Here is a 57671-nt window from a genome sequence, read left to right on the forward strand (position 1 = left end):
TGGAAGAAAAAACGTATCTTTCCGACATCCAGTCGTTTTTCCTACCGCTTTAAGTTGACTGTAGATATAAAGGTGGAAGAAAAAACGTATCTTTCTAACACTCAGTCGTTTTTCCTACCGCCTTTTAGTTGAGTTTAGATATAAAGGTGGAAGAAAAAATGTGGCTTTCTAACACTCAGTCGTTTTTCCTACCGCCTTTTAGTTGAGTTTAGATATAAAGGTGGAAGAAAAAACGTGGCTTTCTAATACTCAGTCGTTTTTCCTACCGCCTTTTAGTTGAGTTTAGATATAAAGGTGGAAGAAAAAACGTGGCTTTCTAACACTCAATCGTTTTTCCTACCGCCTTTTAGTTGAGTTTAGATATAAAGGAGGAAGAAAAAACGTGGTTTTCTAACACTCAGTCGTTTTTCTTACCTCCTCAAACTAAGCCAATATTTATTATTATTTGTCCACCTACTTTTAGCGATTCGTATTTATATATTCTGTTATTGAGTAATTTGTCTGCTATCGGGTTTATCCAAGTTGCATCACCAGTTAAATAACACTTTACTCTTAGCTTTTATGTCTGTAGCACATAAATATAAACAAGGCACTAAAAATTTTGATTGTTCATTGTCACCTGATAGCATCGGAATTAAACCGATAAAAGTAGTAATTGAGGTTAACAGAATAGGGCGAAAGCGTAGCCGACCTGCTTCTAATGCAGCGACGGCTGGTTGATATCCTTTTGCTCTTAATTTATTGAGGCAATCTATTAACACTAAGTTGTCATTAACCACAACGCCACTGGCAGCTAAAATACCTAACATCGAAAAGGCACCGTAATAAATTTGATGTCCCCAGTGCCCCAATACTGAGCCTAGAAAAGCAAATGGAATCGCAGACATGATTAAAAATGGTTGCATGTAAGATTTAAATGCAATCGCCATTAGCATATATGTGATGATCAGCGCTAAGCCTTCGTAATATATAACAGTATTAATAAATGCTTCTTCATCCTGATTACGGCCAAAGCCATCGGTCGATATTTCAGGGTTGCGCTTGAGCCATCCAGGGAAAAACTCTTGTTTAATTTTACTGATCAGTGCTTGTTTATTTGTGCCATTATATTCAGCCCAAACCCAGACTATTTTTTTCCCATCTCGCCTTAATATCCGATTTATGCCTGGTTTAATTTCTAGGTCGACAATTGAAATTAATGGAATTTCTCGACCATCTCGCATTCTAATTTTTATTTTATACAGTGAATCTAATGCCTCTCGCTCAGTTCGGGAGTATCGAACTCTCACTTTGACATCACCCCCTTCGCGGGGTAGTCGTTGTACTTCTTGCCCAAAAAAAGCTTGCCTTACTTGTTTGGACGCCATTTTTGAGGGTGAGGATGATTTCTTTATTACCTTTATCTAGGCTATCCCGTACCATAAAAATATCATCGTAAGTGGCTAAGTGTGTTTTCAATTCATTGGCTGCTAAAGCCATTGAATCTAAATTATCTGAGCGGAGCATAAATGCAATTTTGGGCTCTCGAGTATTTAATGTCGTTTTCAGATTGTTCATCTTGTGCTTTATGTGACGCGATAATGCGTTTGCTTGCGCGTCTGAGTCGTTTGGCTTTTTGTTTAGTTCTTGATGTGTACCACTCCATTCTTTACTGGCATTAGATGATATTTTACAGCCATCAATGGTAAACATGTTGTGGCCAATTAGGTTTTCCTGTTCACAAATCATTAAGACTTGGGTTAATAACGGCTCAATATAATCACTCATATTGGCGACAAAGCTGGCAATTGAAGTAAAGTGAGGTTGTGCGTCACCAGATAAAGCCATAAACGTGATATTAGTTTGACAGGCCTTAGCAATCCGACGACTTGATATATAACCGCGGCTATATGCAAACAAGATAATGTTAAGCATGATGGCAGGAGAATAGGCAGCGCTGCCGCCTTTATCATTTTTATAGAGGCTATCAAATGCAGTTAAATCTAAGTGGTTATCGGCAATGTGGCTTAATGCGAACTCGAATGTACCGGGGAGGATTTGCGCAGAAAAATCAACGGCAATAAATTGATTCTGGTGCGAGTAATCAGGCTTGTAATTGGCCATAAATAGGAAGCGTAAGTGAATAATAGTTATTAGATCATATGAGATCTGGCAACTCAATGTTTCTTTTAAATAAGTTACAGATTAAACTGAATTTATTTATAAAGGCGGGGTGAGAATAATTCTACAGTCTCGTTGGGTTAATATTTGTTCTGGAGATAATGTTATTTCAAGTTTAGGGATGGTCAATTTTTTATAGTTCAATGCCAATTGCTTGGCAGGATATTGGCCTAATAATACATTAAGACTTTGCTTGCTTTTTTTAATCGGTTGCTTTGTTCTGATAAATTAGATTCTTAGGTATGTAAACTTGCTTGGGCTAAATATAAATCTAAGGGGTTTGAGAGACATAAATCGACTCGGTTAACAACGAGTTCAACTCTTTGTTTTTGATTGTCTAAATTGTAGTTAAACAGATGGTAAATTTCAGAGTTCAGACTGATATTTGAGCTGTTTAACATTATTATAGTCTTCGAGTGTGGCGTTTAAGTCGCTATTGCTGCGTCATTGAGTTGTGCTAAGCGGTTCCAAATATCCAATTCCCAGCTTACTCTTAGTCGAGTGTTAACTGTAGTTTGGTTAACGGTACCTCCATTATTTCTGCGTTCATTCCAATCGTATCCAGAAGTGGCAGTTACATCCGGTAAGGTATTTCCATATTGGATTTGATAATCTGCTTGCGCAATTTGGATTCTTTGGAAGGCAATTTCTAAGTTTTGGTTTTGAACCAAAGCGAGTTGGATTAAATGGTTCAACTCCTTAGGGAAATTTGTTAATAAATGAAGCTCCGAATCTGTTTGTTTCTCGGTAGTTTCTAACCAATTTGATGGCAAATTTAAGTCCCGGGTTGTATTCCTTTATGTAAACTGCTGTGAACAGCCAGTGTAAACCTATTCATACAAAACATATTGCTCTCTAACCGGGTAGCTTTATTTTAATTAAGTTGAGTATTCATTAAAAAGTAAACAAATATAAATATATAGGCCATTATATGATTAAGGTGATACGTTTACATTACGTGTTGTGTAAAACAATTGTAAATAAAAGGCAGGTAATCAGTGGTTACCTGCCTTAAGTTTTACTTCATATACTGTCTAAGCCACTGCTGTACTTGTGGTGCATTAGGCGCAATCTTTGCTAATTGAGCCAATGGCTCAGAAATATAAGCAGTCAATCCGACTTTTTCCATAAATAAAATTTGGGTTGCCAATAAATCATATTGATTAGGCCAACGTTGATTAGCAACTTTTAAAGCCTCAATCGCCCGTGAGGTTTGCATCACGTTATCTAGCGCTACTGCATAGACATAAGCATACCTAGGCTGAGCATCGGGCAGGGTTGCAGCCGCTTTTAAATAAGGGATAGATTGATTGTACTGTTTAGAACGAATTAGAAATAAACCATAAGCATGCTGAACTGAGCTGGCTTCAGGCATAAACTCAAGTGCACCTTGTATTAAGCTTTGTTCTTTTTCTACCAGCCCTTGAGAGCGGTATATATCTGCCAAATTCAGTAAGGCTGGAATATACTCAGGTGTTATTTTCAATGCTGTTTGATAATAATGCTCAGCTAGTTTTAGATTTCCTTTCTGCATGGCCAAGTTGGCTAAAGCTACTAGCGTAGAGGGTGCCTCTTCTGATAGTTTTAAAATAGCCTCATATTCATCTATTAAATCAGCTACTTTAGTTTGTGCTGATGATGGCAATGAACCCACCACATCTAATAGCGTTGCAGCTACTTCAAAACGAACACTGGTATTTTTATCTTTTAATAATGGCTCTAATAACTGCCAGCGATATTGTGCCGGAAAACCAATTAAACCGGACACCGCAGAGCGCCTGACCAGCGGATTGTTATCCTGTAATCCTATTTGAGCGGCTTGTAAACTTTGCTGAGATGGAAAAGCGGCTAATGACTGATATAGAGTAGCGCGGATAATCGCCGGGAAAGTTTGGTTATTTGCAGATGCAGCAATTTGATTAACTGCAGAAGCATCTTGATGGCGAGCTAGCTTATTCGCTTTTACCCAATCAAGTTGAACCGTATTGACCGACCATTTGGCTAGCGATTGAGCAGCCCAATGGTTATCTTTATCTTGATGGCAATTGGTACAGGCATTCGGTTTATCTGGCCCAGCAACATCTGGGTGTGGGACTTTAAAACTGTGGTCGCGGCGGTCATCTACCCCCATATAAGTACGTGTCGGCATATGACAACTAACGCACTCAGCCCCTTTGCTATCTATCGGATGATGATGATGTTCAGGCGTATCAAATACATTAGCGGCATGACACTGGGCACAAAGCGCATTCCCTTGAGCAACTAACTGACCAGAATGAGGATTATGACAATTTTGACAAGTTACGCCATTCTGATGCATTTTACTTTGTAAAAAAGATCCTAAAACAAATACTTCATCCTGAATTTGACCATCATCAAAATAGGTATTTTCAGTTAATAGCTCTAATCGATATTGATTATGATAAGACGCACCTACTTCAATATCTTCGAGCAACATGCGACGAGAGTGACAACCTCCGCACATATCAATATGTTGAGTCGGTCGGGTATCGTCAGGGTTAGCAATTGGGTCATCTTTTGCCCAAGTCCAATTTACTTTAACATCTTTAGTAAAAGCCAATGCCAAATTATCAGGAGTTAACTGACCAGCATTGGCTAATTTGACATGCGCACTGCCAGGTCCATGACAAGCTTCACAAGCCACATTAATTTCAGAAAATTGAGTATGATAACTCATCTGCTGGGGATTATACCCGCGGATTACGTTGGTACTGTGGCAATCGGCACAGCGGGTATTCCAGTTTTGAAAATGACCGGCCCAGAAAAAAGGATGCTCCGGGGAGATATTTTCATCTGGTTGCAGGTGATACCAGCGTTGCCCACCTTCGCTTTTAGGGCGGCTGTCCCAAGCCACATTAAACGCTTGTAAATGACCATTACCAATATCAAGAATGTATTGTTGTAGGGGGTAATGACCAAAAGTATATTGAACAGGGTAGGTCTCAGGTTTACCGTCTTTGCCGACAGTGTTAATCAAAAACTGGTTTTTATCTTTAAAAAAACGAGTTTTAATTTTGTGAAATTCAACGGTTTTATTATTAAAGTCGCCTAATACAAACTCGGCGGTTGGAGCTTGCATAGCTTTAAAATGGTCAGACTGCTGCCAACTTTGATATTCTTCAAGGTGGCAGCTTTTACATTCAGAGCTACCTAGAAAAAAAGAATCACCAAAAACTTTAAATTGAGTGCTAATAATTAAAAAAAGTAAATAAATATTCTTAGTTTTACAGATCATTTTTTCATAGTTATTTATTCAAAAAACACAAGTAACATTTTGCTGATTACCGAGGTGCAATAAATCTATTGTACAGTAAATGTTTATCTATGATGAATGGTTTATTGATATATTTGGTACTTAAATTTGTTTATTAGAAATAACTAGAATAAAAATAACGATATATTTAAATCACTTAATTTTAAATATTTTGTGTGAAGTTATTTGGATAAAAAGCTTTGAATGTATCCTGAATCATAAAAAATCTAAAATTAGTTTTTTAAACATTATATGTTTGCCGTGGAATAGGCACTAAGGTTAGGACTCGTGAACAATGGGTGCTGTGGGATGATGATGTTTTAGCTTGGCACATTGCGGCATCTCCAAATCCAGAGTTTATTCGTATCGCGTTTGAACCTAAAGCCGCGCGTTGGGCAGCTGAGCGTGGTTCTATGGAAGCCATTTTAAATATTGAAAAAGCCAGCTTGACTTACCTTGGGGTGCTAAAGCACACATTATCGCAGGTGCTGCAATGACCAGTTTGCAGTGCTGCCATAGCAAATATTATTTCGCAGTAATAACGCTTTGAGCTGGTATTTCACAACAAACAACGGATGTAGCAGAGATTGCCTACAAAACTTCTGTTGAAAGTAGCCGTCAAGCTCAATATAGTCGTGATATCATGGAAATCCTCGTTAGCGAGTTAGCATAAACGCAGGAGCAGGTTAATCAGCTAAATCGCGAGACGGAAATAATCGGCAGTGTCTTAGAAGTAATCCAAGCAATAGCTGAGCAAACTAATTTATTAGCATTAGATGCAGTAATAGAAGCAGCCAGAGCGGGTGACCAAGGAAGAGGTTGTAGTGGGGAGCTTGCATGCGTTTGAATCTTTACAAAGCGAATTGGATAAAATTTCTAGTATGTCTACACAAATTGCCACCACATCTGAAGAACAATCTTTGGTTACCGCAGAAATTAATCATCGAGTGCACGAAATTAAAGATGATACAGATAGCTTTACCCAGCAAACCCAAGCTACAGCAGATGCGTGTAAAGACTTAAAAGTAACGGAACAAAAACTTGCATCGCATGTAGCTGATTTTAAAGTTGTTTAAGTTTCACGTTAGAAGCTAGGATTATATGCTTCGTACATATCATCTTTAATACGAAATTTATCAATAATATTTTCTATGGTTTACTTTTAGTCTCTAACTAAAAGTAACTTCAGAGCAAGTCGATTAAGTTGAGATTTTATCGTTTGTAATTGATGGTGAAATACCAACAGAATCGGACAGCCTTGGTCATTTTATTTGCTCCTGTTTAGTTTCAGGCAAATAGGGCGTTACTAGTTCTAACTTGTGTTTTTTATATATAAGCTGAATATATGCTATGTTAGTGAGTATTATCTGCACAGGGTGTTTAGTTTATGATGGATACTTTTATTGGCACTGGTATTAGTTTTCTTGCATTTGCGGTTGCAGCCGAAAAATTCCAGTTACAAAGGCTCAATTTACCACATAAAAGTTTTATTATTTAAAGGGGTTAACTGAAGGTACGGCAACAATATTTATTGTCTTTTGTAATCGGCCGAAGTATTTTTCGATTCTGGCATGTATATTTTCTATCATTTTACTGTTACCCATATATAGTCGAATTTATGGTGGTTATATGAAATTAAAACAAATTAATTTATTGCAATCATCTAATCGTGAGTGAATTTTAAACAACACGAAATCAAACTAAGCAGGATTAAAATTAATATGATGTGAGATAGTAGCATCCGTTTTGGCATTTTTTTGGTAATTACAAAGGTATAGCGAAAAAAGCAGATCTCGAAATGGAAATAAGACTTAGCGAGTATCTCGATGCCCAGCAAATGATACGGTTTTAAAATAGATCTTGACTGAAAACAAAGACAATACTCGCTTAGTTTTACTCTTTAATATGCGCTAAATAGTTAGTCGATCTAAAATTTATGTTTAAACCGAGAAATAAATTTTGAGATGAGTTTTATTCAATCCTTTACGGTTCTGCAAGTTGCTGTAGTTCTTTATCCGTTAATTTTTGTTGGTAGTTGTCATAACTTAGTCCTAACCATTGTGGTAAAGTACTACTAACAAAAATTGACGACCATGTGCCCAACACAATACCGACAAATAATGCACTGGCAAAACTATGTAAACTGGCGCCGCCTAACCACCAAATTGCGGCGATTGTTGTTAAGGTGGTCGACGAGGTAATAATGGTGCGGCCTAATGTGCTTGCTAATGCTTGGTTGATTGTATTGGCAACTGGATTATCCGGGTGAGCACGTACCAGCTCTCTAACTTTGTCACCGATAATAATTGAGTCGTTTAACGAATATCCAATTATCGCCAACAGCGCAGCCAATACGGTTAAATCGAACTCCATACCTGTTAGTACAAAAAAAGCCACAGTGAGCAGTACATCATGCAATAACGCTAAACTAGCCGACAGCGCGAGTCGCCATTCAAAACGGACAATTAAATAGATAGCAACTGCCAATAAACTCACGAATAATGCCAAACCACCTTGCTCAATTAGCTCAGCGCCAATTTGTGCACCTACATAACGACTGTCTAAAATTTGTAAACCTAAATCAGCTGGTAGCTCAGTTTGCCACGCGAGTGGTTGGCTTAAGTTATCTTGCGGCGGTTGAAATAATTGCCACTGCAGTGTGCCTAAATTAGCTAACTTAAATTCACCTTCAACATAGGGGGTTAATTGCTGTTCTAGTGCTTGGGTGGTTAGGTCTTGCACTATTTGAAACTCAGTAACATAACCGCCGGTAAAATCTTGTCCAAGCTGCAAACCTTGTTGGACGATTAACACACAGCTGAATAAAACGGCGACAATACTTAAAATTAAGCCAGAGGTGCGGGCTTTTTGCCATAAATTAGCCATGTTGTGCTCCTTTAGTTGTCATTGGATTTAAACGATAAAACCACTGCGACAATTGTGCGGAAACCACAACACCACAAAACATGCTGGTGATAATGCCCAGCGCTAAGGTTATAGCAAAACCTTTAATTGGCCCGTAGCCTATCGACATTAAAACAACAGCTGTGATCATAGTGGTTAAGTTCGCATCAATAATGCTGCTTTGCGCTTGTTTATAACCACGCGCAAGGGCAGATGTCATGCTACTGCCTTGTTTACGTTCCTCTTTAATTCGCTCAAAAATAATTACATTGGTATCAACCGCCATGCCTATGGTCAAAACTAAACCTGCAATGCCAGGTAAAGTTAACACCACACCGGGTAATAGCGACATTAAACCAATTAAACAGATTAAATTGGCAAATAGGGCAATACAGGCGATGAGTCCGAGCTTTCTATACCAAAACAACATAAATGCTAAGGTTAACGACAGTCCCAAAGCTAAAGCTTGAAAGCCACTGCTAATGTTTTGTTCACCCAAGCTGGGTCCTATGGTGCGCTCGGTCACTATGGTTAACGGCGCATCTAACGAACCGGCTCGCAACAACAAAGCTAAATCTTGCGCTTTTTGCCAGGAGTCTAAGTTAGTAATACTGAATTTTTGCCCTAGCACTTGTTGTATGGTTGCTACTGAAATTACCTTGCTGCTTTGCTGAATTTCGTCGTTACTGTCAGCAATATACTCGCTGTATAAAGTTGCCATAGGTTTACCGACATTGTCGCGACTAAAATGCAGCATTTTATTGCCGCCTTGTGGGGATAAACTCAGCTGTACCAGAGGTTTGCCGTATTCATCGCGACCCGCTTGTGCACTATCAATATCCGCGCCGCTAAAGATTGCTAAAGGGTTTAAATTAACTGTGCCGTATTCTGCCTTAACTTGTTTGCCACCTTGGTCTTGCAGTGCATGAAACGACAATTGTGCAGTTGCGCCAATAATGCGTTTTGCCGCAGCAGGGTCTTGCACGCCGGGTAATTCAATACGGATATAATTTGCGCCTTGGCGTTGGGTTACCGCCTCGGTTATGCCCAATTCTTCAATGCGCGAGCGTAGCGTGGTTAACGCTTGTAGCATGGTTTGTTTGTCAAATTCAGCTTGGCCTGCTTCGGTATAACTTAAGGTCGCCCGGGTTAAGTTGCCTTGCTGCTGAGTTTGCACATCCAAATGTGGATACTGTTTTAACAGTTTGTTTTGCAATTGCTCTAAGCCAGCTTGCCCTTGTGGCGTAGCAACTAATTGCAATCCTTGGGTTGTATTTTGTTCAATACGTACGCCGTGCAGTTGCTCTTTCACGCGAATTGCTTGTGCTTCTAAAGCAATATTTTCCATGCGTTTTTCAAGTGCTTTGTTGGTGTCAACTTTCAGTACAAACAATACGCCGCCATTTAAATCTAAGCCGAGTTTTATCGGTGATAAACCAAGTTTTTGTAGCCAGAGTGGCGCGGTAGCTTGTTCTATTACTTTAACGGATGCGCGCTCGTTAAATGTTTCTGCGAGCAGTTGCTGCGCTGATGCCGAGTCAGTTTGTCGGCTGAGTTCAACCAAAGTTGTGTCGTTTGAGTTGATTTGTGCAACTGTATATTGGTGTTGTTCCAGTACTTGTTTAACTAAGTCATTGCTAGGCAAAGCCTGCTCGTTAGTTACCGGACTGATACTTAATAAGGTTTTGTTTTGGTAAAAATTGGGCATGGCGCATAGTGCCAGCATTAGGATGATGGCGACAACGCAGATACGCTTGAGCCGCACTTGCCAAAAAGAACGTGTAGAGGGTGTTTTTGTAAACATGATAATTAACTCACTTAGCTGGTGAGTAACACATAAGGTTATTCACAATCAGCTTTAAACTAATAAAAATTTTAATGCCCAAAGCACTACTCAAACGCTTACTTGAGTAATGAACTTAGGGCGCTGTTTAAAAATAAATATCAGCTGATGTGAGCGAAGGTGAGTTGCGCTCGATAGGTTAAATTTGCCGGTTGGCAATTATCAATAGCGCCGGTGCGTGGCCTAGAAGTAGATTGATACCAAGGCTGTGTGACAGGTTTTATCAGCCGATACAAGAGAATTCGTGGAATGTCAGGGTCGGCTAAAGCATAAATAAGTTGGTAGTCGGGTTGCTGCTCTGTGTCGAGAAAATAACTCGGGTGGGTTACTCGGCTGCGTTGCGGCAACTCTGCAGGATTTGGTGCTGGTAACTTATGCTTCAACCCAGTTTGTTTAAGATTAAAGTCATCAATTACTGTATGAGCGTCAACAGAAATGGTCGTGCTTGTTGTTTGTGTTGGCAAATTTTTGCCAATAGCTGTCTGACTACCCATATTCAGTAGCATCAGCATACAAAACAACACAACAGACAAAAATGATTTAACCACTTTTGTATATGCTTCTAATCTCATTTGGAGAAGATATGTTTAAATTAATCAAATTTCAAGTATCATATTTTACTTATAAAATTGGGTTGGTAAGTATTATAAGGTTATTGAATCAAAAGTGTGTGGCTAAAGTAGTGTATGTAAGTTGAACTTAGATATTTAAATTCAACTTACATAATTTCATCAAAAAAGTAGCGTAGGTGAGTTGGGGTAAACTCTAAACCATATACATGAACGTCGGTAAATACAGTGTCGTCGGTAAAACGAATTTGTTTAGTACCCACTTTATTTTGTGTACGACCAGGGTCTGCTGTTCCCGGCTCAGGTTTCCACTGATACGCATCAGTCTGGTAGTGCTGCGGGTCAATCGAGTCGTTTTCAAACGGTTCTAGTTCACCAGTGAAAATAATAGTGCTATACCAAAATCAAAAAAACTCACGCATCCTTCCTATTTTTAATTGCTAATATAACAAATGCACTTTAATTTTATGTTAATTAAAACTTTTAGTAAAAGTTTGCTGGCTTTAGTGGGTACCGTCGGTTACGATTAATTGTCTAGGGCACTAATGCATAAGCTTTTGGCTGTAGTAGCTGAAGGTTAGGTGCCTTCAGCTAAACAACTTTTTGCATCCTTGTGTATAAACATTTCTCAACACAAATCAATATATCATTCCACCAACTCTAAAGGATAAATTACTTCGTCGAGCATATCGCCGTTGCTTGAGGTAAATGACACTCTAAATTGATAGAAATGTTGCTCGGATAATTCTGTAGTTGGTATTAAATCAGCAAGTTCAAAGGTCATTTTTGAGGTGCCAGATTCACGGCCAATCACAGCAGTATCAACCAAGACTACATCTTTTACCGGTATCCATTTAGATTTAAAATGTCGCAGCCAAAAACGTATGCCACCTTGGTCTGACTTAATAACTCGGTTGCCCGTTCCTGCATGATATTCCACTTGTAACGTTACTTTATCACCTATTTTAAGTGGCTTATTTTCAAACTCACTGCGGTTTAATATTTTGATATACGGCGCGATGTAATCTGAACTATGTTCAACTTGGCTATTCTGTTTGTGTGCGGCTGTTAAAGTGATGCCAGCATCAATGATTTGATTAGCAGAAACCTTGTCAAAGCTCGCGGTTTCACCGTTGCGCCATTTAACTGTTATTTGCTCAATGCTTTTATGTTCTGCTAAGCCAAAATGGACAATATTGAGTAAACTTTGTGAGAATACTGAACCAGCAGAGCCAACCTTTTGTCGGTAAGTTTTATCACCTACTTTAGCTGTAACCACTGCGGATATAGCGTCAATCTTAGCTTTGGGTGAATAGCCTACTCGAACTAATGCATAGTTTGCTTGTGCCTGTTTAACTTGATTGGAAGTTTGGTTTTGATATAAATACCATTCGCCACCTTCGCTACCACTGAGTAAATCAAGATCACCATCTAAGTCAAAGTCAAACGCTTGACCCATGTCACCGTTTCCTGGGCCAAGCGGATCGCTGGCACCGTGCGAAGTGGTGGCAATAAACTGCTGCTTACCATTGTTTAATAACATTAAATCTGAGCCTCGGGCATGAATTAAGCCCCAACGGTACACCAATATGTCTTGGAAAGTGTCGTTGTTGAAATCACCGACAGTAACACCTAGTGAATTACCACCTTTAGGGATATTCCATTGGCCGGAAACGTCGACAAATTTGCCATTGTCATTGCGCAGTAATACATCTGTCATATTGCGATTTTCCGGTTGAAAATCAATAGCTGCTGAATCTACCCCAGCTAAACTGAATTTATAGTTCCAAAATATATTCCCATTGCGCACTAAAGCCGCTCGCCATTTGTTATCACCAACATAGCCAAAATATGCACCATTTTCGCTTATATCTTGTGGCCAGCCTAATGCAGCTTGTTGATGTAACGTGAATTCATCACCAGACTTTACCACATGAGGTTGTTTATTTTTGCCTAAAAATATTGGGTAATCTTGGCCACGAAATTCGCCTTGAGTGAGATAATAATGGTTGAATAAAGTGACCTCGGCTGGTGCGGTAAAGCTGAAATTGTCCGTACCCTTAAATCCACGTGATTTAATCGAAAATATTTGTTTTTCAGGTTCAAAATCAACACTTGGTGCTTCGCCAAAACCGTTTTCAAACTCTTTACCACGTGCTAGGTATAAGTCTAAATCACCATCGTTATCTATATCTAAATCGGCTACTGCCATTATGCCTTTTAGCTCACGGATTTTTTCAGGAAATTGTTTGGTGATGTTAGTGAATGTAAAGTCTCCGTTGCCTTGCCAAACGGACAGAGGGCTGAACAAAATGATATCGTCAATTTGATCCTGGTTTAGGTCTGTGACAAGTGTTCTGGAAGGGTGTTGATCGAGTAATCCTTCAATATGACGCAACTCAAAAGTACTATTACCTAAATTTTCATAAGCAAAATGTTGTGGTTTATCACCATGTAAACTCGTTTCGTTGACTAGGAGTAAATCTAAATCGCCATCCACATCCATATCAATCCAAAAGCCACCACGACCACGGCCGCCTTTGTAGATGTTGACGTCACCTGTCATTAACACTAACTTGCCATTATTATTCTGGTAAAAATTTGCAGTTGACGGATTTTTACCATTGCCGCCACCTTGAGTTACGATTAAATCAAGATCACCATCTTGGTCGTAATCACCGGCCGATATACCATGAAGGTCGTGCATAAACCAGCGTGCTAAGTCTTTGTTATGTTTGCTAACTGTGCCGTCGCCATTGTTCCAATATAGTTTGCTGCTTTCGGCATTGTGATTATTAACAATAAAATCATAGTCGCCGTCATTATCAATATCGGCAATTGTTGGGCCGCCGTATTTTATTGAACTAACTTTATCTAAACCGGCTTGCTCGGAAATATCTTTGTATTGTGGAATATTAAGCTCTGCGATATCAGTTATTTTGAGCGAAACTATATTCAAGGTTGCATTCAAGCTAGATATTGTCAGTGGGGCATCACCGGTTTGGTTAAATTTTACTAAAGCGCTTAATTTGTGTTTGCCACTAGATTGAATCGACAAATTGTCAATAAGCGTTTGCTGACCACTTAATATACTGATGCTGGCGTATTCACTTGGATTGTGTAGTTCTATATCCACTTGTTTAGTCAGTGAGCCTGTCACCTGATAGCGAATTTCGATACTTTGTTCTGGTGATACTTTAAGGTTATTTACGATTTCTAGCTGCTGTTTTGTACAGGCTGACAAAAACAGCAGTGCAAAGTAATAGAGAATATTTTTCATTGGATAACTAATTTTATCTAGAGATTGAACGATCCGCATTAATACGGATCGTTAGGCTTGAGTTTAATGATTTCGGCGTAATCAGTAATTTTGTTGGCAACTTTCCACTGTTCACACATTTTTACTAGTTTGGTGACCAGCTCAGGGTATTGTTTAACTAGGTTTTTGGTTTCGCCTGGGTCTTTGGCTAAATCGTAAAGTTCAATACTCACACCGGGTTTCGCCAAAGTTTGTAGATACCAGCCTGGTTCAATTAACAGCTTCCAACGACCTTGGTAAATAACACTTTGCTGGCCTTTATCATTGTTGAATATGGTTTCCGGTGGGGCGATTTTTTCCCCTTTGAGTGAGGCTAATACACTGCGGCCATCTAACGGGTGAATTTTTTTACCTCGGTAGCTGGTTGGGAATTGAGTATTCGCCATTTCTAAAAAGGTTGGCATAAAGTCGCCGACCCAAATTACATCGTCGTTAATTGTATTGGGTTTAATAACATTTGGCCAAGTGGCTATGGCATGCGCTCTGGCACCACCTTCCCATAATAGTGCTTTTACACCATTGTAAGGTGCATTCATTAAATCACCTATATGTGAGGCTGAGCCGTTGTCAGACATATAAACAATTAAAGTATTGTCGTACTCACCACTGTCTTTTAAAGCTTGAACAAGTTTGCCAATATTTTCGTCTAATTTTTCCATCATAGCTGCGTGAACTGCCGACATCAGTCTAAATTCTTCAATTTTGGCTTTGTCTTGTTTAGTCCACATGTAGTTGTTGTTACGCACCTCTGCATCTTTTGGATACAGACCTTGTTTAACTAAACCTGCATGTCTGTCATCGGCAATTTTTTGTAAATTGCTGTAGCGAGCTAAGTATTTTTGCACTAATTCTTCAGGCGCTTGCAAGGGTTTGTGTGGTGCACGGTAAGCCACATACATAAAAAATGGATCATCTTTTTTTGACGCATCTTTAATCATGTCGACAGCTCTGTCTGTCATACCGTCGGTTGCATAAAATGCTTGGCCTTTTTTGCCGTGGCAGTCGCTATACATTTTTTTTGCAAAGGGTGTTTTCGCATAACAATGCATTGTGTAGTGGTAATCGTACTTTAATTTGGCCGGTTTATTACTCTCGTAATATTCATGTGGTTTGTTTGGTAAATAGAACAAATTTCCTTGGGCGCCATGAAAAACAAAACTTTGTTGAAAACCACGTTGTGGTGGTAGTGCTAGATAATCAAGTTCGATTTCTTCTTGTGTCAATTGCATTTGTGGTGGGTGAGTGCGCTTCCAGCCCTCTGCCATTTGGGGGTTATCTTTAATATAACTACCACCTAAATGCCATTTACCCACCATAAGCGTTTGGTAACCATTGTCACCGAGTAATTCTGATATAAGCGGTTGGTCGTAAGAAAGGCGACCGCGGTGTGCTTCAAAAGGCAATTCGCGTACCCAGTCACCAACAACACCACCACCAAATCCAACTTTTGCCGAATCCACACCTGTAAGTAACGAGGCGCGAGTTGGGCTACAGCGCGCATTGCTATAAAAAGCGCTAAATCGCATACCTTGTTGTGCCAGTGAGTCTAAATTAGGCGTGTCAATTTCACCGCCGAAGCTGCCTAGGTCGGTATAACCCGCATCGTCCGACAATATCACGACTATGTTTGGTCTTTGTTGAGCATGTGCGCAAACCGAGAAGGATGCGACTAAAAAAAGAATGAGGGTTCTGATATTCATTATGTTGTTTGTATATTGTTGACAATTATTATTAATGTAGATCAAATAATCCTCTATGTCACTCCTTTATTAACCAAACAGTAACTTTTCCATACTCTGTATTATTGCAGTATTGCGCAAACTGGTATAAATTCTTTGAATGTTGTTAATGGTAAATTGATGACAATTTTCTGGTTGGCAAGTGTGGTTAAATTTAAAGATGGTAGGTGTGATATGCGTATATTGAATAGATTTAAAATCAAAACAAGAATGATAGCTTTATCGCTTGTGCCACTTATCGTTACCTTTATATTTGCCTCTGAACGACTCAATCAAGCGTTTTCGCAGCAAGATAAAATTAAAGAGCTAGAAATAGTGCTAGAGTACGGTCATGTTACTTACCCGTATATTTCTGCACTATTAAACGAAGCTTATTATAGTCGTCAATATATAGATAATACTGACAACCGGGTGCAAGATAGTTTGCGACAAATGCAAACCTATAATCAAAAAGCTGTTAAAGCACAAAAAGCTTATGTTGAATTTATTGAGTTAAATAGACAAAAGTTGCGTGAATTCGCAGTTTTGTCAGAGCAAATAAACCAAGTATCCGCTTTGATTGATTCTCTGGTTTATGTGCGCAAAGGCGCAGCGGCTAAAAGCCACACACATAAAGAAAGTGGTATAGAAACCCATGTGATGTGGCAATTTAATTTAACCGCCAGACAGCTGGTTTTAACTCTGAATGAAATTGCCGTGATCTCTAGTCAAAACGAAGTTTTGAGTAGAATGTCGAATGCATATTTTAATTTGGTGTCTGCACTGGCAGAAACTTCTTTTCACAATGCTTATGTATATACCTCGATTACTAAGCAGATAGATGCATATATATTTGGAGAAGTTTTCCGAGGTGCAACATCGGTTTCACGTTCAATTGAGTTGTTTAATAGTTTTGCTAGTGACGAAGCGAAAAGTGCATTTTTAAATATGGTGAACCACCCAGATTATAAAATGTGGGAAGAGGTTGCACTGCTGGTACGTTCCGACATTTATCAAAACGTAAATAAAAAAGTACCTTTGAAACAAGAGGTTGATTGGAATAAAATTAATAACAGTGTAATTAATTTATACGATCAAACTATGGCAAAGGTGCTGGCACAAATTATCGATACAAAAGAACTGCTAGTTGCTGATGCGCAAAACAAAGTGGTGCAAACTATCGCTATGATGGCATTTTTATTGATATTAATTGGCATATTTTCATTTATCGTCACTAATAGTATCGTCAAGCCGTTAAAAAGTATGGTTAACACTTTTAGCCAACTGGCGAGCAAAAAAAATATGTCAACCAGATTAGATCAAACTGGCCAAGATGAACTAGCAGAATTAAGTAAAGCTTTTAACGTGCTGATTGCGAGCTTTAATACTACTTTGTTAGGTGTGCAGGCAGAATCTAATAACATTAGAAAAGCAACACAAGCAGTAAACAGTTCAATGGCTGATACCTCAGGTTTGTTGGGTAGCCAACAATCGTCCACTGATAGTATTTCTGTCGCAATTAATGAAATGACCACCACAATTGAAGAAGTTGCGAACATGGCAACTCTCACCTCAGACAGTGTACAAAAAACTTTCGAATTATCGGTTTCAAGTGCTGAAAGTGCTGAAAAAAGCAAAATTGTGATGGAAAATTTAACCCGAGAAGTCGGCAATACCTCGTTATTGATTGAAAGGTTAAATCAAGAAAGCGATCAAATTGGTAGTGTATTAAACGTTATTCAGGGCATAGCAGAACAAACAAACTTATTAGCACTTAATGCTGCAATTGAAGCGGCTAGAGCTGGTGAGCAGGGGCGTGGTTTTGCAGTTGTAGCCGACGAAGTTAGAAATTTAGCGTCTAGAACACGAGAGTCAACCGAACAAATTCATCAGCAAATTGAAACCTTGCAAAAAGGCGCTATATCCGCCACCCAAAGCATGAACAACTTACAGCTTGAAGGCGAAAACGCAGTTAGGAGTGTAATTAAGAGTGTTGAAGCATTTGAAACTATTAAAACTGAACTGGATGCCGTTACTCAAATGGCCGTGCAAATAGCGACAGCAGCTGAAGAGCAAAGTAGTGTTTCTAGTGAAATTAATCAGCGCATTTTAACCATAAAAGATGACAGTGATAAAATTACCTTACAAACCACTAATACGGTTGAAACAGCCCGTGACATTGATGACACGGGCAAGCGTTTAAATCAGCTGATTCATGAATTTAAGCTTTGATTTAATCGGGATTATTTAGCCTAGTGGTGACGCAGATTTGGAGATTCAAATCTGCGTTTTTAGCATTTTAAACGGATTATTTGTAGTAGCTCATATCTGATCTTACAGTTTTGATCGATAAGTTTGGACTTCATCTGACAGGCAGTTATGAGCGAACAAGAGACGGACACCTTCATCTATTTCAATTGTCTCTATTCTGCAAAGCAGACTTTCCGCTAACGCATTTCTGCCCCAAAATAAATTAGAGAAATTTAACTCCGTAGTATTGATTAATAAATAAACGTCCCCATAATATTCATACTTGGAAAACGGGAATAATCTCACACTATTGGGAAGCGTTAGTTTCCGTGGGGATAAAACCCTAACCCTTTGCGCGCTCATCCGTTCGTCGTGTCGTCGTATTACTCGTACGACATGTAACAATGAATGACGTGCAGGCCGTTCGGTGAGAAACGAACGGTCTTGGAATCTAGAGGATAAAAACTGTTCTTTTCTCCCGTCCTTAAGTTACGCGTGAGACGGTGGCAATCGCCCCGGTAACCATGAGGATAACGTTATGTCTGATACAGACGACCCAAGTAAAGAAGAACAGACCCGAATGCGGCGACGTAAAGTCGTTAAACATCTAGCCAAGCCGTGTAAATGGCTTACTAAACTCTGGGCTCTCTATAGATTTTATAGATGGGTTGAGGACCCGGTAAGCAACTTTTTGGAGTGGCTCGTCGAGGGTGATGGCTCGGGACCTCTAGATAACTATTTCGTTGGAGGAACAAGAACTGAAAACACGGAAGCGTTATCCGATAGAGCAATCGCCCTTATATAAATTACAGGCCAAAAGGAAGCTAGCCGAGTTACTCGGTATTGACCTTAAAGCCTTACTGAGCTTGTCCGAAGACGAAAATAACTTCCGAATATTCACTATCCAAAAGAACGGCAAAGACCGAGAAGTCCAAGTCCCGAAACCAATCTTAGAACAGCTCCACAAAAGGCTATTTAAGCTCTTACAGCGAATAGAAACTCCCGAATACCTTCACTCAGGGGTCAAGAAAAAGTCTCATATAACGAACGCTAAGGCCCACGAAGAAGGCTCCGCGCTGGTTAAACTAGATATTAAGAAGTATTACCCGTCGACGAAACGAGAAGCCGTCTATCAGTTTTTTAGGGCCTGTTTATTCTGCTCGCCGGATGTATCAAAAATACTTACAGATCTAGCTTGTGTTAATGGTCATATTCCGACGGGGAGTCCTTTAAGTCAGATCTTAGCGTTCTTTTCGTCGTTGCCAATGTTCGACAAAATAGGCGAGCTGTCCGCTAATAATCAGATAACCTTTACGGTCTATGTGGACGACTTAACGTTTTCCGGAAAGGCTGTCCCGGGGGCTTTTATTTGGGAAGTTAAGAAGCTAATACACGGTTACGGTTTTCAGTATCATAAAGAGTTCTCTCGTCCTCCCGAAAAGACCAAGCTAGTAACTGGCGTCGCAATTAACGATAAAGGATTACAGGTCCAAAATAAGCACCATGAAGCTATCCACGAGTTATACGTCGAGTACCTCGAAGGAACCTTAAAGCCCGAAAACAAGGCGAAACTTCTCGGGATGTTAAGTTCGGCTTCTCAGGTTAGCGGACGTTACGAATCAATCTTTCGGCATTTATTAAGGTTGGAGAAATGATGAAGAGTCGGTTAGCCAACTTCCTCTTGTCCAGGGGCGTTTTGGGAGGAAAACTGCTGCAACGATTTTGCCCCTTTTCGAGCTAGGGAGTGTGAATGTTTGGGCTGCCTTGGTACATATTCAAACTAACAAATCGTAATCCGAAGATGAGAAGCAGTTTGATGAATTTGTGCTTATTGTCATTAGTCTGAGTAGCTTTTAAATTCTCTTTTTGTTTACTATTGCATTTAAACAATATGTCACGAACATAAGGAAAACACATTCAAATGAAAACGGATTTATTTATTTCATACGCTTGGACGTCAAATGAGCATAAAGAGTGGGTTCACCTACTCGCAAGCCAACTTCATTTAATGGGTTACACGGTGAAAATTGACGAAGCAGTCGACTATGGTTCGAGTTTAAGTGGCTTCATGCAAGAAGTAACCGATGCTTCTCATGTACTTTTAGTTGTTGATGAAAATTATGTCGAACGTGCAGACAACGCCCCAACATCAGGAGTTGGTATTGAGACAGAATGGATAAGCAGTGTTTTTGAGAGTAAACCAAACACATGGCTGTCCGTTATTTTTGTTAGAAACCCTGACTATAGATTGCCTCGTTGGCTAAAAGCTAAAAGTCCTAAAGGTTTTGATTTTAACTCAAACCCTGATGCTAGGAGATATCCAGGATCAACCCAGATAGACGCAGTATGGCGATGGATTGAAGGACTTCCCGCAGACAAACAACATGCGATACCTATCTCGGTCGTTCATAAACGAGCAGCGCGACTTGAGCGGATTGATGTTCTGAAAGACTCTGGTAATTATGCAAACCCAGCTCTAAGTGGGCGTGTAACTTTTCGCTATCGAGAGCATTCAGGTTATACCGTTGGTAATGGTGAGTACCAGTTCAAAATCCATTTCAGTGGGTGTTCAGGAAATAGTGTCTATGTATACACTGACGGTGGTCTTAAAGCTGTGGGGCTAATAACAACTTCAAACTTTACCCCCTCAACAGTCGATTCTTTTCTAACCCCCGGTCGAACAATCACCCCTACTGTCGGACAAAAAGCCGTGCTCTTGAATAGTGAGGGTGCTCTCTGTGTTTTGACTATCGAAGAAGTCCAACGTGAAATTAATACTGAACAGTATGTACCCGAGCATGTAACTTTCATTTATGAAATTTTAGTTAATCAATAGCGGGATCATTTAGCGCATTTGTCCCTAGCTTGCTATGCCACAGTAATTCGTTAGACGCTAATTTAGTAATCTCTATAACTCAGTTATGTCCAGAAATGAGTTGGCTGAGAGTCTGTTATCTATATTAGATTTGTGATGTTAATTCATAGCCGAATGACTGTAGGTAGCACAAATGCGACTGTCAGATTTGATTGAGTTCTATTATTCGAATCTGACATATCAAGTTAAGACTTATTCAGATTATTCGTCAATCAACTGCCAAGTTCTGACCCAATCGATTTTCATTGTATTGCGGCTCTCATCTAACAAATCAGATTTTGCCGGTAAACCGCCAACCCAGATTGAATCTTGAGTCCATAGATCCCAGATCAGGTGTTGTTCTAAGGTAAAAGCTTGGGTGGATGTAACTGAATTAACAGGTTCACCATTTAAGTAAAATTGAACTGTGTGAGCGTCTTTCCACCAAGCGCCATATACATGATAGTCTTCGTTCCATTTTACCCCTCTCAAAGTGTTGCCTTCCGACAATTGGCTACTGTGTGATGGGTTGTTGTCGCCCGCACGTTCGGTTACTCCGTCTTTAACAATAAAATACTGAGAGTGCATTTCAAGTGGATATCTATCGTATTTTGCACCTGTCATAGATGGGTTTGAATTATTTTCAATGATGTCTATTTCATCGCGATTATTAGCATCACCATTGTTTAACCAAAAGGTGTTATAAGCGGAGATGTGCGCTGTTTTAATTCGGCTTTCTGTGTACATAGGAAATTTGATTTTAGCTTTTGAACGAACGCGTGCTGTTTCAAACCATTGGTCTGCGCTGCCTTCGTCTAAAGTCGCTTTTAACCATAAATAGCCGTCGGTGACACCTGAGTTTGTGGCCATCATATTGACTGGCGTATTGCCATAATTCCAAAAGGTTTTTAACCACTTTGAATCATCCCAAATATCAAATTCATCTGACAAAGAGGTGACTTTTTGCCATGTTTTACCCGCTGGTGTGTTGTCTTCAAATGAGACAAAAGAAGGGTAATCCGGGTTTGCTGTGTTGACATCTATTACGTTAGCCTGAGGTTGCTCATTTTCTTCTGGTGTTTCATCTTTCTCAGGTGTTTCTGGTTGAACTATTGCAGGTTCGTTATCATCTTGTACTTCTACTTGTTTGGTTGAATTACATGCGCTAACAAGGCAGAGGGTGACAGCAGCCGCGAGTGTTGTTTTATGGTTTTTCATGGTCTTGAACCTTTTTATTAGTTTTAATACAGAATTTATGGCGTACTTTTGTATAAGCGGTTTGCAGTTAAATTTGTCAGTGTTTGAGTTTCACCATTGCGCCAGCGAATCGTCGCCGACTTAATTTCTCGCTCGTCGCCTAAACCAAAATGGACTATGTCTAATAAACTTTGTGCATGGATTTCACCTGCTGAGCCAATTCGCTGCTGATATTTTTTGCCCGATGCAGTTTCAATACTGACAAGCGCTGCGTTGGGGTCGATATTGTGTTTGGGGCTGTAATTTACGTCGATAAGTAGATAGTTGTTGTTGGTACTTGTTTGGTTGCTGAATAAGTACCAATGACCTTCTTCTTCGCTACCGCTTAATAAATCAAGCTGGCCGTCAAGATCAAAATCGAATAATTGCCCCATGTCACCATGGCCACCATCTGTTGGTTCGAATGCCCCATGACTAGTGATAATGTCGAATTTTCCTTTACCCGTATTCAACAGCAATAAATCCGCGATACGCTCACTTAAATGACCATATCTATATACAAATAAATCTTGCCAACCGTCATTGTTGACATCACCTCTGGTAACGCCCCAGCTATTACCACCTAGTGGTAAATTCCACTCTTTGCTTGCGTTAACAAATTTATCGCCTTGGTTTACTAGTAAAATATCTTGTATATTGCGGTTGTTGGCTTGCCAGTCGTAACTTACATCCGACAAACCAGATAAAGAGAAGGTCACTGTCCAATAAATATTGCGGTCGCGTACCCACTCGGCTTGCCATTTGCCATTACCCATATGGCCAATGTATAAACCATTAACATTGCGTTCTTCAGGCCAGCCTTGTGCGTCAGCTGCACTAAAGGTCATTTCTGACGGAGCGGTTTTCATTTCTGCTGGCAATTGTGTTGGTTGAAACCCTTTAGCTTTTACTATTTTGCGGGTTTTGTTTTTACCTAAAAATATCGCAAACCCATCATTGTACTGGCGATAGGTGAGATCCATATCGGATAATTTAACGCTGCCTTTGGCATCAAAATTAATTAAGGTTGTACCTTTTTCGCCATCGTCACGTACGTCTAATCGTTTAGTTTGTGGGTTAAAGTCGATAGATTTACGCGATAGCTGATAATGTGTGCGGCTGCCTGCAAAATATAAATCGAGTAAACCGTCATTGTTTACATCAATATCTGTTGCTGCGTTGTAACCAACATCACCTTGAAGATCTTTTGGCAACATTTTTGTCGTTACATCGGTAAAAGTGAAATCACCATTGCCTTGCCATAAAGTGATTGGTGAATAAATCACAATATCGTCAATATTATCCTGGTTAAAATCTGTGATCAGTGCTCGCTCACCGTAAGCTTGTTCTATCCCGTCTATTTGCTGTTGGGTAAAACTACCGTCACCGTTATTTTTGTAAAATAGCTGGATTGGTCCGTCATAATTGGGCGTTTTCGCATTAAATAAGGCTAGGTCTAAATCACCATCTAAATCTAGGTCAAGCCAACGCGGCGAGCGACCTCGCGCTGGGGTTAAAATGCCGGTTGCAGGTGAGGCATTGGTAAATTTTTGATTGTCGTTTTTTAGCAAGATATACGAGGTTGGGTTAGTACCATTGGCACCACCTTGTGCAACCATAATGTCTAAGTCGCCGTCGTTATCGTAATCACCCACTGCCGAACCATGAAAATCTAATGAATGTTCAAATAAGCGCTCAATTTTTACTGTGCCATCACCATTATTGGTAACCAACTGGGTAGGTACATGGTTGTGGTTGTTTAAAACAAAGTCATAGTCACCATCTGCATCTATATCCCCAATAGACGGGCCGCCGTATTTGTAGGTGATTTCTGTATCAAAATTCGCTTGTTTGGAGATGTTAGCGAATTTCGGCAAGTTCACATCCGAGACATCTTCAAATTTAATTGAATGAATTTTGATATCCGCACTGCGGCGAATAAATGTCAGTTTTTGTTTGCCGGTTTTTTCAAAATCGACCAAAAAATTTAATTGGTGTTTGCCTTTAAAGGGAATGTTAGCGTTATCGACTAATACCTTGTTGTTTGCTAACAAGGTTAAGTTTGCATAAGGCTTTTCTATCGACACCTCGGCAATTAAACGCTTAACTGTTGAGCCTGTTACTAAATAGTCGGTTTGAAAATTTTGTTTATTGGTTAGAGTTTGCACTTGTTCTACGAGTTTTGCTGACGGTAACTGACTGACGCAACCGCTAAAGGTTGCAGTAGCCACAGCACTTGCTAGTGTTGTGGCTAAAATTGTTTGGATAAACTTCATCTTATTAACCTAATTTATTGATGCCGATATTTTCGTCTTGCGCTATTGTCACAGGCCAACCGGCAAATTGGTTGTCTGGGTTTTTATCTGTCACATCAACCAAAAATTTGTAAGCAGAAGTAGTGTAGGTTTTATTTTGAGTATCAAATTCAATAAAACCAAAACCACTGCCTTTTTCATGCGCTTGAATATATCTGTTGCCTGACTTGCCCACTTGTGGATTGCCAACCGCATATACGTAAATTTTATTGCCAAAGCTATCTAGGTATTCACCCGTTTGCTCCAATCCGTGTGAAGGGCGGTTTTTCATTGGTAACCCCATAGCATCAGGTCGCCACCATCTTGGCCAACCTGCGGATATTGCTGGGGTACAGAATGCCCAGTTGCTGTCGCGTTGCTCATTTACACCATATTGCGAAAGTGTACCCAAATGGGTATCACCACAAATATGCAGGGCTTTGGATTTACGCATAATTTCTATTGCACGGTTTCGTGCCGAAGCTGGCCAGCCACTGCTGTCAAAGTCGTATTTTAAGTATCTATCTGGTAACGGCTGGTGAGTAGAAATACCGGCAAATACGGTTTGGCTGAGCATGGCTTTTAAACTGTGGCCACGCCAATCATTCGCCCATTTTTCTAAGAAATCTTCTTGGCGTTTACCGAGTAATTCTAGGCCATCTCGGTCAAAATTGGGGTTGAAATAGTTCGGTTCTTCGTCGTTGCCACTGACCCCAACGTCAATATTTAAAGTTTCAGGGCCGCTTTTCCATTGTCTGTCGGCAATAATTGCAAAACTGACATTGCCGTACACTAACTCAGTGTAGTAGACACTGATGTTGCGCGATGAAGGTGTTGGGTCAACCGGATCTGGGTGGTGACCTGTATGCGTTTTATGCACAACATTTACTAGTTTTACTGGGCTAATGTAACCGCCTGCATTGTCAGTGCGACCGCTTACTATTGCCTGATCACTCATGGCATTGCCACCTTCTCCCCACAAATTACCTTGCAGAATATCGTGATCGTCTGGCAATACCACAGTTGGCGCGTTGCGCATCGTTTCTCTAAATGCCCAACCAAATTGATAATATTTGCGTAAATAATTCAAAATGGCTAAATCCTCAGGGGCGTATATCACACCAAAACCGCCGTGATTTTCGTAAATTTGATCGCCAGAAAAATACACTAAATCTGGCTGCATATTTACAACATTATTCGCCACTGGAGCATATGGGAAGCCATAATCATTTTGGCAGGTTAAAGCCGCCATACGTAAGTTGCGATTGGTCGGACTCGCTTTTATCGTGCCGCTAAATACGTCTTGAGTTGTGCTGTTGTTTTTGTGTTTTTGGTTATATATAACACGGTATTCGTGATCGGAATTTTCTTGCCAATTATTTACTGTGAAGGTTGCGACCCAAGCGTCTTGGTCTAGCTTTGCTTGCGCAACAGCTTGCCATTTACCGCTTTTTTTAACTTCTAATGTGAGCTGGTGATTATCTTCTATAGCTAGTGGGCCTGTTAACGCAGACAGTTTTAAAACGAAACCTTGCTCTGAGCGTGAATCATTGAGTGTGTACATGCACCACAAAATAGGACCAAATGTTTGTTGTGGATTATCACAAAATGCCTCTCCACTTATTTGCCAATCAGTAAAACGATAGAGTGAGCCAATTTCTTGCTGGCCTGGCTTTTCACTCGATTCAATCGCAAAATTACTCACAACAGCAATATTGCCTTGTACTTCATTGGCAGGATAATAATCAGTTAGACTTGCCAACAATAGGTTATCGCTTTCTGTATGAGCTTGTGCGGTTAATGCATAAATGCCGTTGGTCACATTACCCGACAAAGTCACTTTTATTTTGTCTCTATTACTAGCTTGGGTTAAGTGAGTTCGCTTTTTACCAAGCACTAATTGTCCGTCAATTACCCCGGCGTCTATGCCTTGTTGTACAAAGCAGTTGCTTTTGTATTCGTTAATATCACTTTTAGCGCCGATACGAATACCCGCGCCGCCGTCCGTCTCGCCAGCTTGATATTTTTCAACAACAATCGAGGTTGAAAAGTTTTTATCTAAATTCACAATTTGGTGTTTCAGTGAATGAATACTGCGGTTACCACCCTTAGACGTACATTCTGCCGTACCATTTTTGATACACCAGTTTTCCATCGGATTAGCCCAATATTCACCACCAATAAAAATACGATCAAAAGTGTTGTGCCATTGGCTTGATATAGATTTGTTCAGCCGAACATTATTGTCGCTAGCGAGTTTGCTGGTAGCTTGCTCTGAAAGATTTGTTGAACAGCCAATGGCGGAAGTTGCGATACCTGTCATTGCAATCTTTAAGGCATCGCGGCGAGATAAGTGGTAATTCATTATAGCACCCCAGTGTATTGTGTTTAGCTTTACAATCCATATAGACGATCTTTTGGTTATTGTTAACAATTAACTTTTGTTTGTAAAGTTAATTTTGAGATGCCTTTTATAGATGGTTAATAAAATTGCAGTTTTAAGAATGGTTAAGTGGCTCGAACTTGAGCCACTTGCATTAGGATTATGGGTAGGTTGTTTTAGTTTGCTGTTAATACTTGTAATACAGCAGAGCTGACATAACCACCTGTGTCTGAAAACTCCACTGTTACAGTGTTATTTTGTTGCAGTTGGTCGTATGTTACTGGAATTTCCACCACACCAAAAAAGTTTGGTCTACCTGTGCTGTTTTTCCCTTGTTTTTGGTCATAACCTTGCACGTCACTCGGAACTTTCACACTGTTTCCATTTATGTTCACAATAGGTGTTAACGATTTGCCGTGGTCTCTACCTATGCCTAAACGCAACACTGCTTGCCCGTCAGTGCCTAGTTGTACTGAGTTAAACGCAAAGTTGATGCTGGTATTAGCGACAATTTCTTGTTGATAGCTGGTGGCATAATATCTTTGTTCAGTTGTCGACTCAGTGATGTTGATATCGTTGGCGTATACAAGTTTTACTATCATAGTTGCTTCAGCTGGTAGTTCGATATTTTCAGGCAGTTCAGTTGCTGACTGCTCGGTAAATTGAGTTTCGTTATTGTCTGAGTAACTTAGTAGTTTAAAATCAACAGACTGCAAATCATTGTTAGTGAGCCCAAGGGTATTAACCGCCAGTTTTATATCATCAAATTCCAAATTGGTTAAAACAACATAAGCAGTATTGCCGTCAACATAACTCTCAGTTAATAGGTCGACTTCAGATGAGCTTGTGTCAACACGAGTTCCATTCACTTCAGACCACAATTGGTAAAAATAAACATGATCAGAGTAGACCCAAGTATTATCGTCTGAGCCGTCACGTTCTTTTTGTTGCATCATTAAACGGCTTGAATATGCAATGCTGTTGCCGTTGACATTACGTCGACCCCATTCGGCTTTTACCGGAATAAATGGGATCACTTTTAAAATCGTGTTTGGGCGTTGCAAAAATTGTGTATTCATTGTGGTGATGGAGCGAACTTTTTCGGCATCACGCTGCGGTGTCCAAGCTTGATTAACCCTAGCATGAACAGATGAGCCAACTTCTGAGATCAACATAGGTTTTACCGCACCATATTTTAAATAGGTGTAATGTTCTAGCATATCCAAGGTGGCTTCTAAATTACTGCCACGGCGATAACGCTCGCTGTTTTGAAAGGTTGGGAAATCGTATAAATGCAGCGAGATAAAATCCATATTGTCGCCTGCGGTATCAATAAAGAGTTTGTCTCTGTCTTCCCAGCGTTTAAAGTTGTCTTTGTCAAAATCTGGAAAAGCTATGGTGTAACCACCAACCATGACATTGTCATTGTTTGCATTTTTTCTGATTTCTGCTGCTACTGTATTGTGGAATTCAAAAACTTTTAACGGTTCAACATAGTTCGCTTGGCCTTCTCGGTCGGTTGTTAAATCGTATAAAGGTTCATTCATAACCTCAAAATAGACAGGTTGAGCTTGGCCTAGATCATTGTCATTTAGCGCGAAAAATTTGGCTAAAAATTGCGACATGTAATGTCCAGTCGCTGTGCCAAACGGCTCTTGTGCTGTGTCAGTTTGTGAAAATGCCCAAGCTGGGTCGCCATTAACTGGATTAATCAATGTGCCCTCTGGCCAATATGGATGTTGTTGACCGCCCATTATCATGTCTTGCATTCTATCTTCGACCAAGCGCGCGTTAACATACTTATATCCAGAGTTTTTGTCGTAAACCCATTTTACGTCCCCTCCACGTTGGCTAGCTGACGCCTCGTCAACAAAACCTGCACGATTTGCGTCTTCAGATACATTACGTAAATTCCAACCGATAGAGCCAGTATCTCGGCCAAAATACACATCATACCCTTGCATAAAGTCGAGCATTAAGTTTTCACCCAGTTCATTCGGCGCGTTTAGGCTATGGCCATCGTTTTGCCCCCAATCGTTTTCTAAACTAGACGCATGTATATTAATGTATTTTTTACGCTCAAATTTATCTATGCCACCGATACTGTGTTTGGTATTTAACTTAACATTTACTTGCACAATGTCGTTGTCGACTATGGGCTGTGCCATAGTGGTCACAGAGAATGTTTTATTTACAGCGTTTACGCTGACAGTAGCGACAGATTCTGTTTGATAAGTATTGGCGGAAGAGACTCTAATTCTAAGTGAATCACCATTGTTTAATTTGCCAGCTAAGCTGGTGTAACTACCATCGTTGATTGAATACTCGCCGCCACTAATGGAAATATCAATCGCAGTATTTATGCCTTTGATAACAACAAGATTTGATTCAACTTGAGTGTTTAAGCCAATATCTTTTACTGCCAAAAAGGTAAAATTATCTGGTGTGCTATCCAGTGTTTCTTCTGTTTTATTTTCATCGTCAATGCTGACGGAGCCACCTCCACAAGCGACTAAACTCAGCATTGAGCTTAAGCAAATTGCAAGCAAAGGTATTTTAGCGTGACCTCGAGTAAGCATAGTGTACAACCTTATATAAACTGATTTACCAATAAGTTTCTTATAGGTATGTTAATGTGTTGACTGTATATTGTATACAATTTAATATGTTTTTAACTAAAAACTTACGCATAAATACATTTATGAGGAATTGCCACATGCTCAGGAACATACTGTGGATCTGCTTATTATTGGGGTTTTCGCAACTAAGTTTTGCCAATGCCAATAAAACATTACGCGAAACAGATTTTAATTTTGATTGGAAATTTACATTAGTTGAAGATACAAAATTACCGCAAAATATACCCTTGCAAGACGACAATTGGCGCGATGTTCGCTTGCCTCACGATTGGAGTGTTGAAGCATCTTTTGCGGAAAAATGGGAGGGCGCAACAGGTTATTTGCCCGGTGGTGTTGGTATTTATCAAAAGCATTTTAAAACTCCGGCCAATCCAAACGAATTTAATGTGTTTGTTTTGTTTGATGGCGTTTACAACAATGCGACTTTTTGGCTAAACGGCGAAAGACTAGGAGAAAACCCCTATGGTTATTCACCCGTTTATTGGGATTTAACCGACAAATTATATACAGACGGTAGAGAGAATATTATTACTGTGCATGTTGATCACTCGCGTTATGTGGACAGCCGCTGGTATACAGGTAGTGGTATTTATCGCAATGTAAAATTAGTCACTGTCAATAAGCTACATATTCCAATTTGGGGTACTTTTGTCACTACACCTGAAATATCCACCGACAAAGCTCAGGTTGATTTGGCTGTGCAAGTGCAAAATAATTTTGCCACAGATGTTGAATTTGAATTAACCACTAAGATAGTTGATGACCAAGGCCGCACCGTGGGAAAAATTGCAAGTCAAGTGCAGTTAGCTAAACATTCATCAGACACAGTAAAGCAGAGTTTAAACATATATAACCCAAAACTTTGGGATACAGAAAACCCCAATCTATATAAAGCAATTACTTATATAAATTTTAATGGCAAGCAGCTAGATGCATACACCACAAACTTTGGTGTACGTGATATCAAGTTTCAAGCGGGTAAAGGCTTTTTCTTAAATGGCAAGCCAACCCTTATGAAGGGGGTTAGTCTTCACCATGATGGCGGTTTAGTTGGTGCTGCAGTACCTAAAGGTGTATGGGAGCGTAGGTTAAAAATATTAAAAGCTAGTGGTGTTAACGCAATTCGTACCGCACATAACCCGTTTTCTGAAGAGTTTTTAGACCTGTGTGATGAACTTGGTTTGTTAGTACAAAATGAGTTTTTTGATGAGTTTGATTATCCAAAAGATAAACGACTAAACAAAAACGATAGACATGATGACTACATATCGCGCGGTTATACCGAGCATTTTCAAACTTGGGCAAAAAGTGATTTAACCCGCACTATGTTACGTGATCGTAATCACCCGAGTGTTGTCCAGTGGAGTATAGGTAACGAAATAGAGTGGACTTATTTAAATTACCGTTATGTAACAGGTTATTGGGACCCAAGCAAACCAGAATTAGACAACAATAATTTTTGGGGCGGATTGCCAAAATTTAGCCCGGACGAACTTAAACGACGCTTCGAGCAGTCAGATAAAGGCCAATACAAACTGCATGAGACTGCTAAAAAACTCGCAGATTGGACAAGAGAATTAGATGATACAAGGCCTGTCACCACCAATATGATAATTCCTCAAGTGAGCTTGGTATCAGGTTATGCGGATGTGGTGGATATTATTGGTTTTAGCTATCGCAACATTACTATTCCGTGGGCTCAAAAACATTTCCCCGAAAAACTAATTACCATTAACGAAAATCCAGGCTTGTGGAACGATTGGAAAATGGTATTAGAGCATCCGGGCGTATTCAGCATCTTTATGTGGACTGGTATAGATTACATGGGTGAGCGCCATAATAAATGGCCAGAAAAAAGTGGCTGGGGTGATATTTTAGATTTAGCTGGTTTTAAACGTCAAGGCTGGAACTACTTTAAAAGTATTTGGGTTAATCAGCCGCATTTGTCACTAGGAACATTACCTTTAGCTGAATCTGGCTTTAAACAAGATGAACTGTCCGGATTAGCATTGCCATTAGCCGAAGATTCAAACGGCTGGGGAGCTAGTTATGCATGGCGAGATTCTAATCTGCATTGGAACTATAAAATTGGTGAACCCGTGTTAGTTGAGGTGGCATCTAATCATGCAACTGTTGAGTTGTTGCTAAATGGCCGTTCGTTAGGGTTTAGAAGTATGTCTGAAAGTGTTAACCGGGTGATGCGTTGGATTGTACCGTACCAGCCTGGTACATTGACTGCCCGAGCTGGATTTTCTGGGCAAGAACAACAAGTGCAACTGACCACTACAACAGCACCTGTGAAATTGAGTGTAACCTCAGATAAAAATGCCCTAGCGGCGGATGCGTACGATGTCGCGCATCTGGTGGTGCAATTGCGTGACAACGCGGGCCGAGCAGTTACTACAGGCGAAACTCAAGTTAACTTCGAAATAACAGGCCCTGCCAAGTTGCTTGGTGTTGACAATGGTGCTCCAGACAATATTCAAGACTTTCAATCAAATAAAATAGTGACCAAACGCGGTAGGGCGTTGGCAATTATCCAATCGACCAAGCAGTCAGGCACTATTAGAGTGAAAGTAACAGCAGAAAATTATCCAGCACAAACTATCATTATTGATAGTGAATAAGGTCTAGTGCAAGAATTGGCATTTTATACTGGAATGATTTATTGTTAACAATGTACAATTTGTTTTGTCTCGTGTATATTGCCAATTCAAGTGAAAAATATGACTTGGTGTCCAAGTGTAAAGTGGTGAATTATATGTCTGAACAAAAATTGAGTTTAGCCAGTAAACGCGCGCTAGAGCGTGGCTATGATGAAAAAGATTCTCAATGGTTGATTGAGTTTGAAGTAGAACCTTTATTTGGTGATTTTGCTTTTGAAGAAGGCATTATTCGACGAGACCCAACAGCAGTAATTGAGGTAGACGGTCTTTACCACGTTTGGTATACCAAGGGGCAAGGCGAAACCGTTGGTTTTGGCTCTAGCAACCCTGAAGATAAAGTATTTCCATGGGATTTAACTGAAGTGTGGCACGCAACTTCAGCTGATGGTTATACTTGGAAAGAACAAGGTATGGCAATTGGCCGTGGTGAAGCTGGTCGGTTTGATGATAGAGCGGTTTTCACCCCAGAAGTTTTGGCGCATCAAGGTAAATATTATTTAGTCTATCAAACCGTGCAATTTCCTTATACCAATAGACAATATGAAGAAATTGCTATTGCTTGGGCTGACTCGCCATTCGGCCCTTGGAATAAATCTGACGCACCTATTTTAAGTCCAGCCAAAGATGGTGAATGGGATGGTGACGAAGACAACCGATTTCATGTTAAATCAAAAGGGAGTTTCGACAGTCATAAAGTACATGATCCCTGTTTAATGGTGCTAAACAATAAGTTTTATCTGTATTACAAAGGTGAAACTATGGGCGAAAGCATGAACTTTGGCGGTCGTGAAATCAAGCACGGTGTAGCTATTGCTGACAATATTTTAGGCCCTTACATTAAATCTGAATATAACCCAATATCGAATTCTGGCCATGAAGTGGCGGTATGGAATTTTAACGGTGGTATTGCGTCACTGATCACGACTGATGGCCCAGAAAAAAACACCATTCAATGGGCAGCCGATGGCATTAACTTTGAAATTATGTCGCACATTAAAGGTGCTCCGGAAGCTTTGGGGATTTATCGTGATCCTGAAGGAAAAGAAATTGCAGCGCCGGGTTTAGAGTGGGGTTTATGCCACAAGTATGACGATAGCTGGAATTGGAACTATATCTGTCGTTACCGTATTAAGCGCCAAATTCTCGATGCTGGTACTTTTCAAAACAGCAACTAAATCGACACTTTGGTAATTAAAAAGGTAATTATATGAATAGGTTGTTGGTTGTCGGCGAAGGTATGGTTGAATTTAAATACGCAGCCGACGGCAATCTTATCCAAAAATTTGCTGGTGACACACTCAACGCGGGTATTTATGCCAAGCGTTGGTCTCCTGCAACAGATGTGAGTTATTATAGCGCGTTAGGCTCAGATATTTTTAGCCAAAAAATGCGTGCCTATTTAATGCATGAGCAGATAACAACTCAGGCCGTTTTGCAAAGTAGCAACGCTAATATTGGTATTTACGCCATTCAAACAGATGAAGGTGGTGAGCGTTCTTTTACCTATTGGCGTAAAGAGTCGGCTGCAACACAAATGGTTGACTTGTTATTAGCAAGTGGTGGTGCTGCACTGTTGCCAACTGCAGATATAGTATTTTTTAGTGGGATATCTTTGGCCATTTTGACCGATGCAAATAAAAGCAAATTGCTTGAAATTCTTCAACAAGTACAAGCGCAAGGTTGCAAAATTGCATTTGATCCTAATTATCGTCCACGTATGTGGCGCGACCAACAGCATGCAATTGAGTGGATTGAAAAGGCATATCAATTGGCTGATATTGCACTACCAGGATTGGATGAACATCAAGATTTGTTTAGCCATAACACAGTAGATGCTGTTAAAAATTACCTACTCCAGCTAGGTACGAACGAGTTTGTAATTAAAGCAGGCATGCAAGGTGTGTACGGTTATTCAGCCGCTGAAGATGATTGCCATGTGTCATTTAACCCAGCACCGAATCAACTAGATTCAACCGCGGCAGGTGATTCTTTTGCTGGCACTTATTTAGTTTCACGAATTATTGGTAACTCCGTATTACAAGCAATTAACAATGCGGATAGTGTTGCCAGAGAAGTTGTGCAACACCCAGGTGCAATTATGGATGCGCACTTGTACCAACAGGCTTTTAAATAGCTGATAAAACCTTTGGCATTATTTGTAGACGCTTTAGTAGTCGTGCTCGTGTGATGAGCAATTAGCAGGGATGCTTTTTTTACTATTCCAATATCACTCCAACAAATTTTGTTTTTTTTTTGACCTAAAAGTAAATTCTATTTAGCTAAAATCATATATAAATTCGATTTAATTAATCTTTTGGCTGATTTTAAATAGCTCATGGCCAATTTTTAAAGCCTTTATTCTACAAATCTGTCATAAAGTATTATTGTCATCAATAAACAATTTGAGGTGTGTAGGTGAAGTCAGGTCATTCAGGTAAAAAATCGATCGTTATTAATTTGGGATTACTCATTCTAGCTTTAGTGGCATTTCCCTCGGCATTAATGGCCAAAGCTGTTGGTAAACAACCCAACATTTTATTTATTTTGGCCGATGATGCTGGTTATCACGATTTTGGCTTTCACGGTAGCCAAACCATGAATACCCCTAATTTAGACCAACTCGCTAAACAGGGTATTTTATTTACCAATGCTTATGTCAGTGCTGCTGTTTGTGGCCCTTCACGCGCTGGTATTTTAACTGGTAAATACCAACAAAAATTCGGGTATGAAGAAAATAACGTCCCTGGGTATATGAGTGCTTCCGGTATCACTGGTGATGATATGGGGTTGCCATTAGAGCAAAAAATACTGCCACAATACTTGAAAGAATTGGGTTATACCACAGCCCTTATTGGCAAATGGCATCAAGGTAATGCGGATAGGTTTCATCCAACTAAACGAGGTTTCGACTATTTTTATGGTTTTCGTGGTGGAGCACGTAGTTATTTCCCATTCGGAGAAAACAACCCAAATTATCGGCCGGAAGACTATTTAGAAGAAGGGTTTGGTAATTTTAAGGAAAGCCCGAGATATTTGACGGATGCATTAGTTGATAAAACCATAGCTTTTATACAGCAAAGTCATTCAAACAAAACTCAAACGGCTAAACCATTTTTTGCATTTCTATCCTTGACTGCTGTGCATGCACCAATGGAAGCGGAAGAAGCCGACTTAGCTCAATATCCTAATTTACAAGGTAAACGCAAAACGCTTGCGGCAATGACCTTATCCATGGATAGAGCAATTGGACGTTTGTTAAACAAACTGGATCAGCTAAATTTAGCCGACAACACGCTCGTTGTTTTTACTAATGATAATGGTGGCCCAACTGATCACACCGCTGCAAATAATGCGCCGTTAAGTGGCACTAAAGCTAATCATTTAGAAGGTGGTATTCGAGTGCCTTTTATTATGCGTTGGCCAACTAAATTGCCTAAGCAGCAAGTGTATTCCCAACCCGTTATTACGTTAGATTTATTACCAACTTTTTATCAAGCCGCTGGTGGTCATTCTCAACAATTGGCTGATATTGATGGAGTGAATTTATTGCCTTACTTAACTAACAATCGCAAAACGAAATTGTCTGAAAGACCACATCAGGCTCTTTATTGGAAAAAAGAAAACAGAGCCGCCATTCGTGACGGCGACTGGAAATTACTGCGTTATCCAGACAGGCCGGCAGAGTTATACAACTTGGTAGAAGACCAATCAGAAAAAGTTAATTTAGCTCAACATTATCCAGAAAAAGTAGTTGATTTATATAAAAAATTATTTGCATGGGAGCTCACTTTAGAAAGACCTCTGTGGCAATTAAAACGCCAATATGAAGGAGACGCAATGCAACGAATGGACAAATTTAGAACGCATATCGCAGATTAAATACAAACAAGTAATACTCAATAGGTAAATAATATGATGCAGTTAAATTATAAAAAAATAGGTTTGGCTTGGCTGTTTGTTTTAAGCTTTATCGGCTGTGCCCAAGCTCAACAAAAACCGAATATTGTGGTTATTTTAGCCGATGATTTAGGATATCGGGATGTTGGTTTTACTGGCGCAAAAGATATCAAAACCCCCAATATCGACAAGCTGGCTCATAACGGCGTGATATTTAATAACGGCTATGTTACTCATCCATACTGCGGACCGTCTCGTGCTGGTTTGTTAACTGGACGTCATCAAGCTCGTTTTGGTATGGAGAATAATGTGTCATATTCTCCTGACGATAAGCATATGGGTTTACCGTTAACTGAAAAAACTTTCGCAAAACGCTTGCAAGAAGTTGGTTACAAAACCGCTATTTTTGGTAAATGGCATTTAGGTGGGGCGCCGCATTTTCAGCCAAATAAACGTGGATTTGATTATTTTTATGGTTTTTTAGATGGAGGCCACCAGTATATGCCAGGTGAAGTGCATATAGGTGCCGACGGTTATTGGTTACCTATTATGCGTAATACTGGGGTAGCCGAGTTTGATGAATATTTAACAACAGCTTTGAGTAAAGATGCGGTTAAATTTATTGAACAAGCGCAAGATAATCCTTTTATGATTTATATGTCGTATAACGCGCCACATACGCCATTACAAGCACCAGAAAAAACCATTGCCAAATACAAACACATCCAAGACAAAGAACGTCGTATTTACGCTGCAATGATTGATGAAATGGATCAAGGCATTGGTTTATTGGTTGATGCGTTAAAACGAACTAATCAGCTAGAAAATACACTTATATTCTTTTTGTCTGACAATGGTGGTGTTTACCCTGAAGAATGGTTGCCAACCTTTGATTGGTCTGATAACAGTCCGTTTCGACGCGGCAAAGTTGCATTATTAGAAGGTGGTATACATGTACCATTTATTGCTCATTGGCCTGCAAAAATTAAACAGGGTTTTGAATTTGATGGATTAGTGTCGGCGCTAGATATTGCCGCTACTTCTGTAGCAATTGCTGGTGCGGATGCAAGTGATGGCTTGTTAGAAGGGGTTAATTTAGAGCCTTATATGACTCAACAAAAAACTGATTCACCACATCAAGCGTTGTACTGGCGCTTAGAAGAAGCAGATCATATTTGGGCGGTAAGAACAGAAAGCGCAAAATATATGAATCAACCTTTGCCAAATGTAGGCCGGTCATTTTTTGATATGGTTAATGATCCATATGAGCAAAACAATATTGTTGACCAAGAACCACAACAACAAGCTGAATTAGCAAAACTGTGGAACCAATGGAACAGCAAAAATATCAATAACATACTGCTACAGTCATGGGAATATAAAAAAGCCCGCGATGATTTTTATAATCAGCTATTTGAGAAAAACAAAGCGGATGCGAAAGACAGGGCTGTTTATAATGTAGAGTGAGCAACAGAGTTGGCCTGATATTCTTTCGGGGTTAATCCTGTTTGTTTTTTAAATACAGTGGAAAAATAGGCTGAGTTATTAAAACCCACTTCATAAGCTGTTTCGGTTACACTTTTCGTTAGTAGTAAGGTTTTGGCTTTATGTACCCTAACGTCGACTAAATATTGCAATATAGTTTGTGAAGTGACATTTTTAAACACTTTAGTGACGTGTGAGCGACTGCAGCCTACATTGTCAGCGACATTGTTGAGACTAATGTCGCTGTCATAGTTGGTTAGAATATAGGTTTTGATCGACTCAACTAAGCGCTTATCTGCGCTACTGTCAATTACATTCTCACGCTCTGAGGCTAAAGCCGTGGCTTCACTTAATAGCAGCTGGTTAATTGCTAAATTTGTCAATATTTGTGCCGGCTTGCTGCAAACGATTAATTAAGGTTTGTGCATTTCCACTGTCAAATATAGCCGCGTCAAACATCATAAAAAGTATTTCTTTAGTTCTGACTTTAAAAGTATCTAAACTATTTTGTGCAAAACAGATAAGGCTGAAGTTAACTTTTCAACTTTTTCAGCAACAACACCTATATGTCCATGGTTAACGGCTTCCAACAAAGCTTCGCGTTCTTTAAACGGGTAATCTTCATTTATTTTGTTTGGGTAGTAATCAACAAAATTAGTTGGGGTCGGCGCTGTATATTGAGCCAACGCCATTGAGTTTTGATGTAGGTGGTGTTGTTTTATTTTGTGATTGGTAATTTGGATATCTTTATAAACAGCGACAATCCAAACAATTGCTGTAAAGGCGGAACCACCATAATAAATTGCCCATTGTTCAGTTGATAATCCGATGGTCATAGCGGTAAATAATAGCAATACACCAAGGATAAGTAATTTCACAGCTTGTTTTAGCGATTGTTGTAATAAAAATAAGCAAGGTAGCAACAGTTGAACGCTAATTAACGCTATTTGACTGTAATAAACTTGTTGTTTGCTTACGCCACTTAATAAATGTAACCACTTAGTTTTGTGTAAGTGATCCATATAAAATGGTGGAGCGAACGCAAAAAATAGGCTCCAGCAAAACCCTAGTAGCGCAAGGCAATAAATGGCTTTACGAGCATTAGTTATATTGGCTTGAATACATAGACCATAAATAAGCGCGGGCATACCAAAAGTGTAAAGCACAACATTTCTCATTAAGTCAAACCAGCGCCGAGCTTCTTCAACTGGCATTAAATTGATCAAAGGTCCACATAAAAATAACGTGAAAGACACAATAAAGATACCATACCAAGGATAGGCAGAACCGATGCGGTATCTCACGAGCGTGAAATAAATTAACACGATTGAGTAGACATTAGCTGCAGTAAAGGGAAAAACTGCACGAATTAATATGTCCCAATTTAATGCTATGTAGTTCATTTTGTTTTATGTCTGTTGTTAACTATTTTCTATACTTTATGCCTTTATTTGGTAGCTGCAAGGTTTTTTACTATTAATTGCTCTAATTTAGACCAAAAGCCAATTTTAAAAACTTTAGATTTTTTGTCGTTATGTATTTGAATATTATTGTAATATTGACTTAATACAAATTTTATATATGTACCACTTTGCGTCAGAAATATCACATCTACAAGCTGTTTGGGTATATAATGCGTTTGTTTCAACAAAAGAGAGTTTATGGTTAAGTTTCGTCTGATAGTGGTTGTTTTTTCAATATTTTGCATTGCCTTTAACGGGCAGGCAATAGCGCCTATGGCGTTTGAAAAATGCCCTGAATTACATTCAGATACAAATGAACATCAAACCATAAACCAAGAGACTCATCAGGATAACCAAGCAGAAACGCATGATTGTTGTGATGTCGACTGTTGCGATGCCAGCTGCGACTGCGCTCAAGGAGCATGCCAATCAGCTGTATTTATAATCGAACAAGAACGAACATCCATACAAGCTAACGCGCCTAACCGACTTAGCTTATTGCCTTTGGTGCAATTACCTAGCTATTCAACTCTACCGTTTCGACCTCCCATTTGATCTCCTAAGGGTTTTTCTACCCAAAATTCACAGAAAAATTTAAATATTGGATGCGCAACAGCTTGCTGTTGCAAAATAGCAACGCATATTTTGAGGTCAAAATGCGAAGAATATCAGTCAAGGCAGCTATGTTTATGCTGCTGATTCCTAATTTAGTGGATGCAAATGAAGAAGAACATCATGACGACCACCATCACCACCATGAAGAGTCGAGCATAGAAACCATTCAGGTCCGAGCTTCTAGACTAGGCAGAATTGTCACAGAGTCGGCCACACGAATTGAATTAATTAATGGCGAAGAAATTCAAGAAAAAGCTATCATGCGCCCTGGCAATATTTCAATGTTAGTCGCAGAAACCGGTGGGGTGCGGGTGCAAACCACTTCACCGTCATTGGGCAGTGCTAATATTCGATTGCAAGGATTGTACGGCCGTTATACTCAATTATTAAGCGATGGCTTACCATTATATGGCGGGCAAACAGCGTCAATTGGTTTGTTACAAATTCCACCGACCGATTTAGCTAATGTGGAAATCATTAAAGGTTCGGCGTCATCTTTATATGGTGGCTCGGCTTTAGGTGGTGTGATCAATTTAATTTCGCGTACCCCGTCTAAAAAATTTCAAGGTGAAATATTGGCTAACCTAACCTCAAAAAATGGCCAAGATTTAACCACGTATCTAGCATCACCTCTGACTGATAATTTTAGTGCCTCGTTAACTGGTGGTATTCATCACCAACAAATCCAAGATTTAGATGACGATGGTTGGATCGATATTGCAGGTTATGAAAGATCAAGCGTCAGACCGCGTTTTTATTGGCAAGGTGAGCACGATGACAATTTGTATGTCAACCTAGGTGCTATGTCTGAGAAAAGAAATGCAGGTACAACTAACATTAGGCAACTGCCAAACGGCGAACAATATATACTAAACCAAGATACACAACGAATCGATATAGGTTTTGTGTATGACAGGCCAATTGGCGATGACCTGAATGTGAATGTGCGAGGCTCTGCAATGGATCAGCAGCATCAACACCAATATGGCAATGTATATGAAGACGACACACATCAAAGCTATTTAATTGAGTCGAGCTTGGCAGGCTATTACAATAAAACTGCATGGCTGTTGGGGATTGCCTATCAATCCGAGCAGTTTAGCTCAGAAACCTTTCCCGAATTTAACTATAACTACCAAGTACAGGCTTATTTTCGCAACTAGATTACGAAGCAAGCGATGATATTTCGTTGTCATTAAGCGCTCGGTCAGATTGGCACAATGAATATGGCAACCAATTTAGTCCAAGAATTTCAATTTTGTATAACCCAGATAGCTGGACCTTCAGAGGCGCCTATGGCAAAGGTTTTTTTGCTCCAAGCCCATTTATTGAAGATATAGACGAAGTTGGTTTATCTAAATTATCGCCACTGAATAATTTAGATGAAGAGCGCGCTGAAACCGCATCAGTCGATGTCAGCTATGCTGTGGGTAGCAGCGAGGCGAGCATGACATTATTTGCGTCGAACATTAGCCAAGTAACTGAGTTACAAGAAATGCAAATAGTGAATACCAAGGGGGAAACGCAAATTCGTGGCGCAGAACTTTTGTTGCGCTATAAGTGGCAGGATATTAAGTTTACCGGTAGTTACTTGTATACAGACGCCACAAAGGTATCAGAGCAAGGTGATGGGCGAGAGCCACTTACGTTAACCCCTCAGCACTCCGCTGGTATGGTGGTCATGTGGGAAGAACACGGCAGTCATTTATTAGGTTTTGAAGCTTACTATACAGGCACGCAGCACTTAGTGAACAACCCATACCTAAATAAAAGTAAACCCTATTGGCATTTAGGTTTGTTAGGGCAAATCACCCTAGGTCGCTTTAGCTGGTTTGTTAATGCCGAAAACTTACTGGATATTCGCCAAACCAAAGAGCACCCATTATTGTTGCCCGAGCAAGCTGAAAGTGGCCGGTGGACGACAGATATCTGGTCTCGTAACGACGGCTTTATTGTTAACGCGGGCGTGCGTTTTAAGTTTTAACGTAAGCGTGAAAAATGCCTAGTAGCTTAACATTAAGGCTATTGGGCATTTATTGCATTCAAGCTGTTAAAATTTATTTAGTAAATTGTTTACATTTAATTGTGCTCGATCAATCATAGTGTTGCTTTAACAACACTTACACATAGGAAAACAATTTATGCTAAAGAAAATCACACTATGTGCGTCTTTCGCACTAACAACTACCGCAGCTATATCTGCAGATTGGGATGGTGTACCGATTCCAGCGCCAGCAGGTCAAAATAAAACTTGGCAAATACAATCTGTTTCAGATGATTTTAACTACACTGCTTCAGCAAATAATAAACCAAGCGCTTTTACCAGCCGTTGGAACGACAGCTATATTAATGCGTGGTTAGGGCCTGGTGATACAGAATTTAGCTCAGGTCACTCGTATACAAACTCAGGTAAACTGGCTTTGCAAGCTGCTGAAAAAACAGGTACAGACAAAGTATACGCAGGTATTATTTCTTCAAAACAAACATTTACCTATCCGCTTTATATAGAAGCGCGCGCAAAATCAACTAACAATACTATGGCTAATGCCGTGTGGATGTTAAGTGCTGATTCAACTCAAGAATTAGATGCAATGGAAGCTTACGGTAGTGATAGGCCAGGCCAAGAATGGTTTGATCGCCGCATGCATGTGAGCCACCACGTATTTATTCGCGAACCATTCCAAGACTACCAACCCAAAGATGCTGGTTCTTGGGTATACAATGAGCAAGAGCCATGGCGCGTTGCTTATCATAACTATGGTATGCATTGGAAAGATCCTTGGAATGTTGATTATTACATCGATGGTGTTTTAGTGCGAAGTGTTTCAGGTCAGCAAATGATTGATCCGCATAACTACACCAATGGCACAGGTATCAACAAACCATTACATATTATTATTGATATGGAACATCAAGACTGGCGCGATGTTAAACCAACGTCTGCTGAGCTTGCAGATCCTGCAAAAAGTATTTTTTATGTAGATTGGATCAGGGTCTACAAACCAGTTGATTCAGGTGCTTCAGCGACTATAGCACCTGCAGGTGCAACTTCTTTACAGGCGAGACATAGCAGTAAATGTTTAGACTTATCTGCTGGTAATTCGGCCGATGGCACTAACATACAGCAGTGGGGTTGCAGTACAACTAATACTAACCAAGATATTACTTTTGTGGCTAAAGGTGATGGTTATTATGAAATGAAAACTAAACACAACAAATGTATTGATGTTGCAGGTAAAGAAACAACTAATGGTGCTAACCTTGTGCAGTGGAGTTGTTACAACGGTACCAACCAGCAGTTTAAATTACTCGATAAAGGTAACGGTTGGTTTCAATTACAAGCAAAACACAGTGGAAAATGTTTAGAAGTCGCCAATTCTGCTACCACCAATGGTGCAAATGTGCAGCATTGGGCTTGTGGAAATGGTAACAACCAGCAATGGAAGTTCCAATAAGCTTATTTTACCCGTAATCAGTTAATTGGTTGCGGGTTTATTTCTAAAGAATTAGCCCAGTTACTTGCAGCTTCTTCATCTTTTTCTCGCCACTTTTTCACAATAATCTGAGCAATTTCAGCTTGGCTGCCATCAGGAATAACATCAAACCTTTCAACCAGCCATAATACATCTTGATTAGCGATATTTTGCGCTACATTCAATAACAAGTGTTGCTGCATGTTAGGTTCTGTTTCGTTTAACGCCATTTGCCAAGCAAATTGATTATTTTGTGGCTCCGCTACCGCCAAATCTAAAATAGTGGTTAGTACCGCTGCACGCTCTGTTGGATTGTCGAGTGCTTGTGCCCAAGATAAAGTTGAATTTAAATCTTCTGTTGCAGCAGAATGCGCATAACGCGCAAGCAGTTTAGTCTTTTGCGGGTTTTCTGGCATTAGCTCTAAATAATACAAGGCTTCGGAAGGCTGTAGCTCTAACAGGTTTAATACCAGATTATTTACTACTGTATGGTACATATCTGAGCGTTCGCGCCCGTCAATCCAAGCTAAAGCCGCGTTGTAATCTTGCTGTGCCCAATCAACTAAAATGCTATCCATTACTTGAGCTTTTAATTGTGGATTGGATAGGCTTTCAGCTAACGACAAAATCGATGTTTGGTTATTGGCACTGGCACCAACATAAGCAGATACAAGTAAATCTGACTTGAGGTTTTCTTCTAGTGTTTGTGAGTCAAGCCAAGCTAACACTGAATTTAAGTTATCCGAGCTTGCAGTACTGACTACGTCATAAATTAAATAACTAGAAATTTCGGCTGGCTGGGCAACTACATGAGCTAAAGCAGCATGTAAGTCTAATGCTGCCCAAGCTTGGTAGAAACTCAACAAGTGTTCAATTGATAACGGGTTTTCAGCGGATATTAGCGCTAGACAAGTTTTAATTGTTTGTAGGCTCTTAAGTTGCAAAGTTTTGTCGTCACATTGTGTTGTATTTTTTAGCAAATCTGGGATTTGCATTATGTTTAGTTCTGCTGACATTCCAGCATCTGTCCGCGAAATTTCGATATTTGTCGGCACTCTTGTTTCTTTCAGTGAATTGGGTGGCTGCCTTAATAAAAAAGACAACAAGCCTACAATGCAAACAAGAGTTATAGGTAGAGCGAGAACAACAGCTTTCATAACCCACTCACAAATTTAGTGAACATAGTATTGGAGATAATTGACACCGCTTGTCTGAATTTAACAAAATAGGGCAAAATGCTTTGCCCTATAAAAGAGTTAAAGTGACCTTAATAAAATTTAAACTGCTGATTATTTGCGCCTGTACACTGCCACTGCTGAATGGTTGCGCCATTCGAGCTTGATGTATTGGCAACTTCTAAACACTTATTACTGTGTTTTGCTTTCAATTCAAACCAACCATTACCTTTGCTAATAGGCTGAAATTGTAAGTTGTTACCATTGAAACAATCCCACTGAATCACGTTTGCGGCATTAGCTGTTGAGTTTCCTGCAACGCCGACGCATTTATTGTGTTTGGTTCTTAGTTCATACCAATCTCCACCTTTAGCGGCAAAAGTAAAATCTTGGTTTGTGTTGCTAGTGCTGCAACCCCATTGTCGAATGTTGGTACCATTAGCATTCGAGCCTGCGGCTAAATCAACGCATTTACTACTTGCTCTATTTTGCAAAGAAGTAGTTCCTGCCGGAGGTGTAACTGGGCTGCCGGAATTTCCACCTGAGCTATCTGTAACGGGTTTGTATACGCGTATCCAGTCAACCCAATATATGCTCTTATTAGTATCAGCCAGCTCTGCATCAGTCGGAGTAATTCCATTGTCTGAGCGCCAACTCTGATCTTCGGTGTTAATAATTAAGTGCATAGGTTTGCTTAAACCTGTGCCGCCAGTAAAGTTGTTTGGGTCGATAATATTCGCACCAGAAACAGTACGAACTAATTTACCATCAATGTAATACTCTAAATGCCAAGGATCGCGCCAATATACCCCGATTCGGTGAAAATCTTGACGCCAAATAGTCCCTTGGCCATCTGCATACCAACTGCCAGCATCTGTTGGTTGATAGTCTTGGAACGGCTCACGAATAAATACGTGATGACTTAAGTGAATGCGCTCAGCAAACCAAGTTTGATCCGGTCTATCACTGCCATAAGCTTCTAACACATCAATTTCTTGTGTCGAGTCTGCGCTTAATAACCAAATGTCAGACGCTAGAACTAGGTTGCTGATTTTAGCCCGTGCTTCCACATATAAAGGATAGGTAAAAGTTGCATGTGAGGTTATTGATCCTGCTCTCACTTTATCTGTCCCAGGTTTGCGCGTCGCGGCAATGCCTAAGTTTCCATTATTCACATAAGCATGTCCGTCAGTCCATTCTGTTAGACCTGGACCTGTCCAAGGATTGATATAACCTTCGTGCCAGCGTGTGGTAAAGTTATTATGGTAATTATTCACATTTGAGCTGTAATTAAAATCATCTGAAACAGCTTGAAGTTGCCATGTTTTACCTGAGCCCGCGTTAACTGGTACTGGGTAGCTGTCCCAATCTGCAGCATGAACCGATGTGCTTATACTAGCAAGTGTCAATAACATTGTGTGTAATATTTTCACGATTAAAATCCTATAAATTTAGTGCTATTAATGAGTCTATTGTGTTTAAGACTTTGGATATTGTTAGCTTAATTCAGTGTTTTTCCTCCTTAGTTTTTGACTGACTTTTCAAAAGTTTAACTGTTATTTACTTTCGGGATTCAATTACATACCCAGTTTAAAACCAAGGCATGGTCAACAATGCTTTCTGATTTTTAATATACAATAAATTGTTAACATTAATATCAGGAGTAGAACCAAAAATGTTAGTTTTTTGTTGTTATTGGTGATGTTGACGTTATATTTAGATCAAAAAATTCCCTGTTCTCTACCAAATGACCTAAAAATGTTGTTAAAAAATAACCAATAAAAGGCGATTACCTTGAGAGGCCGTGTTTGTACAAATGCAATATTGAAATAGAACAAAAAATGTCTATTTTTATAAGAAAAATGGCTCAATTTAAAAGTTTTAATTAGTCAGTTTATTAGTCTTTTCATGTCCATCTTAGAAGAGGAATAACCATGATTCGACAATTTATACACAGTGTTTTAGTTGTTAGTTTAGTAGCTTCTTGTAGTGCAGAAACAGACTCGACATCTAAAGAAATCTATCAACCAACTGAAAAATCGTTAGCCACACATTATGCTGCCCCAGACTGGTTTAGAGATGCCAAGCTCGGCATATATTTTACTTGGGGGCCTTATACTGTTGCTGCTAAAACCAATGAATGGTACCCGAGGTGGATGCACTTTGGTTTAAACAAAGAGGATTGGCAAGGGGATAAACCCGGCTATCACATTGATTTAAAACAATGGCATAGTCAGCGTTTTGCACAGCCTAGTGAATTTGCTTATCACGATATGATTGAACAATTTACTGCCGAACACTTTAATGCGGATGAGTGGGCTGAATTATTTGCAAGAGCTGGCGCTAAGTTTGCTGGACCTGTCGCAATGCACCACGATGGCTATGCGTTATGGGATAGTGATATTACCCCTTGGAATGCGGCAGATATAGGGCCAAAACGGGATATTACCGGCGAGTTGGCAAACGCATTGCGCCAACGAGATATTAAGTTGATAACAACCTTTCATCATGCTCGAAATTTACAGAGATACAAGGGGCAAACGCTGCAGCAAGCTAAACAAAGGTATGGACATTTAGACATGTACCATTTTTTCTGGAATTCTCATTTTCCTTGGGTTGAAGGGCTAGCTACCAGTTCTGAGGATGAAAAATTGAAATGGTTGTATGGCAATGTACCAGAAGCTGAGTGGCTAGACACTTTTTGGTTGGGGACGTTAAAAGAGGTTATCAATAAATATCAACCAGACATAATTTGGTTTGATACTTGGCTTGATTTAATTCCGGAGCAGCAGCGTTATGAGTTTGCAGCATATTATCTAAATCAAGCACAAATTTGGGGAAAGGAGGTGATGATGACGCATAAGGATATGGATATGCCTGAAACTTTTTCGGTTGAAGACTTCGAGCAGGGGCGTAGAGATAAGTTAACCGGAGCACCTTGGTTAACCGATGATACTATCACCAAGTGGAGCTGGTCTTACGTTGAAGGAATAGAGGTAAAACCCGCGGCATGGGTGATTCATGACTTCATTGACATTGTTAGTAAAAATGGCCAACTATTGTTAAATGTATCGCCAAAATCAGATGGGACAATTCCACAAGACCAAAAAGAGGTTTTATATGAACTGGGTGATTGGCTCGCGGTAAACGGAGAAGCAATTTACAACACTAGACCATGGAAGATATATGGTGAAGGCCCAACACAAATGGAAAGTGGTGGACACTTTACTAAACACGTCGATTACACAGAAAACGACATTCGCTTTACCCAAAGCAAAAATGCTTTGTATGCAATTGCCTTGGGCACACCTAGAAAACCGCTAAAAATACTCGCTCTGGCTAAAAACAACAGTATTGGCGTGGCAAATTTTAGCAAAGTAAGCAGTTTAAACGGCGACTACATAAAAAGTTGGCAGCAAAAAGCAGATGCTTTATACATTGAATTAACGGCCGATGCGCCTGAGCAAATTGCCTATGCCTTTAAGTTTGAATAGTAGCCTTTAATTTTTGTTGAAACACTTTTGGCGAGCATCCAGTCTGTTTTTTAAACACGGTTGAAAAATAGGCTGGGTTATTAAATCCTACATCATACGCTGTTTGGGTCGCATTTTGGCTAACGAGCAAATGCTTTGCCCGGTCAATACGGGTATTGGTTATGTATTGATTTATGGTTAATTTAGTTTGCTGTTTAAACAATTGTACAGCACGCGTGCGGCTAACCCCAATTTGTTGGCAGATAAGGTCTAAAGTGAGATCTGCGGTTAAGTTATCTTGAATGTAATGCTTAATTTTACTAACAACTATGTGTTCGGTATCAGTTGTTTGAAAAGGAGACTTTGTTATGAGAGAGTTTCTAGCGGTTGTTAGGTCAGAAAATACAAAATAAACCCAAAAGAATACAGTTAAGCTAGCGCCGCCGTAATACCAACTCCATTGGTTAAAGATAATTCCCAACGCCATACATAAACTTAACCATATCGTGGCTAAACACAGCAGCAAGGATTTTTGTGTTTTAGTTAACATGTATAAGCAAGGTATGAGTACAACAACACATACCCAGGCAACTTGAAACCAGTACACCTGCTGTGGATTAAACAATACATTTTGCCAAGGTAGTTCGTTTGGGGTTATTGAATCGAGCGGCGGGGCCAATACAAATATGCTACACCAAGTTGCGCCTAGCAGGAAAGGACTATACTTTGTCACATTGCTCAAACTTAACTCAGCACTTTGAGCTAATCCAAGCAATAAGGAAGGAATTCCTATCGAAAAAAAGACGATATTTCTAAATAAATCGTAGTATCTGTGCGCAGCGTCAAAGGGTAATAGATTTACCATCGGGCCGAGCAGAAATATAACAAAACAACCTATGAAAACGACAAAGAATCTATTTATCATTGGTTTTTGCGTTACAAAACAAAAATAAGCCATAAGCAACAAATAAATCACCGATGCGGCCAACGGTAGTACGGCCTGTGTAAATACCTCCCAAGATATCAAAGCTCTGGTTTCCATAACCCCTCTCATTGCGTTGGTTTTTTTGTTGTATGTTAACAATTTGTTGGGCGGAGGTCTTCTTTTAGTGTAAAAAAATATTTTGTAAAAGTGTCACTTTTGTTGGTTGAAAACAATTAACTCTAACAACCACAAAAACAACTAACAAAGGCGATAGTATGAAGTTAACAACAAAAGCCGTGCTGGCGGTGTTATTGGCAAGCTCGGGTTTAAATGCTTGTGCAAATATTCAAGAGAAACCGCTGCAGTCACAAGCTTTTAAAGGCACTAAAAGCATTGATATGTCTAAGTGGCAGCTCGCTTGGCAAGACGAATTTAATTACACGGACGAGCAATTAGATGAAAATTGGCTATCACAAAACGGTCCAACTGAAAACCCATGGGTGCTCAGCAGTCGGTGGCGTGAAAATGCTGAAGTGAAAGATGGTGTATTACATCTTAAAGCGCTAAAAGAAAGTCGTGGTGGGCAAGATTGGACTACTGGGAACGTTTGGACTAAACGAACTTTTGGCTATGGCTATTTTGAAGCAAAGTTTAAATACGCTGCGGCTTATGGTACCAATAACTCATTTTGGTTTTGGCCAAAACAAGGAGTTAAAGACGGACAAAAAGCCTGCGAAATTGATATAAATGAAGGCCATTTCCCAAATATTATCAACACCAATGTGCATAATTGGACAGATACTTACACATTGCCAAATGGACGTGTTAGCCATGATGATGACCAAAAACATTGGACCTTGCTAGGGAAACCCGATCATAACATCATCTTAAAAAAGTCAGTTAAAACAAATAAAATTCGCTTAACTTCGCATAACCCTGCGTCTATTCATATTTCAGAATTTAGAGCGCTTGCGCCATCTTCAACTGGTTATTCTGCCCCAACAGCAGAGCTGACAGATAACACGTTAAATCATGCTTTAGCAGCAGACACTATACTCACCACCAATGGCGTATTTAACAAGTTACCGTCGAAAGAAACTTTTGCGATTGATAACAAGTTAGACACTCGTTGGGTATCAGAAAAACATGGTAAAAAATGGCTACAGCTTGAGTGGAATACAGCAAAGGAAATTGGCGCTATTCAATTTGTAAATGGTTGGCTGCAAGAGTATGGCGACTCAAAAAGTTTTTATCGCAACTTAATTGGTGATTATGTCATTGAATATCACAACGGCACTGACTGGGTTGAATTAACAAGTTATAACGCTGCGGATGTAGCCAACTTTGGTGAGCAATACCACACCTATGGCCTCGAGTGGGATGAAAACTACTTCAAGTTTTATTTTGATGGCGAGCTATACCACACCATGCGTAACGATGTGTGTTTCAGCGAACAAACTTTGCTGTTTAGCTTAGCTATTTTAAAAGCAGAAATTGCTGGCCCAGTAACAGATGCTATTGACGGAACAGCCATGCAAATTGACTGGGTTCGATATTATCAACGTAAACCATAAAGCGAGTGTTGGTTATGAGTTCAGTTGATATAACAGTCATTATTATATTTACCTTGCTGGTGGTTGGTTGCGGCATTAGCTTTGCGGGTTCGGGCAAAAATATGAAAAGTTATTTTTCTGCCGGCGGTGCTTTGCCGTGGTGGATGAGTGGCTTGTCACTTTTTATGAGTTTCTTTTCGGCAGGTACATTTGTTGTTTGGGGCTCTATTGCTTATCAACATGGTTGGGTCGCGGTAACTATTCAATGGACTATGTGTTTAGCCGGTGTGGTTATAGGCTTTTTTATTGCGCCAAAATGGCAAAAAACACGCGTATTAACCGCTGCTGAATATATTAGTGAACGTTTAGGTGAGCGCGTTAAAAAAGTTTATACAAGCATATTTTTAACCATAGCGACGTTTTCAACTGGCACGTTTTTATACCCAGTTGCGAAAATTGTTGAAGTATCAACCGGCTTGCCCATAACCAATACTATTATCGGGTTAGGTTTATTAATTTTACTCTATACCGCGGTTGGTGGTTTGTGGGCGGTTATTGTTACTGACATTTTGCAATTTGTTGTGCTGACCGCCGCAGTACTTGTGGTTGTACCTTTGGCGTTGCAAGAAATTGGCGGCATTAGTAACTTTATTAACAAAGCGCCGGAAAACTTTTTTAGCTTAACGGGCGGTGAATATACTTGGGGATTTATCGCCGCATTTGCCTTGTATAACTTATTTTTTATCGCTGGCAATTGGGCATATATTCAAAGATATACCTGTGTTGCCACGCCGCAAGATGCGAAAAAAGTCGGTTGGTTATTTGGTGGTTTGTATCTAATTAGCCCAGTTATTTGGATGTTAGCACCTATGGTTTATCGAGTGCTTAATCCAGATATTGCAGCTGCTGATAACGAAGGTGCTTACTTACTCATGTGTAAAGAGGTGTTACCTATTGGCATGCTAGGTTTAATGTTAGGTGGCATGATATTCGCGACTTCAAGCTCAATTAACACAGCCCTCAATATTACTGCAGGTGTCATTACCAACGATGTAATTAAGCCGTTATATCCAAAATTAGCCGAATCGAAATTAGTTAAAATTGGCAGATTTACCACAGTTTTATTGGGACTTGTCACTATAACAATAGCACTGCTAGTACCTTATATGGGAGGGGTAGTTGAAGTGGTTATGACCATGGCAGCACTGACTGGTGGTGCACTATTTTTGCCGCCTATTTGGTTGTTGTTTTCAAAATATCAGCGTGGTTTTTCAATTTTAATCACATCAATTTTAACCTTATCGATTAACGCATATTTTAAGTTTATCAGCCCTTGGTTGTTTGAACTGTCATTAAGTAGAGCAGAAGAAATGTTATTAGGCGTAACCACTCCGGTTATTTTGCTTGGTTTGTTTGAATTGTATTACCGAGCAACTAAACAAGTTGCGCCAAGGTATGCGCAGTACAAACAACTAGAAAGCTTAAAACAACAAGCCGAAAAAGAAGTTTCTAACACAGATTCTGACAGCAACAAATCTGCAAATACCAAAGGTAATCAAGTGATAGGTTTTGGCATTTTGTTTACTGGGCTCATCTTAATTTGTTTGGCTATTTTAGCCGAAAAAGGCAACTTGGTTGTTGCTGTAATGGCCAGCATAGTAACGCTAATCGGTGCTTGGCTGATTTATAAAAATAAAACTGCTGATGTAGAAGGTGTATATGAACAAGCCTAAGAAAACTGATTTTCCATCTGCCTTTCCATGGGATATACCACAAGCTAAACCAGATAGGCCGTTAAGCAAAGCGATGGCCCGTATGTACGATGAATATCAAACGCCGCGGCCAGAAGATAATAGTTTGTTCAGTAGTTTTAAATATACTCAACTACAAGGTTTTGATTACCGAGATGGCGACGGCACAGTGTCGCGTCGCGATCCATCAAAAATTATTCGAGTAAATGGCTTGTACTATGTGTGGTATACCAAGCGCGACACCCAAACACCACCACAAGGGCCAGAAAAGTGTAGTGACAGCATACCTTCAACCGATTGGGATTTAGCTGAAATTTGGTATGCAACCAGTCAAGATGGTTTTACTTGGCAAGAGCAAGGTTGTGCCATTAAACGCCCAGCTAAACCACAGCCTGGTTGGCGCTCGGTTTCAACGCCCGATATTTTAGTGTGGCAAGGTAAATACTATTTGTATTATCAAGCTTTTATGCAAGCCAGTGGCATAAAAGGTGATCATTGTCCTGTTACTTTGTCGACTGCTGACAGCCCTGATGGTCCATGGACACCTTGCAATAAAATTGTGGTGGAAAATGGACCAGCAGGCAGTTGGGATCAATTTTCAATACACGATCCATACTTATTGGTCTACCAAGGAAAAATCCACTTATATTACAAAGCTGCTTTTGGCGACAGGCCTGAATATTTAGTCGCGAATGGGCTGGCGATTGCTGATAACCCAATGGGGCCTTTTAATAAACATCCATTAAACCCTGTGCTCAACTCAGGGCACGAAACTACTTATTTTCCGTTTAAACAGGGCATAGCAGCTTTGGCTATTCGTAATGGTAACGAAAACAATACCATTCAATTTGCACCGGATGGGGTTAATTTTTCCATAGCGTCTGTTACCTCGCTCATGCCTGTTGCGGCAGGGCCATATGTGGCCGATGCCTTTAGCTATACTGAAAATGGCCAAGGGATAGAGTGGGGCTTATCGCATTTTTGTGACAAAACCGACCCAAGCACTAAACACAGCTTTTTAGGCAGGTTCGACTGCAATTTAACTCAAAACGGCAATAACACAGATATGAAAGAAACCGATGTTATCCATCATCCAAGTGTTTATTTCGCCCAAGGGTTATCTGAAAAGCAAAAAATACAGCGTCAACAAACTGCCCAAGAGGGTGAACAAAAGAGTGTAGAATTATGTTAGTCGAAAGTTTTAGTCAACAAACAAGAAGCAATAATAAACAACAGATTATCACTGATTTTGTGGTAGCTGGAGGTGGACTGGCAGGTGTGTGTGCAGCAATTGCTGCAGCGCGTAATGGCAGTAAAGTTGTATTAATTCAAGACAGACCCGTATTAGGCGGTAATGCGTCTAGCGAAGTGCGTGTTTGGGCATTAGGTGCAACCTCGCATATGGGTAACAATAATAGATGGTCACGCGAAGGCGGGATTATTGACGAAATTATGTTGGAAAACCTAAAAGTTAACAAAGACGGTAATCCAATTATATTTGACGCTGTGTTGTTAGATAAGGTCGCAGCAGAGCCAAATATTCAATTGCTGCTTAATACTGCCGTTTACCAAGTGAATAAATCGGCCGAGCGTAAAATTGCCAGCGTTGTTGCTTTTTGTAGTCAAAACTCAACTGAATACACAGTTTCAGCCCCGTTGTTTTGTGATGCAACGGGTGATGGTTTAGTGGCTTTTAATGCGGGGGCAAGTTTTAGGATTGGTGCTGAATCGCGTGATGAATTTGGCGAACAACTTGCACCAGAGCAAGCAAGCGATCAACTGTTAGGACATACGCTGTTTTTTTATAGTAAAAAGCTAGATCATCCAGTTAAATATACCGCCCCAAAATTTGCCTATACACATCAACAAATTGGCGCAATTCCACGTTCTAAAAATATTCAAGGCAGTGATTCAGGTGTTAAATTTTGGTGGGTTGAATACGGTGGTATTCACAACACCATTGCACAAACTGAAGAAATTAAATGGGAATTATGGAAAATTGTTTACGGCATTTGGGACTACATTAAAAACAACGGCAAATTTGAAGATGTTGAAAACCTAACTTTAGAATGGATAGGTACAGTACCAGGTAAACGCGAAAGTCGCCGTTTTAATGGTGAATATATGCTTAAACAACAAGATATAGTTGAACAAACTCAGTTTGCCGATGCTGTTTCTTATGGTGGTTGGGCGATAGATATTCATCCATCAGAAGGTATTTATAGTGATAAACCAGCCTGTTCGCAATTTCACTCCAAAGGCGTTTATCAAATTCCATATCGTTGTTTTATCAGCAAAGACATAGATAATTTATTTTTTGCTGGGCGTAATATCAGTGCTAGCCATATGGCCTATGGCTCAAGCCGAGTGATGATAACTTGTGCTCATGGTGGTCAAGCTGTTGGTACTGCCGCTGCATTGTGCAAACAAAATAATATTAGCCCTAAAAGCATGTTAAACCCAGAACAGATGCAAAGTTTGCAATATCAACTGAATTTGTTCGGTCATGGCATACCGAATGTGCCTTTAGCGCAGCAAAATAATTTGGCCAAACGAGCGCGTATCTCTGCGAGCAGCGAACTTGAATTAAAACAATTATTGCCAAGTGGAGAATATTTACCTTTAACGCAAGCTTGCGCCCAGCTTATGCCGTTTAATCAAGGCATGGCACCTGTAATGAAACTGCAAGTTAAAGCACAAACTGAAACTCAGTTAAAAGTTGCTTTAAGAGTCAGTGTAAAAGCTGAAAATTACACCCCAGAAATTGACTTAAAAACCATAGAACTAAACCTAGTTGCCGGTGAACAAACAATCACACTTGATTTTTCTAGTGTAGAAATTGCCGCTCAGTATGGTTTTGTTACGTTTTACCCAAATGCTGCGGTAGCACTGGCTATATCTGAGCAATTAGTTACAGGTTTTATGCCCGTATTTAACAAGGTGCACAAAGCGGTATCTAATACGGGTAAACAAACTATGCCTGTAGAGTCAGGAATAGAGAGTTTTGAATTTTGGACGCCAGAGCGTAGGCCAAAAGGGCAAAATTTAGCTTTGCAATTTGAACCAGTACTCAAACTGCACCCTCTATCACATATAACAAATGGTTATCTGCGCCCGTGGAAACAAAGCAATGCTTGGGCAGCAAGTTTTAAAGACAAACAGCCTCAAGTTAAGTTTTGCTGGCCTGAGCCTGTCAAAATCAGCCAAATAACTCTATTCTTTGATACGGATGCAGACCATGCGTTAGAAACAGTATTAATGCAGCATCCAGAAAGTGAAATGCCGTACTGTGTGCAGAATTATCGGGTAAAACAGGCTGATGGCAGTATTTTGCTTGAAGTGGTTGGAAATTATCAAACCGTTAATAAACATAAGTTAGCGCAAGCAATTCAAGTAGATGAACTTGTGTTTGAATTTGACCAGCCAAGCGATTTGGTACCAGCGAGTTTATTTCAAATAGAGATCCACTAGCTAAATGCAAGACGATAGTCATTTAATTTTACAAGCGCGCAATGGCGACATGCAGGCTTATGCAACTATTGTAGAACGCTACCAAAGTAGCGTTCGTGCCTGTTTGCGTATGCGTTTGCATGAGCCATCTGAGGCTGAAGATTTAACCCAAGAAACCTTTATTCTTGCGTTTAATAAATTAAATGAATTTGATGAAAGCCGCCCAGTAGAAGCGTGGCTGCGTGGTATTGCCATTAACTTGCTTAGAAATTACCTACGCAAGCATAAACCCATAAGTGTTGGCAGCCATGCCGAGCTAGAAATGATAATTAACCAGCAACTTGATACCGATTATTCTCAAGGGCAAGAAGTAGCGAGCGTTGCAGCACTTAAAGATTGTATGACTCAGTTAAATGAAAAAACGCATGAGCTGGTTAATCAGCATTATAAACAAGGGTTTTCAATTGCCGAGCTTACTAAAAAACATGGGATGCGCCATTCGGCTATGACCATGCGTATGTTTCGTATACGAGAGAAATTGCGAGACTGCATAGAAAAAAATCTCAAGGAGTATTGTTAATGAATCAATCAAATAGCTTGAGTAAAGAACAACGTCGATTAATTGCCGCGTATTTAGCGGGTGAAGAGGTAACCGATGCGCTGTTATACGAATGCCGTAATCATCCTGAAGTTAAACAAGCATTAGCAAAATTAGTTGGCACTGACAGATTAATTCAGCTTGCGTTAGACACACAAAACTACCAAACGGTTGATTCAGTCATGCAGCGAATTAGCCAGCAGCAGTCAGTTAAACAACCTGCGGATAAAACTAAAGTGATTCGCCCTTGGTTTAAATCACAAATGGCGTTTGCGGCCTGTGTGGCAGCTATTGTTATGCTGTTTTTTATCAGTAGCTTAGTTTCAATGCAAAACAATTTAGCCGTGGTGACTAAAGTGGCAGCTTTGTCTGAAACAAGTGAGCTTTCTTTAGGTAAACGTCTGCACAAAGGCAAAATTTCTTTAGAGCAAGGTTATAGTGAAGTTGTAATGGACAATGGTGTGATATTGGTTTTAGAAGCGCCCATTCAATTGAACATTCGCTCAGAAAATTTGGTGATTTTAGAAAAAGGTAAATTGGTTGCCAAAGTACCGCCGCAAGCAATCGGTTTTAGGGTAGACACCCCAAGCTCCGAAATAATTGATTTAGGCACTGAATTTGCGGTTGATGTAAATGAGCAAGGTGAAAGCCAAGTGCATGTATTAGATGGTGAAGTTAAAGCGCGTGCATCAAAACAACAAGCTTTTAAAATGCTAAAAAAAGACCAAGCACTTTCTTTTAGTTTGGATGAAAAAATACAAATAATTCAAAGTAGTCCACATTTGTTTATGCGAGCTTTGCCAGGTAAATCAGCAGTTAATCCTGATTATTTGCATTGGTCTTTTGACCAAATTGAGCATGGGCAATTTGCCTCCAGCGGTAAAGGCATAGCAGGGAAACATTACCCAGCATATGACAAAACCGAAGCCGGACAAATAAACCAAGTAGCAGGTGTATTTGCCAATGCAATAACCTTAGATGGCCGCAGCAATTGGATAGAAACAGAATTTCCGGGTATTTCTGGTGATGCACCGCGCACAGTCAGTTTTTGGGTAAAGGTACCTAAAGATATTGGCAGGCATGAAGTATTTGGTATTGTCAGTTGGGGCACACAAGAGTTTTATTCTGCATGGCAAATATCGCCAAATCCATTTCCTCAAAATGGCCCAATTGGCGCACTGCGAATTGGTACTTACAATGCTCAAGTCGTTGGTACACGTGATTTAAGAGATGGTCAATGGCATCACGTTGCTGTTGTTTTATATGGTGGAGAAGCATCAGATATATCCACCCATGTACTCATGTACGTAGACGGTGAATTAGAAAAAACCAATGGTAAGTCAGTTGCTAAAGTGAATACCAAAGTAAGCCAAGCTAACTCACGTCCACTCACGTTAGGGCGGAATATCGGCTACCAAGCTGAACATGAAAAAGACAAGTTTTTTCGTGGCGCAGTTGATGAGTTATATGTATTTGACGCAGCTCTTGAACAACAACAAATTCGTAATTTAATTAAAAAGAACGAGTTTGGCAGTCAAAGTAGCTAACTATAAAATGGATACTCTGAAGATTATAAGCGAAAACTTATGTTGATACCTGATTTTTAGCAAGATTACTATCGTATTCTTGCTAATTTTTCTTGTTTGGGCTGTCAGTTAGCTGTTTGGATTGCTTTTTAGCTGGGTCTGTTCAAAGTTTTTTCTA

37 protein-coding genes and 2 pseudogenes are annotated in these 57671 nt (G+C 39.9%); 21 read left to right on the plus strand and 18 right to left on the minus strand.

The window, feature by feature from the left end; all coding sequences use genetic code 11:
- Window positions 1-527: 527 nt before the first annotated feature.
- From N7931_RS11420 to N7931_RS11435, 4 genes are all read right to left on the minus strand, one after another.
- The gene (locus N7931_RS11420; protein ID WP_262794174.1) at window positions 528-1367 is read right to left on the minus strand and encodes an efflux RND transporter permease subunit; all 840 of its coding nucleotides are present in this window, start codon (window positions 1365-1367) and stop codon (window positions 528-530) included.
- Complete coding sequence (locus N7931_RS11425) at window positions 1297-2103, minus strand: transposase (RefSeq protein WP_262794175.1); 807 nt, start codon at window positions 2101-2103, stop codon at window positions 1297-1299. The genes N7931_RS11420 and N7931_RS11425 overlap by 71 nt, the downstream gene beginning before the upstream one ends.
- 482 nt (window positions 2104-2585) lie before the next feature.
- A complete protein-coding gene (locus tag N7931_RS11430) occupies window positions 2586-2933 on the minus strand; it encodes a TolC family protein (protein ID WP_262794189.1) in 348 nt (115 codons plus the stop codon).
- A 245-nt stretch (window positions 2934-3178) separates the two neighbouring features.
- Window positions 3179-5416 (minus strand): multiheme c-type cytochrome, encoded by a 2238-nt coding sequence (locus N7931_RS11435; RefSeq protein ID WP_262794190.1) that lies wholly within the window; start codon window positions 5414-5416, stop codon window positions 3179-3181.
- Between the two features lie 317 nt (window positions 5417-5733).
- Here N7931_RS11435 and N7931_RS11440 point away from each other — a divergent pair, with 317 nt between their 5' ends.
- The 3 genes and pseudogenes from N7931_RS11440 to N7931_RS11450 all read left to right on the plus strand — a co-directional run bounded on the left by N7931_RS11440 (window position 5734) and on the right by N7931_RS11450 (window position 6510).
- Window positions 5734-5931: a hypothetical protein gene (locus N7931_RS11440; RefSeq protein ID WP_316250578.1), complete on the plus strand. Its 198-nt coding sequence runs from the start codon at window positions 5734-5736 to the stop codon at window positions 5929-5931.
- Window positions 5932-6143: 212 nt separating this feature from the next.
- Window positions 6144-6254, plus strand: a pseudogene (locus tag N7931_RS11445) (methyl-accepting chemotaxis protein); the annotation flags it as partial.
- Entirely contained in the window at window positions 6238-6510 is a 273-nt protein-coding gene (locus N7931_RS11450; protein ID WP_262794191.1) for a hypothetical protein, read from the plus strand. The pseudogene N7931_RS11445 and the gene N7931_RS11450, both read left to right, overlap by 17 nt.
- Before the next feature lie 907 nt (window positions 6511-7417).
- Here the strand turns inward: N7931_RS11450 and secF are convergent.
- The 5 genes from secF to N7931_RS11475 form a co-directional block, all read right to left on the minus strand.
- Window positions 7418-8320 (minus strand): protein translocase subunit SecF, encoded by a 903-nt coding sequence (gene secF, locus N7931_RS11455; RefSeq protein ID WP_262794192.1) that lies wholly within the window; start codon window positions 8318-8320, stop codon window positions 7418-7420.
- Window positions 8313-10142 (minus strand): protein translocase subunit SecD, encoded by a 1830-nt coding sequence (gene secD / locus N7931_RS11460; RefSeq protein WP_262794193.1) that lies wholly within the window; start codon window positions 10140-10142, stop codon window positions 8313-8315. Before secD ends, secF begins: the two co-directional genes overlap by 8 nt.
- Window positions 10143-10282: 140 nt before the next feature.
- Window positions 10283-10753 carry a hypothetical protein gene (locus N7931_RS11465; protein ID WP_262794194.1) on the minus strand — a complete coding sequence of 157 codons (471 nt, stop codon included), beginning with the start codon at window positions 10751-10753 and terminating at the stop codon, window positions 10283-10285.
- Between the two features lie 643 nt (window positions 10754-11396).
- Window positions 11397-14030, minus strand: a complete 2634-nt coding sequence (locus N7931_RS11470; RefSeq protein ID WP_262794195.1) for a CRTAC1 family protein — start codon at window positions 14028-14030, stop codon at window positions 11397-11399.
- A 38-nt stretch (window positions 14031-14068) separates the two neighbouring features.
- Window positions 14069-15769, minus strand: a complete 1701-nt coding sequence (locus tag N7931_RS11475) for a sulfatase-like hydrolase/transferase (protein WP_262794197.1) — start codon at window positions 15767-15769, stop codon at window positions 14069-14071.
- Window positions 15770-15928: 159 nt separating this feature from the next.
- Here N7931_RS11475 and N7931_RS11480 point away from each other — a divergent pair, with 159 nt between their 5' ends.
- The 3 genes from N7931_RS11480 to N7931_RS11490 all read left to right on the plus strand — a co-directional run bounded on the left by N7931_RS11480 (window position 15929) and on the right by N7931_RS11490 (window position 20873).
- On the plus strand, window positions 15929-18019 hold the full coding sequence (locus tag N7931_RS11480; protein ID WP_262794198.1) for a methyl-accepting chemotaxis protein: 2091 nt from the start codon (window positions 15929-15931) through the stop codon (window positions 18017-18019).
- Window positions 18020-18780: 761 nt separating this feature from the next.
- Window positions 18781-19692: a reverse transcriptase family protein gene (locus N7931_RS11485; protein WP_262794200.1), complete on the plus strand. Its 912-nt coding sequence runs from the start codon at window positions 18781-18783 to the stop codon at window positions 19690-19692.
- Between the two features lie 266 nt (window positions 19693-19958).
- Complete coding sequence (locus N7931_RS11490) at window positions 19959-20873, plus strand: toll/interleukin-1 receptor domain-containing protein (RefSeq protein ID WP_262794202.1); 915 nt, start codon at window positions 19959-19961, stop codon at window positions 20871-20873.
- A gap of 240 nt (window positions 20874-21113) precedes the next feature.
- On the opposite strand, the gene N7931_RS11495 is transcribed toward N7931_RS11490, so the two are convergent.
- The 4 genes from N7931_RS11495 to N7931_RS11510 form a co-directional block, all read right to left on the minus strand.
- Window positions 21114-22109, minus strand: a complete 996-nt coding sequence (locus N7931_RS11495; RefSeq protein WP_262794203.1) for a family 16 glycosylhydrolase — start codon at window positions 22107-22109, stop codon at window positions 21114-21116.
- 35 nt (window positions 22110-22144) lie between these two features.
- Entirely contained in the window at window positions 22145-24403 is a 2259-nt protein-coding gene (locus N7931_RS11500) for a CRTAC1 family protein (protein ID WP_262794205.1), read from the minus strand.
- A 4-nt stretch (window positions 24404-24407) separates the two neighbouring features.
- Window positions 24408-26786 carry an alkaline phosphatase D family protein gene (locus N7931_RS11505; RefSeq protein WP_262794207.1) on the minus strand — a complete coding sequence of 793 codons (2379 nt, stop codon included), beginning with the start codon at window positions 26784-26786 and terminating at the stop codon, window positions 24408-24410.
- A gap of 194 nt (window positions 26787-26980) precedes the next feature.
- Entirely contained in the window at window positions 26981-29383 is a 2403-nt protein-coding gene (locus tag N7931_RS11510) for a hypothetical protein (RefSeq protein WP_262794209.1), read from the minus strand.
- Between the two features lie 137 nt (window positions 29384-29520).
- Between N7931_RS11510 and N7931_RS11515 the strand changes: the two genes are divergently transcribed.
- The 5 genes from N7931_RS11515 to N7931_RS11535 all read left to right on the plus strand — a co-directional run bounded on the left by N7931_RS11515 (window position 29521) and on the right by N7931_RS11535 (window position 37473).
- On the plus strand, window positions 29521-32070 hold the full coding sequence (locus N7931_RS11515) for a glycoside hydrolase family 2 TIM barrel-domain containing protein (RefSeq protein ID WP_262794210.1): 2550 nt from the start codon (window positions 29521-29523) through the stop codon (window positions 32068-32070).
- Window positions 32071-32204: 134 nt separating this feature from the next.
- Window positions 32205-33284 (plus strand): glycoside hydrolase family 117 protein, encoded by a 1080-nt coding sequence (locus N7931_RS11520; protein WP_262794211.1) that lies wholly within the window; start codon window positions 32205-32207, stop codon window positions 33282-33284.
- 32 nt (window positions 33285-33316) lie between these two features.
- Window positions 33317-34243, plus strand: coding sequence for a sugar kinase (locus N7931_RS11525; RefSeq protein ID WP_262794213.1), 927 nt, complete (start codon window positions 33317-33319; stop codon window positions 34241-34243).
- Window positions 34244-34524: 281 nt separating this feature from the next.
- The gene (locus N7931_RS11530) at window positions 34525-35988 is read left to right on the plus strand and encodes a sulfatase (RefSeq protein ID WP_262794215.1); all 1464 of its coding nucleotides are present in this window, start codon (window positions 34525-34527) and stop codon (window positions 35986-35988) included.
- Window positions 35989-36021: 33 nt separating this feature from the next.
- Window positions 36022-37473 (plus strand): sulfatase, encoded by a 1452-nt coding sequence (locus tag N7931_RS11535; protein ID WP_262794216.1) that lies wholly within the window; start codon window positions 36022-36024, stop codon window positions 37471-37473.
- Here N7931_RS11535 and N7931_RS11540 read toward each other — a convergent pair.
- On the minus strand, window positions 37458-37874 hold the full coding sequence (locus N7931_RS11540) for a helix-turn-helix transcriptional regulator (RefSeq protein ID WP_262794218.1): 417 nt from the start codon (window positions 37872-37874) through the stop codon (window positions 37458-37460). The genes N7931_RS11535 and N7931_RS11540 overlap by 16 nt on opposite strands.
- 114 nt (window positions 37875-37988) lie before the next feature.
- A complete protein-coding gene (locus tag N7931_RS11545; protein WP_262794220.1) occupies window positions 37989-38894 on the minus strand; it encodes a hypothetical protein in 906 nt (301 codons plus the stop codon).
- 258 nt (window positions 38895-39152) lie between these two features.
- On the opposite strand from N7931_RS11545, the gene N7931_RS11550 reads away from it, so the two are divergent.
- The 3 genes and pseudogenes from N7931_RS11550 to N7931_RS11560 all read left to right on the plus strand — a co-directional run bounded on the left by N7931_RS11550 (window position 39153) and on the right by N7931_RS11560 (window position 43024).
- Complete coding sequence (locus N7931_RS11550) at window positions 39153-39509, plus strand: hypothetical protein (RefSeq protein WP_262794222.1); 357 nt, start codon at window positions 39153-39155, stop codon at window positions 39507-39509.
- A 101-nt stretch (window positions 39510-39610) separates the two neighbouring features.
- Window positions 39611-41553: pseudogene (locus tag N7931_RS11555) on the plus strand (TonB-dependent receptor plug domain-containing protein).
- 157 nt (window positions 41554-41710) lie between these two features.
- Window positions 41711-43024: an RICIN domain-containing protein gene (locus N7931_RS11560; protein WP_262794224.1), complete on the plus strand. Its 1314-nt coding sequence runs from the start codon at window positions 41711-41713 to the stop codon at window positions 43022-43024.
- 17 nt (window positions 43025-43041) lie between these two features.
- Here the strand turns inward: N7931_RS11560 and N7931_RS11565 are convergent, their stop codons facing one another.
- The gene (locus N7931_RS11565) at window positions 43042-44058 is read right to left on the minus strand and encodes a hypothetical protein (protein ID WP_262794226.1); all 1017 of its coding nucleotides are present in this window, start codon (window positions 44056-44058) and stop codon (window positions 43042-43044) included.
- A gap of 251 nt (window positions 44059-44309) precedes the next feature.
- Window positions 44310-45650, minus strand: coding sequence for an RICIN domain-containing protein (locus N7931_RS11570; RefSeq protein ID WP_262794228.1), 1341 nt, complete (start codon window positions 45648-45650; stop codon window positions 44310-44312).
- Between the two features lie 501 nt (window positions 45651-46151).
- Between N7931_RS11570 and N7931_RS11575 the strand changes: the two genes are divergently transcribed.
- Window positions 46152-47711, plus strand: a complete 1560-nt coding sequence (locus N7931_RS11575; protein WP_262794229.1) for an alpha-L-fucosidase — start codon at window positions 46152-46154, stop codon at window positions 47709-47711.
- On the opposite strand, the gene N7931_RS11580 is transcribed toward N7931_RS11575, so the two are convergent.
- Window positions 47698-48555, minus strand: a complete 858-nt coding sequence (locus N7931_RS11580; protein ID WP_262794231.1) for a helix-turn-helix domain-containing protein — start codon at window positions 48553-48555, stop codon at window positions 47698-47700. The two genes, N7931_RS11575 and N7931_RS11580, sit on opposite strands and share 14 nt — an antisense overlap.
- A gap of 335 nt (window positions 48556-48890) precedes the next feature.
- On the opposite strand from N7931_RS11580, the gene N7931_RS11585 reads away from it, so the two are divergent.
- The 6 genes from N7931_RS11585 to N7931_RS11610 are packed head-to-tail and all read left to right on the plus strand — an operon-like array spanning window position 48891 to window position 57514.
- Window positions 48891-50189, plus strand: coding sequence for a family 16 glycosylhydrolase (locus N7931_RS11585; RefSeq protein ID WP_262794233.1), 1299 nt, complete (start codon window positions 48891-48893; stop codon window positions 50187-50189).
- 14 nt (window positions 50190-50203) lie between these two features.
- A complete protein-coding gene (locus N7931_RS11590) occupies window positions 50204-51901 on the plus strand; it encodes a sodium:solute symporter family protein (protein WP_262794235.1) in 1698 nt (565 codons plus the stop codon).
- Complete coding sequence (locus tag N7931_RS11595; RefSeq protein WP_262794237.1) at window positions 51888-53111, plus strand: glycoside hydrolase family 117 protein; 1224 nt, start codon at window positions 51888-51890, stop codon at window positions 53109-53111. Before N7931_RS11590 ends, N7931_RS11595 begins: the two co-directional genes overlap by 14 nt.
- A complete protein-coding gene (locus N7931_RS11600; RefSeq protein ID WP_262794238.1) occupies window positions 53105-55390 on the plus strand; it encodes an FAD-dependent oxidoreductase in 2286 nt (761 codons plus the stop codon). The genes N7931_RS11595 and N7931_RS11600 overlap by 7 nt, the downstream gene beginning before the upstream one ends.
- 4 nt (window positions 55391-55394) lie before the next feature.
- Entirely contained in the window at window positions 55395-55949 is a 555-nt protein-coding gene (locus N7931_RS11605; RefSeq protein ID WP_016953890.1) for an RNA polymerase sigma factor, read from the plus strand.
- Window positions 55949-57514: a LamG-like jellyroll fold domain-containing protein gene (locus N7931_RS11610; protein ID WP_262794240.1), complete on the plus strand. Its 1566-nt coding sequence runs from the start codon at window positions 55949-55951 to the stop codon at window positions 57512-57514. The genes N7931_RS11605 and N7931_RS11610 overlap by 1 nt, the downstream gene beginning before the upstream one ends.
- Window positions 57515-57671 lie beyond the last annotated feature (157 nt).

The sequence above is a fragment of the Catenovulum sp. 2E275 genome, from assembly GCF_025515275.1.
Classification (GTDB): domain Bacteria; phylum Pseudomonadota; class Gammaproteobacteria; order Enterobacterales; family Alteromonadaceae; genus Catenovulum.

Excerpts from the sequence above, each read along its gene's own strand:
- N7931_RS11475 (WP_262794197.1), bottom strand. The coding sequence starts at position 15,769 with ATGAATATCAGAACCCTCATTCTTTTTTTAGTCGCATCCTTCTCGGTT.
- N7931_RS11535 (WP_262794216.1), top strand. The coding sequence starts at position 36,022 with ATGATGCAGTTAAATTATAAAAAAATAGGTTTGGCTTGGCTGTTTGTT.
- N7931_RS11600 (WP_262794238.1), top strand. The coding sequence starts at position 53,105 with ATGTTAGTCGAAAGTTTTAGTCAACAAACAAGAAGCAATAATAAACAA.
- N7931_RS11495 (WP_262794203.1), bottom strand. The coding sequence starts at position 22,109 with ATGAAAAACCATAAAACAACACTCGCGGCTGCTGTCACCCTCTGCCTT.
- N7931_RS11480 (WP_262794198.1), top strand. The coding sequence starts at position 15,929 with ATGACAATTTTCTGGTTGGCAAGTGTGGTTAAATTTAAAGATGGTAGG.
- N7931_RS11610 (WP_262794240.1), top strand. The coding sequence starts at position 55,949 with ATGAATCAATCAAATAGCTTGAGTAAAGAACAACGTCGATTAATTGCC.
- N7931_RS11590 (WP_262794235.1), top strand. The coding sequence starts at position 50,204 with ATGAGTTCAGTTGATATAACAGTCATTATTATATTTACCTTGCTGGTG.
- N7931_RS11520 (WP_262794211.1), top strand. The coding sequence starts at position 32,205 with ATGTCTGAACAAAAATTGAGTTTAGCCAGTAAACGCGCGCTAGAGCGT.
- N7931_RS11580 (WP_262794231.1), bottom strand. The coding sequence starts at position 48,555 with ATGGTAAATCTATTACCCTTTGACGCTGCGCACAGATACTACGATTTA.
- N7931_RS11435 (WP_262794190.1), bottom strand. The coding sequence starts at position 5,416 with ATGATCTGTAAAACTAAGAATATTTATTTACTTTTTTTAATTATTAGC.
- N7931_RS11545 (WP_262794220.1), bottom strand. The coding sequence starts at position 38,894 with ATGAACTACATAGCATTAAATTGGGACATATTAATTCGTGCAGTTTTT.
- N7931_RS11575 (WP_262794229.1), top strand. The coding sequence starts at position 46,152 with ATGATTCGACAATTTATACACAGTGTTTTAGTTGTTAGTTTAGTAGCT.
- N7931_RS11595 (WP_262794237.1), top strand. The coding sequence starts at position 51,888 with ATGAACAAGCCTAAGAAAACTGATTTTCCATCTGCCTTTCCATGGGAT.
- N7931_RS11585 (WP_262794233.1), top strand. The coding sequence starts at position 48,891 with ATGAAGTTAACAACAAAAGCCGTGCTGGCGGTGTTATTGGCAAGCTCG.
- N7931_RS11465 (WP_262794194.1), bottom strand. The coding sequence starts at position 10,753 with ATGAGATTAGAAGCATATACAAAAGTGGTTAAATCATTTTTGTCTGTT.
- N7931_RS11420 (WP_262794174.1), bottom strand. The coding sequence starts at position 1,367 with ATGGCGTCCAAACAAGTAAGGCAAGCTTTTTTTGGGCAAGAAGTACAA.
- N7931_RS11525 (WP_262794213.1), top strand. The coding sequence starts at position 33,317 with ATGAATAGGTTGTTGGTTGTCGGCGAAGGTATGGTTGAATTTAAATAC.
- secF (WP_262794192.1), bottom strand. The coding sequence starts at position 8,320 with ATGGCTAATTTATGGCAAAAAGCCCGCACCTCTGGCTTAATTTTAAGT.
- secD (WP_262794193.1), bottom strand. The coding sequence starts at position 10,142 with ATGTTTACAAAAACACCCTCTACACGTTCTTTTTGGCAAGTGCGGCTC.
- N7931_RS11490 (WP_262794202.1), top strand. The coding sequence starts at position 19,959 with ATGAAAACGGATTTATTTATTTCATACGCTTGGACGTCAAATGAGCAT.
- N7931_RS11515 (WP_262794210.1), top strand. The coding sequence starts at position 29,521 with ATGCTCAGGAACATACTGTGGATCTGCTTATTATTGGGGTTTTCGCAA.
- N7931_RS11425 (WP_262794175.1), bottom strand. The coding sequence starts at position 2,103 with ATGGCCAATTACAAGCCTGATTACTCGCACCAGAATCAATTTATTGCC.
- N7931_RS11500 (WP_262794205.1), bottom strand. The coding sequence starts at position 24,403 with ATGAAGTTTATCCAAACAATTTTAGCCACAACACTAGCAAGTGCTGTG.
- N7931_RS11565 (WP_262794226.1), bottom strand. The coding sequence starts at position 44,058 with ATGTCAGCAGAACTAAACATAATGCAAATCCCAGATTTGCTAAAAAAT.
- N7931_RS11505 (WP_262794207.1), bottom strand. The coding sequence starts at position 26,786 with ATGAATTACCACTTATCTCGCCGCGATGCCTTAAAGATTGCAATGACA.
- N7931_RS11605 (WP_016953890.1), top strand. The coding sequence starts at position 55,395 with ATGCAAGACGATAGTCATTTAATTTTACAAGCGCGCAATGGCGACATG.
- N7931_RS11470 (WP_262794195.1), bottom strand. The coding sequence starts at position 14,030 with ATGAAAAATATTCTCTATTACTTTGCACTGCTGTTTTTGTCAGCCTGT.
- N7931_RS11510 (WP_262794209.1), bottom strand. The coding sequence starts at position 29,383 with ATGCTTACTCGAGGTCACGCTAAAATACCTTTGCTTGCAATTTGCTTA.
- N7931_RS11560 (WP_262794224.1), top strand. The coding sequence starts at position 41,711 with ATGCTAAAGAAAATCACACTATGTGCGTCTTTCGCACTAACAACTACC.
- N7931_RS11550 (WP_262794222.1), top strand. The coding sequence starts at position 39,153 with ATGGTTAAGTTTCGTCTGATAGTGGTTGTTTTTTCAATATTTTGCATT.